General features: G+C 67.6%; 51 protein-coding genes, 2 tRNA genes and 3 pseudogenes (1 of these 56 only partly in view). 30 read left to right on the top strand and 26 right to left on the bottom strand.

The annotated features are described in order from the left end of the window. On the top strand, positions 1-530 hold the 3' portion of the coding sequence (locus MET2598_RS0111850; protein WP_018260976.1) for a hypothetical protein. The gene continues 79 nt to the left of window position 1, outside the view; 530 of the gene's 609 nt are visible here — the last part of the coding sequence; its start codon lies off the left edge, out of view; its stop codon occupies positions 528-530. Between the two features lie 68 nt (positions 531-598). Here MET2598_RS0111850 and MET2598_RS0111845 read toward each other — a convergent pair whose 3' ends face one another. Next, positions 599-1402 carry a pentapeptide repeat-containing protein gene (locus tag MET2598_RS0111845; RefSeq protein ID WP_018260975.1) on the bottom strand — a complete coding sequence of 268 codons (804 nt, stop codon included), beginning with the start codon at positions 1400-1402 and terminating at the stop codon, positions 599-601. Positions 1403-1655: 253 nt separating this feature from the next. Between MET2598_RS0111845 and MET2598_RS0111840 the strand changes: the two genes are divergently transcribed. Further along, complete coding sequence (locus MET2598_RS0111840; RefSeq protein ID WP_018260974.1) at positions 1656-2003, top strand: hypothetical protein; 348 nt, start codon at positions 1656-1658, stop codon at positions 2001-2003. Between the two features lie 62 nt (positions 2004-2065). Here the strand turns inward: MET2598_RS0111840 and MET2598_RS0111835 are convergent, their stop codons facing one another. Continuing rightward, a complete protein-coding gene (locus tag MET2598_RS0111835; protein ID WP_012334718.1) occupies positions 2066-2317 on the bottom strand; it encodes a hypothetical protein in 252 nt (83 codons plus the stop codon). Between the two features lie 531 nt (positions 2318-2848). Then, positions 2849-4282, bottom strand: a complete 1434-nt coding sequence (locus MET2598_RS0111830; protein WP_018260973.1) for an FAD-binding oxidoreductase — start codon at positions 4280-4282, stop codon at positions 2849-2851. 183 nt (positions 4283-4465) lie between these two features. On the opposite strand from MET2598_RS0111830, the gene MET2598_RS0111825 reads away from it, so the two are divergent. The 5 genes and pseudogenes from MET2598_RS0111825 to MET2598_RS43550 all read left to right on the top strand — a co-directional run. Next, positions 4466-5164 carry a fumarylacetoacetate hydrolase family protein gene (locus MET2598_RS0111825; RefSeq protein WP_012334716.1) on the top strand — a complete coding sequence of 233 codons (699 nt, stop codon included), beginning with the start codon at positions 4466-4468 and terminating at the stop codon, positions 5162-5164. Between the two features lie 5 nt (positions 5165-5169). Further along, a complete protein-coding gene (locus tag MET2598_RS0111820; RefSeq protein WP_012334715.1) occupies positions 5170-5640 on the top strand; it encodes an NUDIX domain-containing protein in 471 nt (156 codons plus the stop codon). A 97-nt stretch (positions 5641-5737) separates the two neighbouring features. Further along, a tRNA-Gly gene (locus tag MET2598_RS0111815) sits at positions 5738-5812 on the top strand. Between the two features lie 735 nt (positions 5813-6547). After that, positions 6548-6970 carry a hypothetical protein gene (locus MET2598_RS43735; RefSeq protein WP_157182135.1) on the top strand — a complete coding sequence of 141 codons (423 nt, stop codon included), beginning with the start codon at positions 6548-6550 and terminating at the stop codon, positions 6968-6970. 70 nt (positions 6971-7040) lie between these two features. Next, positions 7041-7697 (top strand): annotated as a pseudogene (locus MET2598_RS43550) (AraC family transcriptional regulator); the annotation flags it as partial. 39 nt (positions 7698-7736) lie between these two features. Here the strand turns inward: MET2598_RS43550 and yddG are convergent. The 6 genes from yddG to MET2598_RS0111780 all read right to left on the bottom strand — a co-directional run bounded on the left by yddG (position 7737) and on the right by MET2598_RS0111780 (position 13128). Next, positions 7737-8639 carry an aromatic amino acid exporter YddG gene (gene yddG, locus MET2598_RS0111805; RefSeq protein WP_026190674.1) on the bottom strand — a complete coding sequence of 301 codons (903 nt, stop codon included), beginning with the start codon at positions 8637-8639 and terminating at the stop codon, positions 7737-7739. 14 nt (positions 8640-8653) lie between these two features. Then, complete coding sequence (locus tag MET2598_RS0111800) at positions 8654-10513, bottom strand: B12-binding domain-containing radical SAM protein (protein ID WP_026190673.1); 1860 nt, start codon at positions 10511-10513, stop codon at positions 8654-8656. Further along, positions 10506-11027, bottom strand: coding sequence for a hypothetical protein (locus tag MET2598_RS0111795; protein ID WP_018260969.1), 522 nt, complete (start codon positions 11025-11027; stop codon positions 10506-10508). Before MET2598_RS0111795 ends, MET2598_RS0111800 begins: the two co-directional genes overlap by 8 nt. Positions 11028-11467: 440 nt before the next feature. Continuing rightward, positions 11468-11809 (bottom strand): DUF6616 family protein, encoded by a 342-nt coding sequence (locus MET2598_RS0111790; RefSeq protein WP_018260968.1) that lies wholly within the window; start codon positions 11807-11809, stop codon positions 11468-11470. Between the two features lie 21 nt (positions 11810-11830). Beyond that, on the bottom strand, positions 11831-12607 hold the full coding sequence (locus MET2598_RS0111785; RefSeq protein ID WP_026190672.1) for a DNA alkylation repair protein: 777 nt from the start codon (positions 12605-12607) through the stop codon (positions 11831-11833). Between the two features lie 11 nt (positions 12608-12618). Beyond that, entirely contained in the window at positions 12619-13128 is a 510-nt protein-coding gene (locus MET2598_RS0111780; protein ID WP_012334708.1) for a MarR family winged helix-turn-helix transcriptional regulator, read from the bottom strand. 305 nt (positions 13129-13433) lie between these two features. On the opposite strand from MET2598_RS0111780, the gene MET2598_RS0111775 reads away from it, so the two are divergent. From MET2598_RS0111775 to MET2598_RS39060, 12 genes are all read left to right on the top strand, one after another. Then, positions 13434-13667, top strand: a complete 234-nt coding sequence (locus tag MET2598_RS0111775) for a hypothetical protein (RefSeq protein WP_012334707.1) — start codon at positions 13434-13436, stop codon at positions 13665-13667. A gap of 372 nt (positions 13668-14039) precedes the next feature. Further along, on the top strand, positions 14040-14705 hold the full coding sequence (locus tag MET2598_RS0111770) for a Crp/Fnr family transcriptional regulator (protein ID WP_012334706.1): 666 nt from the start codon (positions 14040-14042) through the stop codon (positions 14703-14705). 114 nt (positions 14706-14819) lie between these two features. Then, complete coding sequence (locus tag MET2598_RS0111765; protein WP_020493650.1) at positions 14820-16223, top strand: undecaprenyl-phosphate glucose phosphotransferase; 1404 nt, start codon at positions 14820-14822, stop codon at positions 16221-16223. Between the two features lie 243 nt (positions 16224-16466). Further along, positions 16467-16610, top strand: a complete 144-nt coding sequence (locus tag MET2598_RS41025; RefSeq protein WP_012334704.1) for a hypothetical protein — start codon at positions 16467-16469, stop codon at positions 16608-16610. Positions 16611-16749: 139 nt separating this feature from the next. Then, positions 16750-17367 carry a dTDP-4-dehydrorhamnose 3,5-epimerase family protein gene (locus MET2598_RS0111755; RefSeq protein ID WP_012334703.1) on the top strand — a complete coding sequence of 206 codons (618 nt, stop codon included), beginning with the start codon at positions 16750-16752 and terminating at the stop codon, positions 17365-17367. Between the two features lie 307 nt (positions 17368-17674). Further along, positions 17675-18970, top strand: coding sequence for a class I SAM-dependent methyltransferase (locus tag MET2598_RS0111750; RefSeq protein ID WP_012334702.1), 1296 nt, complete (start codon positions 17675-17677; stop codon positions 18968-18970). A gap of 105 nt (positions 18971-19075) precedes the next feature. Continuing rightward, positions 19076-20428: a DUF4910 domain-containing protein gene (locus MET2598_RS0111745; RefSeq protein WP_018260962.1), complete on the top strand. Its 1353-nt coding sequence runs from the start codon at positions 19076-19078 to the stop codon at positions 20426-20428. 407 nt (positions 20429-20835) lie between these two features. Continuing rightward, a complete protein-coding gene (locus tag MET2598_RS0111740; RefSeq protein ID WP_026190669.1) occupies positions 20836-22020 on the top strand; it encodes a glycosyltransferase family 4 protein in 1185 nt (394 codons plus the stop codon). A gap of 191 nt (positions 22021-22211) precedes the next feature. Beyond that, entirely contained in the window at positions 22212-23525 is a 1314-nt protein-coding gene (locus tag MET2598_RS0111735) for an O-antigen ligase family protein (protein WP_012334699.1), read from the top strand. Positions 23526-24296: 771 nt separating this feature from the next. Then, the gene (locus tag MET2598_RS0111730) at positions 24297-25946 is read left to right on the top strand and encodes a carbohydrate-binding domain-containing protein (RefSeq protein WP_018260960.1); all 1650 of its coding nucleotides are present in this window, start codon (positions 24297-24299) and stop codon (positions 25944-25946) included. A gap of 690 nt (positions 25947-26636) precedes the next feature. Further along, positions 26637-27014, top strand: coding sequence for a hypothetical protein (locus tag MET2598_RS0111725; protein WP_012334697.1), 378 nt, complete (start codon positions 26637-26639; stop codon positions 27012-27014). Positions 27015-27969: 955 nt separating this feature from the next. Continuing rightward, a complete protein-coding gene (locus MET2598_RS39060; protein WP_084673828.1) occupies positions 27970-28704 on the top strand; it encodes a LuxR C-terminal-related transcriptional regulator in 735 nt (244 codons plus the stop codon). A gap of 240 nt (positions 28705-28944) precedes the next feature. On the opposite strand, the gene MET2598_RS0111715 is transcribed toward MET2598_RS39060, so the two are convergent. The 3 genes from MET2598_RS0111715 to MET2598_RS41020 form a co-directional block, all read right to left on the bottom strand. Continuing rightward, positions 28945-30618 (bottom strand): carbohydrate-binding domain-containing protein, encoded by a 1674-nt coding sequence (locus MET2598_RS0111715; protein WP_018260958.1) that lies wholly within the window; start codon positions 30616-30618, stop codon positions 28945-28947. 1167 nt (positions 30619-31785) lie between these two features. Beyond that, entirely contained in the window at positions 31786-32013 is a 228-nt protein-coding gene (locus tag MET2598_RS0111710) for a DUF6894 family protein (RefSeq protein WP_236728710.1), read from the bottom strand. Positions 32014-32339: 326 nt separating this feature from the next. After that, the gene (locus MET2598_RS41020) at positions 32340-32486 is read right to left on the bottom strand and encodes a hypothetical protein (RefSeq protein WP_157182134.1); all 147 of its coding nucleotides are present in this window, start codon (positions 32484-32486) and stop codon (positions 32340-32342) included. A gap of 576 nt (positions 32487-33062) precedes the next feature. Between MET2598_RS41020 and MET2598_RS0111705 the strand changes: the two genes are divergently transcribed. From MET2598_RS0111705 to MET2598_RS40460, 3 genes and pseudogenes are all read left to right on the top strand, one after another. After that, the gene (locus tag MET2598_RS0111705; protein ID WP_026190668.1) at positions 33063-34265 is read left to right on the top strand and encodes an acyltransferase family protein; all 1203 of its coding nucleotides are present in this window, start codon (positions 33063-33065) and stop codon (positions 34263-34265) included. A gap of 82 nt (positions 34266-34347) precedes the next feature. Beyond that, complete coding sequence (locus tag MET2598_RS0111700) at positions 34348-35232, top strand: aldo/keto reductase (protein WP_018260956.1); 885 nt, start codon at positions 34348-34350, stop codon at positions 35230-35232. Positions 35233-35334: 102 nt separating this feature from the next. Continuing rightward, positions 35335-36470, top strand: a pseudogene (locus MET2598_RS40460) (IS630 family transposase). 225 nt (positions 36471-36695) lie between these two features. Here MET2598_RS40460 and MET2598_RS0111680 read toward each other — a convergent pair. Next, the gene (locus MET2598_RS0111680) at positions 36696-37973 is read right to left on the bottom strand and encodes a polysaccharide deacetylase family protein (RefSeq protein WP_150108724.1); all 1278 of its coding nucleotides are present in this window, start codon (positions 37971-37973) and stop codon (positions 36696-36698) included. A 173-nt stretch (positions 37974-38146) separates the two neighbouring features. After that, entirely contained in the window at positions 38147-38488 is a 342-nt protein-coding gene (locus MET2598_RS0111675) for a hypothetical protein (RefSeq protein WP_018260951.1), read from the bottom strand. 677 nt (positions 38489-39165) lie between these two features. Between MET2598_RS0111675 and MET2598_RS41015 the strand changes: the two genes are divergently transcribed. Continuing rightward, the gene (locus MET2598_RS41015; protein WP_012334689.1) at positions 39166-39822 is read left to right on the top strand and encodes a class I SAM-dependent methyltransferase; all 657 of its coding nucleotides are present in this window, start codon (positions 39166-39168) and stop codon (positions 39820-39822) included. A 655-nt stretch (positions 39823-40477) separates the two neighbouring features. Here MET2598_RS41015 and MET2598_RS0111665 read toward each other — a convergent pair. The 4 genes from MET2598_RS0111665 to rfbF all read right to left on the bottom strand — a co-directional run bounded on the left by MET2598_RS0111665 (position 40478) and on the right by rfbF (position 45528). Further along, the gene (locus MET2598_RS0111665; protein ID WP_018260949.1) at positions 40478-41662 is read right to left on the bottom strand and encodes a lipopolysaccharide biosynthesis protein; all 1185 of its coding nucleotides are present in this window, start codon (positions 41660-41662) and stop codon (positions 40478-40480) included. Between the two features lie 383 nt (positions 41663-42045). Then, positions 42046-43383, bottom strand: a complete 1338-nt coding sequence (locus MET2598_RS0111660; RefSeq protein ID WP_012334687.1) for a glycosyltransferase — start codon at positions 43381-43383, stop codon at positions 42046-42048. Between the two features lie 235 nt (positions 43384-43618). Next, entirely contained in the window at positions 43619-44668 is a 1050-nt protein-coding gene (locus tag MET2598_RS36370; RefSeq protein ID WP_018260948.1) for an NAD-dependent epimerase/dehydratase family protein, read from the bottom strand. 20 nt (positions 44669-44688) lie between these two features. Then, positions 44689-45528 carry a glucose-1-phosphate cytidylyltransferase gene (gene rfbF / locus MET2598_RS0111650; protein WP_026190666.1) on the bottom strand — a complete coding sequence of 280 codons (840 nt, stop codon included), beginning with the start codon at positions 45526-45528 and terminating at the stop codon, positions 44689-44691. Between the two features lie 339 nt (positions 45529-45867). Here rfbF and MET2598_RS0111645 point away from each other — a divergent pair, with 339 nt between their 5' ends. The 4 genes from MET2598_RS0111645 to MET2598_RS0111630 all read left to right on the top strand — a co-directional run bounded on the left by MET2598_RS0111645 (position 45868) and on the right by MET2598_RS0111630 (position 50139). Then, a complete protein-coding gene (locus tag MET2598_RS0111645; RefSeq protein ID WP_012334684.1) occupies positions 45868-47286 on the top strand; it encodes a hypothetical protein in 1419 nt (472 codons plus the stop codon). 109 nt (positions 47287-47395) lie between these two features. Continuing rightward, positions 47396-48373, top strand: coding sequence for a glycosyltransferase family 2 protein (locus MET2598_RS0111640; RefSeq protein ID WP_018260946.1), 978 nt, complete (start codon positions 47396-47398; stop codon positions 48371-48373). 59 nt (positions 48374-48432) lie between these two features. After that, positions 48433-49305 carry a hypothetical protein gene (locus MET2598_RS0111635; protein WP_018260945.1) on the top strand — a complete coding sequence of 291 codons (873 nt, stop codon included), beginning with the start codon at positions 48433-48435 and terminating at the stop codon, positions 49303-49305. 66 nt (positions 49306-49371) lie between these two features. Further along, complete coding sequence (locus MET2598_RS0111630) at positions 49372-50139, top strand: Crp/Fnr family transcriptional regulator (RefSeq protein WP_018260944.1); 768 nt, start codon at positions 49372-49374, stop codon at positions 50137-50139. Between the two features lie 346 nt (positions 50140-50485). Here MET2598_RS0111630 and MET2598_RS0111625 read toward each other — a convergent pair whose 3' ends face one another. The 3 genes from MET2598_RS0111625 to MET2598_RS42145 form a co-directional block, all read right to left on the bottom strand. Then, positions 50486-50707, bottom strand: a complete 222-nt coding sequence (locus tag MET2598_RS0111625; protein WP_012334680.1) for a hypothetical protein — start codon at positions 50705-50707, stop codon at positions 50486-50488. Positions 50708-51241: 534 nt separating this feature from the next. Beyond that, on the bottom strand, positions 51242-51889 hold the full coding sequence (locus tag MET2598_RS0111615; protein ID WP_018260943.1) for a YoaK family protein: 648 nt from the start codon (positions 51887-51889) through the stop codon (positions 51242-51244). Positions 51890-51993: 104 nt separating this feature from the next. Next, a complete protein-coding gene (locus tag MET2598_RS42145; protein ID WP_012334677.1) occupies positions 51994-52170 on the bottom strand; it encodes a hypothetical protein in 177 nt (58 codons plus the stop codon). A 312-nt stretch (positions 52171-52482) separates the two neighbouring features. Here MET2598_RS42145 and MET2598_RS0111605 point away from each other — a divergent pair, with 312 nt between their 5' ends. The 3 genes from MET2598_RS0111605 (at position 52483) to MET2598_RS0111595 (ending at position 54935) form a co-directional block, all read left to right on the top strand. Next, positions 52483-53292 (top strand): class I SAM-dependent methyltransferase, encoded by an 810-nt coding sequence (locus MET2598_RS0111605; RefSeq protein WP_012334676.1) that lies wholly within the window; start codon positions 52483-52485, stop codon positions 53290-53292. Between the two features lie 245 nt (positions 53293-53537). Then, positions 53538-54737 (top strand): glycosyltransferase family 61 protein, encoded by a 1200-nt coding sequence (locus MET2598_RS0111600; protein WP_012334675.1) that lies wholly within the window; start codon positions 53538-53540, stop codon positions 54735-54737. A 123-nt stretch (positions 54738-54860) separates the two neighbouring features. Next, positions 54861-54935 (top strand) — tRNA-Thr (locus MET2598_RS0111595). 161 nt (positions 54936-55096) lie between these two features. On the opposite strand, the gene MET2598_RS0111590 is transcribed toward MET2598_RS0111595, so the two are convergent. From MET2598_RS0111590 to MET2598_RS0111570, 5 genes and pseudogenes are all read right to left on the bottom strand, one after another. Further along, on the bottom strand, positions 55097-55336 hold the full coding sequence (locus MET2598_RS0111590) for a hypothetical protein (protein WP_018260942.1): 240 nt from the start codon (positions 55334-55336) through the stop codon (positions 55097-55099). A 55-nt stretch (positions 55337-55391) separates the two neighbouring features. Beyond that, positions 55392-55871 carry a hypothetical protein gene (locus MET2598_RS0111585; RefSeq protein WP_018260941.1) on the bottom strand — a complete coding sequence of 160 codons (480 nt, stop codon included), beginning with the start codon at positions 55869-55871 and terminating at the stop codon, positions 55392-55394. Further along, positions 55871-56296, bottom strand: coding sequence for a DUF5681 domain-containing protein (locus tag MET2598_RS0111580; protein ID WP_157182334.1), 426 nt, complete (start codon positions 56294-56296; stop codon positions 55871-55873). Before MET2598_RS0111580 ends, MET2598_RS0111585 begins: the two co-directional genes overlap by 1 nt. 45 nt (positions 56297-56341) lie before the next feature. Further along, positions 56342-56602: a hypothetical protein gene (locus MET2598_RS0111575; RefSeq protein ID WP_018260939.1), complete on the bottom strand. Its 261-nt coding sequence runs from the start codon at positions 56600-56602 to the stop codon at positions 56342-56344. 174 nt (positions 56603-56776) lie between these two features. Continuing rightward, positions 56777-57168, bottom strand: a pseudogene (locus MET2598_RS0111570) (integrase core domain-containing protein); the annotation flags it as partial.

The raw sequence follows: 57168 nt of genomic DNA, 5'->3' as shown, positions 1-57168 counted from the left end.
AATGGCCCTGCCCGCAGCGCAAGGTGCCGACCCTCGGCTTCGGCGCGGTCTGGACCGGGCCCGACCCGACCCAGGCCCTGCAGGATTGGGGCCGCGACCGCGAGGCGGCGCAGCTCGCCCAGAAGCTCGCCTCGCGCAAGACGCCCCTCGACGAGGTCGATCCCCTCCTGGCCGAGTTCGCCGAGAAGGCCGGGCCGGACAAGGCCGAGCGCCTGACCCGCGTCTTCGCCGGCGTGTTCGACGTCATCAACGGCGAGCGCGGCAAGGTGGTGGCCGGCATCGGCCGCTACGCCCGCGGTCAGCGGGTCATGGCCGAGCGCATCCGCGACGAGGCCGGCCAGATCAGCGAGATCAAGACCTCGCCGGACGTCAAGGAGACGAAGGAGCTCAGCGAGCTGGAGACCCGCTTCAACTGGGACAAGCGGATCTTCCAGGAGCGCAGCCAGTCGCTGACCTACGTCTGCGAGGTGCCCACGCTGCTGGAGCAGCGGCTGGGCGAGATCGCCCGCAAGATCCAGGCGAAGCTCTGAGGCCGGCTCGCCCGCCGGGGCTCCAAGGGTCCCCTCTCGGTCCGCTCTCGGTCCCGCGCCCGGTCCTCTCAGTCCCGGACCGCCCGGTCGCCGTTCACGAGATGGTCGAGGCCGCGCGCCGCCTGCGCGCCGTCGAGGCGCACGAGCTTCGCCCCGGTGACGTCGGCCCCGGTCAGGGTGGCGCCGGCGATCCGCGCGCCGGTGAGATCCGCCCCGGAGAGGTCGGCCCCCGTCAGGTCGGCCTTCGACAGCTCGGCCCCGGTCAGGCTCGCGAAGTCGAGCTTGCCCCGAGACAGGTCGGCCCCCGCGAGGTCCGCGCGGTCGAGCTTGGCCGAGACCAGCACGGCCCGGATCAGCCCCATCGACTGGTTGCGCATGTCGGCGCCGCCGCGCACCCCGCGCAGGCGCGCGCCCGTGAGGTCGGCCCCGGTGAGGTCGCCGACGATCCGCGCCCCCGACAGGTCGGCTCCCGAAAGGATCGCCCCGCGGCCCTGCAGGGCGAACAGGCTCGCGCCGGCGAGCCGCGCACCGGAGAGATCCGCCTCCAGCGCCCAGGCCTGATCGAGCACGGCCCCGGAGAGGTCGCTGCCCCGCAGCTTGGTCCGGTTCAGCCGGGCGAGGCGCAGGTTGGCCCCGCGCAGGTCGAGGCCGGACAGGTCGAGTCCCGAGAGCCGCCGGCCCGAGAGGTCGAGGGGCCGCCCGCCCGACGCCGCGATCATGGCCTCTACGGCCTCGCGGCTGGTCTCGGGCTGCGCCATGTCGGGAGAGGTGAGATCGACGTGCCGCATCATGTCCTGCGCCGCCGCGGGCCGGAGCAGGGCTGCCGCCAGCGCGGCCGCGGCGACCGCGACGATGGGGTGCCGCATGCGCATGCGCGTCCTCCCGGATGCGAGCTCTCGCCGGCCCGCCGCGCATCTGGGCCGGGACCTGCATCCACGACAAGGCTCGCCCGTCCCCGCGCCCGCATTCTCACGCCCTTGTGACCGCTGCGGGGAGACGCCGTGGCCCCGGCTAACCCTTTGCTCGAACTGCGAACCCTGTGCCCCGCTCGGGGGTTGGTGAAGTCCTCGCGCCGAATCTGCCGAAAAGGCCGACCGGCAATCGCCTTGACAGGAGACCCCACCCATGCGCATGACCATCGCCGTGACGAGCGTCCTCGTCGCGCTGTCCGGCACCGCGCCGGCCTTCGCGACGTCCTGTGCCGAGCAGATCGCCACCATCGAGCGGCGACTCGACAGCGCGGGCGCGGCCTCCGTCACGGGAAGCACCGGCACGCAGACCGGCTCGCCCCGTGCACTTCCGACGCCGCCCGGCGGTCAGCCGAGCGATCCCGGCGTCAAGCCCGATCCGCAGAAGATCGCGCAGGCCCGTGCCCTGATCGCGAAGGCGCGCGAGCAGGACAAGGCCGGCAAGGCCGATGCCTGTGAGGACACGATGACTCAGGCGAAGACGCTGATCGGGGCGCTGCCCTGATCCGCGGAGACGCCCGCGTCGGATGAGTGGCGGATGACTTGGAGTCCGGCCCGATCCGGATCCTAGGGTGCCCGCGACGCCACGGAGTCGGTCGGCGCCAGTGAGGCCGTCCGGCGCCGCTCGCAGGACACCTTCAGATAGTTGGTGTCGCGGTCGACGAGGTTGCTGCGCGCGGCCAGCGTCTCGCCCTGCATCATGCAGGCGACGGGCGAGGGCGCGGGCGCGATCACCACGTCGAGTGCCGTGTCGCGCGAGCAATCCGGTCCTGCGAGCGTCTTGGCGCAGATCAGCGCCACCGTCAGAAAATCGGCCATACCACCTCCACCGGCCAATCCGCGGTCACGCAACCGGCGGCCCCCGGGCCGGACGAAAGCCCGCCGTACTGAACGGTGGTGAGGCGAGGAATGTGCCATTCCCGGCTAACGGAATTCCTTTGCGACCTTATGCTGCACCGCAGCAACGGCGGCCGCGCGCGGGCGGCCAGCGCGGCGCCGGCGCGGAGGGGGTGGGCCCGGGCAATCGGCCGATGGGCCGGGATGAGGCGCCGCGGAGGCAGTCTCGGGCCCGCGACGTCGGTCCTTCGCGGTGAATCTCGCCTCGGCGGTCTGCCTGCCCCTGGGATCCGGGGGCGGCGGATGATCGGCGGGTGCCGCCGCGAGGCAGCCGGCGCCGCCCGCGCCCGCTACACTTCACCGCATCTCAGAAAATCTGAATGTTGGGCGCGGAAAATCTTTCGGGGTGCAGCGGGAGCCCGCCGCGAGGCGCGGCGCGCAACGCTCGGCCGCGGCGGATCTGCCTGAGGAACGGGCAGTGCGGCGGATCGGCCGGGAGAGGAGCGCGGCCGCTCAGGGCTCCGGGGCTGCCTCCGGAACGGGCACGACCTTGCCGGGATTGAGGATGCCGTCCGGGTCGAGGGCGGCCTTCAGGCGCCGCATCAGGTCGAGGGCGACCGGGTCCTTGTAGCGCAGGAGTTCGTCGCGCTTGAGCCGGCCGACTCCGTGCTCCGCCGCGATCGAACCGCGCATGGCATGCACGAGATCGTGCACGATCCGGTTGAAGCGGGGCCACAGGGCCAGGAAGTCCGGCGCCGCCATGCCGACCGGCTGCGTCAGGTTGAAGTGGATGTTGCCGTCGCCGAGATGGCCGAAGGCGCAGACCCGCACGCCGGGCAGTTCCGCCTCGCAGGCCGCGCTCGCCCGTTCGAGGAAGTCCGGGACGCGCGAGACCGGCACCGAGACGTCGTGCTTGATCGAGGCCCCCTCCCGCCGCTGGACCTCGGACAGGCTCTCGCGCAGGTGCCACAGGGCCCGGCCCTGCGCCGTGCTGCGGGCCAGGGCCGCGTCCTCGGCGAGTCCCTCCTCCAGCGCCGCGGCGAGCAGCGCCTCCAGCGCCGCGTCCGCGTCGGGCGTCGCGGAGGAGAGCTCGACGAGCGCGTAGGCCTCGTGGTCGCCGCCGAGCGGCCGCACCGCGCCGGGGGCGTGCCGCAGCACGATCTCCAGGCCGAAGCGCGGGACGTACTCGAAGGCGGTGAGGCGCCCGCCCGCCCGTTGGCGCAGCTGCGTGAGCAGGGCCAGCGCCGCGCGGGCCGAGGCCAGCCCCACGAAGGCCGTCGCCGTGGAGTCCGGCCGCGGCGAGAGTTTCAGCACCGCGGCCGTGATGATGCCGAGCGTGCCCTCCGAGCCGACGAAGAGGTGCTTGAGGTCGTAGCCGGCATTGTCCTTGCGCAGGGCCGTGAGCCCGTTCCAGACGCGCCCGTCCGCCAGCACGACTTCGAGCCCGAGCACGAGGTCGCGTGCGTTGCCGTAGGCGAGCACCGCCGTGCCGCCCGCATTGGTGGAGAGGTTGCCGCCGATCCGGCAGGAGCCCTCCGAGGCGAGGGAGAGCGGGAACAGCAGGCCCTCCGCCTCGGCCGCCGCCTGGACCTGGGCGAGGATGCAGCCCGCCTCGGCCGTGAGCGTGGCGTTCTCCCGGTCGATCTCCCGGATGCGGTCGAGGCGGGCGAGCGAGATCACGATCCCGCCCTCCGGCACGCCGCCGCCCACGAGGCCGGTATTGCCCCCCTGCGCCACCACCGGCACCCGGGCGGCGGCGCAGGCCCGCACCGCGAAGGCGACCGCCTCGGTGTCGGCCGGTCGCACCACGGCGAGCGCCGCGCCCCGATAGAGGCCGCGGGTTTCCGCGAGGTGCGGGGCGATCGCATCGGCGTCCGTGATCACCTGGGCGGCGCCGAGGCGTCCGCGCAGGGCGTCGAGGAGGTCGGCGTGGGGGGAGTGGGGCATCGCGGTCAGAGGGTGAGGCGCCAGGATGGCGTCCCGCGGGGGCGGCCTCTAGATAGCGTGTCGGCCCGGGCCTCCCAAGTGGCCCCGGCCTCCCAAGTGGCCCGGGCCTCCCAAGTGGCCCGGGCTTGCCAAGTGGCCCGGGCTTGCCAAGTCGTTGGCCCGGCTTCTCCGAGATCGAGGCTCATGCTCTCCGTCATCCCCAATCCCCCGCGCACGGCCCTTCCCATCGAGGGGACGGACGACCTCTTCCCGGTGCGGCGCGTCTACTGCGTCGGCCGCAACTACGCCGCCCATGCCCGCGAGATGGGCGCCGACCCGACCCGCGAGCCGCCCTTCTTCTTCATGAAACCGGCCGACGCGCTGCAGGTCGTCCCGGACGGCGAGACCGTCGAGCATCCCTACCCGCCCAAGACTGCCAACTACCATTTCGAGGTGGAGCTCGTGGTGGCCCTCGGCCGCGGCGGGCGCGACATCCCGGTCGAATCGGCCCTCGACCACGTCTACGGCTACGCGGTCGGCCTCGACATGACGCGCCGGGACCTCCAGGACGAGGCCAAGAGCCTGCGCCGGCCCTGGGAGCTCGGCAAGGCCGCCGACGCTTCGGGGCCGGTCGGTCTGCTGCGCCCGGCCTCCGCGATCGGGCATCCGGCGCGCGGCGCGATCACGCTCACCGTCGACGGCGCGCTGCGCCAGTCGGGCGACCTCTCCGACATGATCTGGTCGGTGCCCGAGCAGATCGCCTACCTGTCCGCCTACTTCGCCCTGGAGCCCGGCGACGTGATCTTCGCCGGCACGCCGGAGGGGGTCGGTCCGGTCCTGCGCGGCCAGACCATGGAGGCCCGCATCGCGGGCGTCGGCGCCATCCGCCTCAAGGTGGTCTGAGTCGGATGGCGACGCGCACGCAGCGCCTGCTCGCGCGGGGCGCCCACCTGGTCTGGCGCGTCTCGCGGGGCATGACCCTCGGCGTGCGCGGCGCCGCCATCGACCGGGAGGGTCGGGTCTGCCTGATCCGGCACACCTACCTGGACGGCTGGCACCTGCCCGGCGGCGGCGTCGAGCCCGGCGAGACCGCGCTCGACGCCCTGGCGCGGGAGTTCCGCGAGGAGGCCGAAATCGAGATCGACCCCGGCGCCGCCCGGTTGCACGGGGTCTTCTTCAACAGCCGGGTCTCGCGCCGCGACCACGTCGTCCTCTACGTCGCGCCGGTCTTCGCGGTGCGCGGGCCCAAGCGACCCGACCGCGAGATCGCCGAGGCGGGGTTCTTCCCCCTCGGGGCGCTCCCGGCCGGGACGAGCCCGGCGACCCGGGCGCGCCTCGACGAGATCGCCCACGGCCGCCCCCCCGCGCCGCTCTGGTAGCCGGCGCGAAAAAAGCGGCGCAGCACCCCTTGCGCCGCCGGCCGGAATGGTGTTTATCCCGGCCATCGGCAGCGGCGCAGCGCCAACGCCGAAGAGAGCGGGTGTAGCTCAGGGGTAGAGCACAACCTTGCCAAGGTTGGGGTCGAGGGTTCGAATCCCTTCGCCCGCTCCAAAATATACTTCCTACAGTGATCGACGGCTTTCGTAAGCTGGGTCAATGCTGAGACAATGCCGGCGCGGCTGCGCCTTGTCTCCATATTGCCTGCGACGCCATGCGTGTCCCCGGCGGTACCTGGACCGCGGCGGTGGCACGTTCGCGTCCGTCCGAAGGCCGACATGCCGAGCCGCCCTGCCGCCGTTGCGAACCGGTGCATGGAGACCAGGGCGGGCTTTGGATACGGACCGGGCGAAGCCGGGCCTCGCCGACCATGCAAGATCGAGATGCGCCGACCGCGAGGGGGGATGGGCATGAGCCCGACCTGACCGACGCGTCGTGCTCGGCTGTGGGCCGCCAGGGGCGGCCGCGAACCCTCCTGACCGGTCGCAAGGCGCGCGTCCTGAAAATAGGCCGCATCGCGAACCAGATCCGCGGCTCGTCCTGCCCGATGAGGAAAGTCGCGGACGCGCCGGGCGCCCCCCATCTCGCCGAGAGGCGCGAGGGCAGATCGAAGCCGCGCGGACCCTGCCGCAAGGCCGAGTTCAGGGCGTCCGCCCGCCCTTCGCAGGCCTGTGACTCAGCGGCCGACCGATGGCTGTCGCCGGATCGCAGCCCTCCTCGAGCGCGAACGACGGGTCGGCGATCGGCCCGTCGTCACCGCCGAAAGGGCTCACCGCATCACCGGCAACACTGCCATGGAGCGGGGGGAGCATGCGCCGGTCCGCGAGAGCCGCATTCGCGATGGCGAGGATGGCGATGCGCTCGACCCGGCGCTGGTGCTCCGATGGGCGGGAGTTTGCCCGCCGGGATGGCGACATCATCCGCCTCGCCCCCGTGACGGACGTCTTCGACCGTGAGGTCGCCGGGTGGATGCGGGAAGCCGCCGGGAAGCGGTTCGCCGCGACCCGCACTCGCCGAGCCGCCGAGCACCTCTCCGACAATGGCGCTGCCTTGACCGCAAGGGGCACGGGGCTGTTCGCTCAGGCGCCTGACCTGACGCCCTGCTTCGCGCCGGTTGCCAGCCGGAGCGGCCCGTACGAGGCCTTCCTCAGAACTCTCAAGCGCCGCTCCACCCGATGTCGCGGCGTCCGGACGCCGGAACCGCGCCGCGGCTCAGCGCTGGACGGATCGAGAATTGCATCGAAGCCCATCCACGATCCGCGCTCGAAATGACGTCTCCAAGGCACCTCATCAGAGCAAAAGCGATCGAGCCGATCTGCCCGATAAAACGCGGAGAATTCCCATGCTGACACGGGACATTGTAGGCAATTTCCGCAGCTACGGACGGCAGAGTCAGACGCATGTGCATGGCTACATTCAGGCTGTTCTGCCTGTGTCCGGTGAGATGGAGATGAGCGCCGGAGGAGAAAGCAATCGATTGACTCCCTCGAAAGCGATCATCCTGGGCCCTGGAACCGAGCACAAATTTCAGAGCACGAGAAATGGCATCTTTCTGGTCATCAATATTCAGGCCGATGCGGCAGTTTGTGCCGACAAAAAGAGCGGTGGATTTGTCATAGGCGAAATCACGCCATCGCATCAAAGATTGATGAAGTTCCTCGCGGAGGAGTCTTTTCGGGCTCCCGGTGAGCTGTTCAAGTGTGCGTCCCTCTTCACGGCCATCATTGAGCTAATAAAGCAGAGTTCGCCGCGAGATTTTCCGATGCTGGAAGGCGGAAAACACTGGAATTTCGGCATATCGGAGACCGTGCAGGCGGCTGCGAGGAAGAACGGGATGTCAGAGGCGACGTTCCGCCGTGCGATCAGACGATCCTTCGGTGATTCACCGAAGCGGCTGCAAATGGAGGAAAGGCTTAGTCATGCGGAGCATCTTCTCATTTCATCGGATCGGCCCGTTTCCTCGGTCGCATTGGAGGTCGGCTTCAAAAGCCCGTCGTCGTTCACGAATGCGTTTCGCCGACGACACGGTGCCACGCCGTCAGATTTCAGAGCGGCCCGGCGGCTTGCGTCTCAGCATGCTGACACGCGCGGCGACTACGGCGCCGGAGGTGATCAGGAGCGCCGCGAGGACGAGCGTGACGGACAACGCGGCCTTGCCCAAACAGATAAGGATGAATGTTGAAAGCAGCGGTGCCGCATACGAAACGGTTCCAAGCAATTGGATATCTCCGTGCTTCACTCCGACGTCCCAAAAGTAGAACGCGGTACCGACCGGGCCGACCCCGAGCATGAAGATCGCTGCCCAGCCGAGATACGTGGTTGGAAAGACGGTTGCTTCTACGAAAAAATGGAGAAGCCAAGACGCAGCAGCGGTGACGAGGCAGAAAACAAAAACACTTTCGGTCGGTATATCACCAAACCGCCGCGACACGACGGAGTAGCTCGACCACGTGAGGGCGCAGGCAGCGGCCAGTGCGAAGCCGGTGAGGTAGGTGTCCGAGAAATCGAGCGATTGGTTGGCGATGATGAGGGCCGCGCCGCAAAAGCTGAGGAGGGCGCCCACCACATGGCCGATCCGGAAACGCTCGTTCGGCAGCAGGCTGGAAAAAAGAACGATGAGGAGCGGCCAGAGATAGGCGATCAGGCTCGCTTCCGCGGCCGGGGCCAGCCGCAAAGCGTAGAAGTAGAGAACGTGGTACCCGAACAGACCCAGCGCGCCGAAAACATAAACAGGCCATTTGATCAGACCGAGAGCTGAGAGATGACCTCGCCAAAGAGTCCAGCCAAATCCGATCAAGCCGCCAATGGTGAAGCACACGCTATTGAGCAAAAGTGGAGGGGTTGGCGTCGCCCCAATGGTCAATGCAGCCAAAGATGACCACAGAACAACCGCCAAAGAGCCGACGATTGTTGCGCGTGTGCGGTGTGTCAGCGATTTCATCTTGCGCACCGCAGTCAAGCCGCCCTGTTGATGCGCCGCGAGATAGGATCGCTGTGTGAAATGGGCCATGTGCCTGTCTGCAGGATGGTCCTGTAGCTTTCCATGCCGTTGACTTCGACGAGCGAGCGCACGCGAAGCAGGTTCAATTCATCCTTGGTCCACTCGCCGTTCGGTGCATCGTTCATCGTCGCGAACTCGTGCGAGTAGCCTTCATCCGTATTCGTGGTCGCGTAGGGCCGCAATGTCGGAAAATGCGGCGCGCCGGGAAGTGGCGTGAAGATGAAAGGGTTCATGTAGGACGCACCCGCCGCCATCAGGAACCGGCCATATTCGAACGTCCTTTCGATGTCTTCCCGTGTCTCCACGTAGAGCTTGCGACCGGCGGTAGGATTCACGAATCCGAACATCAAGCCGCCCGTGGCGTGGATCGCATTGTCGTACAAGATATTGAGGACGCGCTGTGTATAGTATTCGATTGTGTTGATCGGCGGCTTGTTGGCGGTTCCAAGCGCCTCGAGGTTGCTGCTTTCAACGGCAAGGTAGAGGCTGTAGCATCCGCTCTCACGCATTCGTTTCACCATGCGGTCGAGGGTGAGACCCGACCTCTTCGCTCTCAAGAGAGGCTCGAAGAGTTTCTCGCGACCGGTCTTCGCGAGGATGAAGTCCTCACTCACTTCCGGCAGCAGCGCAATCAACGAAAATAACGCGACGCCGCCCTCCTCAAACCAAGGCAATTTGTATTTCTCCAGAAGATCGCAGACCTTCAACGCCCATTCGGGATCGTGGAACAAATGGTCGTCTTCGACGATGAACTCAGTAATGCCAATCTCGACCAATTTGGCGAGGTACTTGTCGAAGGACACCTCGTTCATCTTGAGCCACCCTCCCTGGACTCGCGGGATCGTGCAGAACGTGCAGCGCACGTCGCACCCGATCGTCGTAAAGCCGTAGGTGAGGTGGCCATGATCGACCTGGCGCTTGCCGCCTGAGTGGAAGGGGCTGTCATAGAGGCTGAAATCGACCAAAGAATAATCCGGCTGTGAAAATAGGTCCATGGTCGGCAGAAATCCGCGAGGGCGCGTCTGGACGATTGCTCCGCCGCGGCGGAACACGATCCCTGCGACGTCCTCGATCGCGGAGTTCTTGCGGAGCGCCTCGAGCAGTTCGACAAATGTCACATCACCTTGCTGAGTGACGACGTAGTCTGCCGGGCAATCGCGCAACGCGTCTTCCGGCAAGCCAGACACATGCGTTCCACCCATGATCACGATGATGTCTTCGTCGATACCTTTGACCAGGTCAGCGAGGGCACGATTGTTGCCCCACTGGTGGCTGTAGTCGCAAGATATTCCGACGATGTGCGGCTCGAACTCCTTTATAGTCCTGCTCATCGCATCATTATTGATTCCGTAGCTCCAGATTTCGCTGCCTTCCGAAGATGTAAACGCGTGGCGCTCGTTATTCCATCCTTGATATGCTCCATCAACGATCTTGACGGCATATCCCTGTGCTTTTGCCTGTGTGCCCACGCGCAGCAGGCCCATGGGGACGCCTGCATGTTTCATCTCTTCTATGTAGGTGATGCCCTCGGCTTGCAGATCCCGCACCAGCTTGAGGTCTCTGCTCAGATGCGGCCCCCCCTTCTTGACCAGATTGTCCGCGACGACGTCGAGGGGGCGCCTGATCCGCGTATAGTGCGGGATCAGCAGCAGGATTCTGGCCTTCGCGGCCGCCGTCGGATCCGCTTTGACACGCAGCTCCGAAATCGAGTCGGGGAGTTCGCCGCCCGTGAGTTTGCGCCCGAGCTCACTTTGCAGCGATGGCCGGTTGGTGTCAGGGCGTAACGATATCCCGTCGGTCAGAAATTTAAGCACGGGCCATTCTCCATCCGACAGACTGCGTGAGTTCTTCGAAAAACGCTGATTCAAATAGGGAGGCCTTGTCATAGCCTTGCTGAGAGGCAGCGCATGGGAAGACATCGACCTTTCTGGATACGATCGGTACGGCGCCGCATCTCAGGAGATTGGCGATGGTCTTGGTCAAGTTGACCAACGATAATTGCTGCTGCCCGCTAGGATCGACGATGATTTGCGCCGCGAGGAAGTTTGACAGTTCGAGGCATCTGTGCAGCTCGGCGAGGGCAACCGTCTGTGCGACGGCCGCGATCGCGCAAGAGGCAGCCGTGCCGACATGACGGGAATCCGTATTGGCGGAGTGAGCCAGATGCAGCGCGATGATCGCGTGGTGGCCGCTGTCACGTACCTCCCGGACACGTCCCATGATCGGGCGGAAGTTCATGACTTCGTCGCCAAGGGCGTCCTGAATGTCGTATAAGACATCGATCACGCGGACGGTGCGTTTCACCTGCACGACGAAGCCCTTCGGCAAGGACGGTCGGTTCCAGGGCACCCTAGCAAGCAGGCTTGTCTTCAACTTTGAAAATGTGTTTCAAAAAACGTCAAACGCTTTACATCTCGGGCATGAAGCCGGCGCGAGCATCGGCTGCATGAAGTGGAAGTGCATGTCTGGGTTCACGCCGCGGTCGCGGGCGATGCTGCCGGAGCAGCGATGCGATCCGGCAGGCTCATTCAGGCCGACCAGTGACATCAATGCAGTCGGCCATAGTCATGCAGGGTCCGATGCCAACCTCCCGGAATGCCGGGGCATCGGACCGTCGCCCCTCTCAAGGTTTCGACACGAGCAAATCGCTTGATGAGAATCCGGAACGGAACCAGCGATCATGACGATTGATCGTTGCTATGGGAAGCGCCGGTGATGGATTTGGTGACGCGCCGCGAAGCGATCGCCGTTGCGTCGGAGGATCTGGCCTATGCGAGGTCGCCGAGTTGCGAGAGATGGTCGATGAGACCGACTCCTTCACCGCAGGCATTGATCGTATCGAAATAGTCGTGCCAACCCGATTGGGCGATGCCGGACACGAGCGCTTCGAGCGCGGCCTCGTCCCGGCAGCGCCACACGGCGTAGAAGCCGTGGGAAGCGGGATGCCGTTGGGAGGGATCGACCCTGCCGAAGGTCATCGGCTCGACGCCAGCTTTGGACAACAGCGGCATGGCGGAATCGATGGCGGAGAGGAAGTGTTCTCGTTCGTCCTGAGAAAGGGCGAGCCACGCCGGCTTGGCTGTGTAGAGTTCGATGAGATAATGAGACACGTTCTGCCTCCTCCGAGAGGATCACTGGTCGGGATGCAGCGAGCGGAGCGCGCGCCGGCAAAGATTCAGGGTGTCCGGGGTCGGGTTCTCGGCAGTCCAGCGGGCACATAACTCCCGCACCCAATCCGGACGGTCCTTGCTGGCATCGTTGAGCCAATTGCCGACCGAGTCTCGCACGTAGCTGGATCGATCGGTCCTGAGCGGCTCGAGAATGGCGAGCCCCAATTCGGGGCGGTGGCGCAGCGCCCCGATATGGCTGCACCAGACACCGCGCGGCCGCGTCGCTTCCGACGCGAACCGGCGAAGATTGGGGGATGGAGCCCCCGTCCAGTCCGCCAGGAGGGCAACGGCCCGCTCCAATTCGGCCGCGATATGCGGGCGAAGCGCCATCCAGGCCCATTCGCGAACGCCGAAATGCGGATCGTCGGCAAAGGGCCGGATCGCGTCGAGGCGGTCTGCGAGGTCGGTTGCCCCGGGCAGGCCGATCATGAAACAGCACCAGCCGCGCACCGTGTCGGACGCGTGCGTGCCGAGGTCATCGAGACCTGAAGGACCGAGATGGTCCGCGATCAAGCGGGCAGCGAGCGGCATTCGTCTTGAAATGCCGGTTGCCGCTGCCTGCCTCATTCCGGTGAGGGCGTCGCTGCCGATCGTGGGCAGCACGTGCCCCATGAGAGCTGCGAAGTCGACCGCGAGGCATTCGGTGAGCGTCCTCGCTGCCGCACCCGTATTGAGTTGCGCCAGTCGATCGGCAGGAATGTCCGTGACCTTTCGCCCTGCGGGCTTGGCCTTGCGCACCTCCACACCTCCTAGCTGTCTCGCGGCTCGGTGGCGGCATCGACGTTTTTCCAGATACGCTGGAGGAGCATGGTGAGCGCCTCGCGGTCGGCGGCCGTGAACCCGGCGAACAGTGAGGCTATCCACGCGCTGTGTTGATCGAAGAGCTCGTGGGTGATCTCCCGTCCGGCCCCCGTCAGCACGACCGCGATCTTGCGGCGGTCGTCGAGACCGGAGCGCCGCGCGACGAATCCGTCACGCTCAAGACCATCGAGAAGACCGGTGATCGTTGCCCGCGTTACGCCGGCTCTCGCCGCCAACTCGTGCGGCGACAGTCCGTCGGGTTGGCTGCGGAGAAGAAACAGCAGGACGAACTTACCTTCGGACAGGCGAAAAGGTGCGAGGCGGCTGGCGCAATCCCTGTCGATCGCATCGGCCAGCGCCAGCAGTTCGAAACAGGAGCGCATGTTGTCCGTCCCGGCAATGGACCGCCGCTCCGCCTCCTTGAGCAACGCGAGGTGCTTCCGCTCCAACCGTTTCATATGGCACCATATAATATGGCACCTAACCATCGTCAAGCGACGCGACACCCTTCGGGCGCGCCCCGTGACGCCTCCGCTGACGGTCCGTGCCCATCTGCTTTCCCTTCACCCTGCCGGGCGGAAGCCACGGCGATCTCGGAAAGCAGATCGGCGCGCCCGGCCGACGGCGCTCAAACAGGCTCCCAGCGGAGCACGACGACGGAGCAATCGCGGCCGATGCATCGCGACGGTCCTGCCTCCATTTTCTCGCCATCGAGTGCGGAGAGAGTGCGCGCACGCGATGAGTTCGGTCGAGTAGGTCAGGGATGGACGTCGGAGAGCAGCGTGAGCGCGCCCACCACGCGTGGGAATTCGCGCTTCAGCACCTCGTGAGCAAAGGCTGCGACGAGATCGTGGCGCTCGAGACCATGGGCGAGGTGGCATTCAGGAGCTACGTCGACCGGCACGGCTCGGCGGCCACGGCGAATTACCTCCGCCTGCTCGCCGAACAGGTCGAGCATGCCGACCGCGAATTCGCCGCGGCCCTGCTGCGGGGGTGAGCCTCGCCCGGCCGGCGATCCGGCGCCGGGACGCGGGCCCGGCGCGGTGCCGATCGCCGCGCGAGTCGACCGTTAACGGGATGTTAACTGGTCAACGCGACCATGGTCCGGCGAGTCGCGCCCTCGCCCCGGGACGGGCCCGGGGCCCGCGCCCGGCCGACCGCGTCCCCGCTCCCTCCGGTCCGGGGGGACGGCGCCGCGGATCGGATCCCGGTCCGGCGCGCAGAGGCCTTCCGCATAGATTTTAAGCCACTTGGCCTATGCCATCGCGGCTACACGTTTCGCAGTGTGCGGCTAGAGCATCAGCACGGGTTTTTTTCCCAACCTCCGCGTGCAAGCCTTGACTCAATCCTGAGATGACGAGGCTGAGGAATGAGCGCTCTCGCGACGACCGAGTCGGCTTGGTCAAAATCCATCCCGCTGCATCACACCGACATTCCCAGAACTTCCGCACTGATCCAACCGCACTCGAGGGGATCACTGATCCCGCGCGGCCGCGCGTTGTTCTGGGAGGGCGATACGCAGGCCCACAAGATCGAGATCGTCGAGGGTGTCGTGCGCGCCGTTCGGCTGTTCGACAACGGGAACCGGCAGATCCTGGCCTTCTTCTGGTCCGGCGACGTGGTGATGCCGTCGCAGGCCGATTGCCAGCACTTCACCGCGGAGGCCGTCACCAACTGCCGCGTCCGTCTCTCCGCGGTCTCGAACATCTGTCAGAGCGGCGAGCGGTGCGGCGTCCACCAGGTTCTCGCCGAGACATTGTCGCTGGTCTCGCAGATCAGCCAGAAGAGCGGCATGGCCCGCATCACCTCCTTCCTCCTGACGATACGCAAGCACCTGCCCAGGGATCCCAAGCTGCCGTCCGCGCAGCGGCTGCTGATCTCGCGGGCCGACATCGCCGACCACGTCGGCACGTCCCTCGAAACCGTCTGCCGCACCTTGGCGGAGCTGAAAGCGCGCAACCTGATCGACATGCCGAACCGCAAGACGATCCGGTTCCTCGACCTGCCGGGCCTCCATCACATCGCCGGGGATTGATGGGTGATCGCCTGCAGGCCTTGAGGATATTGGGTTGGGACGATGAACATCACGCGACGTTTGATCCTCGCCGACGAGTTGCCGCGCTACAAGCAAGGAGAAGACGCAGAGCCCGTGAGCGTTCCCGGCTCGCTCGGGGTTCTCTCGCCGATCATCGCCCTCGTCGACATCGTCTTCATCGTGACTCTGGGCACCATCTGCTTGTCGGCACTGAACGGGCGCGACTTGTCAGTCGCGTCGAATTGGAGCCACTGCGCGACGTCGAGCGCTGCCCTGGCGGTCACCTACTCGATCTTCGGGCAGACCTCGAACTTGTACGCGGCCCCGAACCTGCTGAAGCTCAGGTGGCAGATCCAGCAATCGTTGGCGACCTGGGTCGCCAGCTTCCTGTTCCTGTCCTTGCTCGTGTATTTTCTCAGGGTGGGGACGTGGCTCACCTACGGCGAGTTGCTGGCGGTGTTCGCCTTCGGCGGAGTCGGGGTCGTCGCGTCGAAGCTGTCGGCGGTCAAACTCTGCCGCCACGTCACCGAGCAGCGGGCCCTGAGTTCGTACCGGGTCATCATATCGGATTACTCGCTGGAGGCCGCGAGCCATCCCTATCTCCAGCAGATCAACAAGTACGAGTACACGACGCCCAAGCATTTCGTTCTTCTCGACGCCCAGGATCCGGATGCCGGGCTCGATCGGGCGCGAGATGTCCTCAAGGACGTCGTAGATTTCGTGCGGGCGCACGATGTCGAGGAAATCCTGTTGGTGATACCCTGGAACAGATCCGAATTGATCTTCGAAGTCCAGGGTCAGCTGCAGGTTCTTCCGGTCTCGGTCAAGCTCGCGCCGGATATGCGGGCCAATCAAGTGCTCTCCCACCCCGCGTTCAATTTCGGGCCGATCAGGGCGATCGAGCTTCAGCGGGCGCCCCTGAGCGTCACCGAGCAATGCGCGAAGAACCTCATGGATCGCGTCCTGGCGGCGGCCGGCCTGTTCTTCCTGGCGCCGCTGATGGCGATCGTGGCGCTCGCGATCCGGCTCGAGTCGAAGGGCCCGGTCCTGTTCAGGCAGACCCGCACCGGGTTCAACGGCCGGCCGTTCACGATCTTCAAGTTCAGAACGATGACCACCTGCGACAACGGCGCGGTGATCGTCCAGGCCACCAGGGGCGACCGGCGCGTCACGGCGCTGGGACGATGGCTGCGCAAGTCGAGCATCGACGAGCTGCCGCAGCTCCTCAACGTCCTGCGCGGCGAGATGTCGATCGTCGGGCCGCGCCCGCACGCCCTCGCGCACGACAACGAGTACAACCGCCTCATCGCGAGCTACGCGGCGCGGCACAAGATGAAGCCCGGCATCACCGGCTGGGCGCAGGTCAACGGCCTGCGGGGCGAGACGCCCGAGCTCAGGATGATGAAGCAGCGGGTCGACAGCGATCTCTGGTACATCGAATCTTGGTCGATCTGGCTGGATATCCGCATCATCCTGCTGACGGTCCTGCGGGTTCTCAAGTCTGAGAGCGCCTACTGAGCAACTCCTTGCCGAATGGGTCGTCGGTCCGGCCGCGGCTTTGATGCGCGCTGGAGAAGCCGGCCGGCATTTCCGTGCGCTCCCGCGCGGAGAGCGCGCCGGAAAGGAACCGGATCCGCGCGGGACGGGGCCGGATCCCGTCCTGAGGCGACCCCGAGGCCGACCGCCTCGGTGCCGCGTGCTCATCCGCGTCCGCAACGCCGCGCCAAACTTCGCGGCGCGGCGCGCACAAGGGAGGCTGCCGTGCCTGAACAACCGATCGGACATGATCTGCTATGGTCGAAGCTGGTGGTCATCATCCTGGCCTTCGCCGCCAGCTCGGTCGTCGGCTGGACGCTGCTCTGGCTATGGGCATTGGTGAACGTCCTGCGCCGGTTGCTGAGCTAGCGCCGCGGCGGCGGTGCCGCGGCTGCGCGCGGACCTGCGCGCGGTTCGAGAGTTCGCCGGCGACGGGGGCGCGACGCGATCCTGCGCGCACGCGCGGCCGGCGCCCGACGTCCACGGTTCAATCGAGGATTCGCCGCCCATGATCGTGTCCGAGACTGACCTTTCGGGAGTGTACATCGTCGACATCGATCCGAGGCGCGACGAGCGAGGTCACTTCGCCCGCATCTTCTGCACCCAGGAACTCGCTGAGCGAGGCCTGATCCATCACATTCCGCAAATAAGCTTGAGCTACAACATCAAGCGCGGCACTCTTCGCGGCATGCATTTCAAGTACCCGCCCTACAGCGAGACCAAATACGTGCGCTGCGTTCGCGGGAGGATCTTCGACGTGGTCGTCGATCTCCGCCCGGAATCGCGGACCTACCTGGGCCATCTCTGTGCCGAACTGTCGGCCGAGAACGGGCGCTGCCTCTACATTCCGGAGCGGTGCGCGCACGGCTTCATCACTTTGGAGGACGATAGCGAAGTGATGTACATGATCTCCGCACCTCACGCGCCCGACGGGGAGGGCGGCCTCGTCCACGACGATCCGCGGCTCGCGATTCCCTGGCCGATCCCGGTCGAGGTGATATCCAGGCGCGACGCCGAGTGGCCGGCGCTCGCCGAGGTCGAGGACGCGGTGCGGTCGCGCATGGCGCTGCGCGGCCCGGAGCCGCGCCCGATCGCGTCGCAGTCGGACGCTGCTCTCGGCCGGTGACGGTGCCGCGTTGTCTTCGACGAACCGGGATCCACGTCGTCCGACCACGCGCCGGGCGGCGGAATCGTCCCGACGCCGGCCGCGCCCGGTCGGACGGGGAGGGGCCTCGCGGCCGCGGTGCCGCGCCGCGCGCGGCGGTGAGCGCGCGCGCCCGGGCCGGAGCGGGCCGGTTCCCTCAGAAGAACGAGGGCGGCGGCCGAACCTCCTGCGGAAACCGGACCGCCGACTTGACGGCCGTCAACTCAAGCTGAGGCCCAAACAAGTATGTCATTTTCAGCAGACACTATGTCTGAACAGGAGAGGTTGGATGCTTGATCTCGAGAGCGTCGATTTGGACACCGGCAAGCACGAATCGCACACGCCTTCGAACCGGACAGCGCACTGCCGATTCTGTCAGACCAAACTCAGCAATGTATTCGTTGACCTCGGTCTCTCGCCTCTGGCCAACAGCTATCTTACGGAGAAAGATCTCTCCAAGAACGAGCCGTTTTTCCCTCTGAAGGTGTTTGTCTGCGACGAGTGCTTCCTGGTTCAGTTGGAGGAGTGGGAAGCTCCGGAAAATATATTCAGCGATTACGCGTATTTCTCGTCCTACAGCGAGTCGTGGCTGCGCCACGCGCGGGACTACGTCGAGGCGATGACGGCGCGGTTCGGCATCGACCAGACCTCCCACGTCGTCGAGATCGCCAGCAACGACGGCTACCTCCTGCAGTACTTCGTCGAGAAGGGCACCCCGGTGCTCGGCATCGAGCCCGCCCAGAACGTCGCCGCGGTGGCGCGCTCGCGGGGCATCCCGACGCGGGTGGAGTTCTTCGGTCAGCGCACCGCGCGGGCGCTGCGCCGCGAGGGGCTCGAGGCGGATCTGCTGATCGGCAACAACGTGCTCGCCCACGTCCCGGATCTGAACGACTTCGTGAGCGGGCTCAGGACGCTCCTGAAGCCGCAAGGCGTGCTGACGATGGAGTTCCCGCACCTCCTCCGTCTCTACGATGAGCGCCAGATCGACACCATCTATCACGAGCACTTCTCGTACTTCTCATTGATCGCGGTCGAGAAGGTCTTCGCAGCGCACGGGCTGACGGTGTTCGACGTCGAGGAGGTGCCGACGCACGGCGGCTCGCTGCGGATCTTCGCGCAGAACGCCAAGACCGGACAGCAGCCGATCTCCGCGCGCCTCGGCGAGCTGCGCGACCGTGAGATCAAGGCCGGCTTGTCGGACATCCGCACCTACCTGACCTTCGCCGAGCAGGCGACGCAGATCAAACGCCGGCTCCGGGACTTCCTCGTCGAGGTGAATCGGGCGGGCAAGCGCGTGGTGGGTTACGGGGCCCCCGCCAAGGGCAACACGCTCCTCAATTTCTGCGACGTCGACGCCACGCTCGTCGAGTACACGGTCGACCGCAACCCCTACAAGCAGGGACGCTTCCTGCCGGGCACCCACATCCCGATCTACGAGCCCGAGCGGATCAGCGTCACGAAGCCGGACTACATCCTGATCCTTCCGTGGAACCTGAAGGACGAGATCATCGAGCAGCTGTCGTTCACGCGCGAGTGGGGCTGCCAGTTCATCATCCCGATCCCGGATCCGCAGGTCGTGCCCTGAGCCCGCCTTCGCCCGCATGGACGTGCCTCCGGCAGCAAAGTGGATCGCATGGTCAATCAAAGCCTGAGAGCCGAAAGGCCATTCGATGACGCGGCGCCGCGCCTGATGGCGTCGCAGGGCGGTTCGGCGATGTTCGACCTCGTCGCCGAACTCTACCCGATCTGCCGAAGCATCACCGGCAGGGGCGTGCGCGAGACCCTCAGGGCCCTGTCGCGCTTCGTGCCCCTGACCGTCGTCGAGGTTCCCTCCGGGCTGGAGGTGTTCGACTGGACCGTTCCGCTGGAGTGGAACATCAGGGACGCCTACATCAAGGACAGGAGCGGAACTCGCATCGTTGATTTCAATCGCTCGAACTTGCACGTCGTGAGTTACAGCCTGCCGATCAGGCGAACGGTCGGTCTCGCCGAACTCAAGACGCATTTGCATACCGATCCCCTGTCGCGCGGATCGATCCCGTATCGAACGTCCTATTATGCGCCGACCTGGGGATTCTGCCTCAGCCAGGACCAGCTCGACGGCATGCACGATGACGAGTACGAGGTTTGCATCGATTCGACTCTCTCACCCGGTCACCTGACGTACGGCGAGTTCCTGATCAAGGGTAGGTCCTCGCAGGAGGTCCTGATCTCGACCCATATCTGCCATCCGTCGCTCGCCAACGATAATCTGTCGGGAATCGCCGTGGCGACCGCAGTCGCGCAGCGGCTGAGCGAGATGGACCTGCGCTACTCGTACCGCTTCCTGTTCATCCCAGGCACGATCGGGTCGATCACGTGGCTCGCCCTGAATCACGCGCGTCTCGACCGCATCAAGCACGGCTTCGTGATGTCCTGCGTGGGTGACGGCGGTGCGCCGACCTACAAGCAGAGCCGCGGCGGCGAGGCGGAGATCGACCGCGCTTGGGCCTACGTGCTCGGTCAGGGCGGCGGCGAATTTCGCCTGCGGCCCTTCTCGCCCTACGGCTACGACGAGCGGCAGTTCTGCTCGCCTGGCATCAACCTGCCGGTCGGGTGCTTCATGCGGACGCCGCACGGGGAGTTCGCCGAGTATCACACCTCCGGGGACGATCTCGGCTTCGTCCGGCCGGCCTCGCTGCGCGACTCGGCCCTGAAGGTCATGTCCGTCATCGACGTCCTCGAGAACAACCTCGCTTACGTGAACCAGAAGCCGTTCTGCGAGCCGAGACTCGGGAAGTACGATCTCTACGAGAATGTCGGGGGAGGGAACGCCTCCGACTACCGGATGGCGCTGCTCTGGCTGCTCAATATGTCGGATGGCGCGCATTCGGTGCTCGACATCGCGAGCCGCGCGGGCCTGCCGTGGGAGACCGTGAAGGCGGCCCTGCGATCTCTGGAGGCGGCGGGGTTGCTCCGGGCCGTCGACGCGCCCGCCCTCGCCGCGGGAGCGGGCGCGCCCGGCTCCTGGTCGGCATCCCCGGTCACGGTGACGAGCGCCTGACCGGATTCGGCGTTCCGGGCGCGGCGAGGGGCGGCCGGCTGCGACCGAGTTCGGCACACGGGCACGCGCATGATCGGCCCGCGCGGCGGTGACGGTGCGGCCGGAGCCCCGAACCGCCCCCGATCACGCGTCGCGACAAGCTCTCGACCGCACGGGCGCTGAACAGGGCCAGCAATTTGACGCCCGTCAACTTCGTCGCCACCGGGCCGAATATCACTTATTGGACCGATGTGCCTGTCATGCTCACGCTTATGGCGCCGGCAGGACGGCAAGTCCCCACTCGATGTGAACTCGACTGCGAAATGACGATACGCCGACGTCGCTGCCCCCGACTTGCGGCTGCACCCGGAACTGCTGCGCATGTCACGGACACGATGCAGACAATACGTTCATGAAAGCAGAGCAAGATGAGAAAGAGCGACATCTTCGTATTTGGCTTTCGCGGATTTCCGAATGTACAAGGAGGCATCGAGACCCATGTCGAGCACTTGGCCCCCAGGCTGGTCGAGCTCGGCTTCGCCGTGACGGCCTGCAGCCGGTCGCCCTACGTGGGAACGCCGCGCGAGCGAACCTGGAAGGGTGTCACGCTGCTGAGGATCTGGACGGTCCGGCAGACCTACCTCGAGACCCTGATGCACTCGGTCGCCTGCGCCCTGGTCGCGGCCTTCCGCCGGCCGCGGCTGGTCCACGTCCACGGCATCGGTCCGGCGCTCGTCACGCCCCTGCTTCGCCTCTTCGGCTTGCAGGTCGTCGTCACCCATCACGGCGAAGACTACAACCGCGAGAAATGGGGTCGGGCGGCGCGCTCGGTCCTGGTTCTCGGTGAGTATCTCGGGATGAAGTTCGCCAACAAGCGGATCGCGATCAGCCGCAACATCTGCGATCTGATCCAGTCGAAGTACGGGCTGACCTGCGAGCTGATCCCGAACGGCGTCGAGGTTCCGGACCTGCCGACCAACGACGGACGCATCCGGGAGCTCGGCTTGCGGGCCGGCCGCTACGTGCTCACGATCGGCAGGATCGTTCCCGAGAAGCGGCAGCTCGACCTCCTCCGCGCCTTCCGCAGGGCGGGGATGGCCGACTGGAAGCTCGTCATCGTGGGTCAGGCGGACCACGCGAGCAGCTACGCCGAACTGCTCGCCTCGGAGGCGGCGGGCCACGCCGACGTGGTGATGGCGGGCTACCGGACCGGGGAGACCCTGGCGCAGCTCTACGCGCATGCCGGGCTCTTCGTCCTGCCCTCGTCGCACGAGGGGCTCCCGATCGTTCTCCTGGAAGCCTTGAGCTACGGGATCCCGACGCTCGCGTCCGACATCCCGTCCAACAGGGAGGTGATCAGTGATCCGACGAGGATCTTCAAGGTCGGGGACATCGAGGATCTGTCGACCAAGATGGTCGAGATCGTCGGCGTGTCGGTCGACCAGACGGCCCGCGAGGCCATCCGCCGCAACGATGCCAGCCGCTACGACTGGGCCAAGATCGCCCGCCGCACCGCGGCAGTCTACCGCGAACTGGCCACGGGAGGCCAAGATTCCGCGCCGACCTACCCGACCTCGGCGGGGACCGAGATCTCCGACTCCAAGCTCACCTAGAGCGGGCTTGGCTCCGGGCGCGAGCAGGCCCCGCTCCGGGCCCTCGGTTCTGCCGCTTTCCCGCGAGGCCGGCGCCGCCCTCGTCGGACGATGCGCTCGCCGCGCCGACGCGTCGATCCACACCCTGGTCCCCGGGAGGCCGTGGCCTCACCGGCCCGCGCCCCGATCCCCCGAAATGCGGACAGCGACGCATGCCTGAGCAAGACCGCCCGTACACGAGCGCGTGGGTTCGCGGCTATTTCGGCATCCTGTGCACCGCGCTGGTCGCACTGAACGGTCTGACCTTCATCTATCACGCGACGGCGATCGGGCTCTTCAACGCCCTGAGCGTCGGCGTCGGCGTGGTGCTGGTGGCGTATTCTCTCATCGTGTCGATCCTCTGCACCGACTCGAGTCACAGCGCCAAGAATTTCCTGCTGATGGCACTCATTTTCGCCACGATCAGCGCCCTGTTCAACATGACATCTTTAGTTTTGTCAGATTTCATCAAATATATCTCGGTTTATGTTTTCTACGCGGCGGGCCGGAGCGACCGATCGCCGATCCGCGGCTTCGAGAAGTTCTCCCTCCTCGTGCTCTTCGCGCTGCCGATCGTCTTCATGGCGATCGGGAAGAGCAAAGTTTACGAGATCGAGATCGCATTGCGTGGGCATCAGGAGGCGATCGGCTACATCTATAACCAGAACACCGCCGTTCTCTACTATTGCTCGATCTTGTTCGCGGCTGCTCCTATGCTCGGCCGGTACGCGATCGTGCTGCAACTCATCAACGCGGCGGTGATGACGAAGATCGGTGCTATTCTGGCGACTTTGCTTGCCGTGACGCTGTGGATCGCCGTGCCGGTCCGCAAGGAGTCGGTCCTGGCCGGGATCTTCATCGCCTTCGTCTGCGTGGCCGCGTTCTCGCTCGGAGCCTTCGATCGCGTGATCGCCGCGCTGGATAACCTCTCGCTGGTCTTCAGCATGCAGCCGCAAGCCCTGGTGTCGATGCCGTACCGGGATCTCGTCGAGCTCACCGGCTCCACCGACCTGTCCTCCTTCTTCAGGCTCATTCATTGGTCGAACATCTGGGACGTGTTCGTGTCGAACCCCGCCAACTGGCTGGTCGGATACGGCCCGGGGCAGACCATCACTCTCACCTATTCGGCGCTGGCCCCGCATAACGACTATCTGCGCGTGCTTGCCGAGTATGGCCTGCCGAGTCTCATCGTGTTCGTCTGCTTCCTCTATCACGTCTGGAAATCCCTCGGGAACGGCCCTGAGAGGGTCCTGTTCTTGGTGCTGTGTGTTTATTTTTTCTCGGAGAACCTGATCGAGAGTTTCTCCTCGATGGGTCTGTTCTTCGCCTATGCCGGGCGGACGACCCGGCGGTTGGGCGCGGAGCCCGCGCGCGAGTACGGCGCCCGCGCGCGCCGCGGGGATGAGCCGGCCGGACACGGCGCCGGCGGCCTGCTCCCGGACGGGCCCGAGCCCGCCCTGGTGGCGACCCCGACGCCTCGTCCCTGAGGCGACCCGGCGGCCGTTCGGCTCGCCGTCGCTCCCGTCCGCCGCGCCCGGCTCCGAGGCGCCGCGGACGGTGCCGTTCCCGCGCCGCCGCCTCGCCCGACGACCTCCGGCTGACCGGCTGCGAAGCAAGGCGCGCGCTGGCCGGCGCCGGCCCGCGGCCGCCCCGCACTCCGCGCGGATCCCTGGTCGCCGCTCCGCCGCGCGTGCCGGCGGCGATGGGGCCGACCCCCCCCGGCTCCGCCAGGCGGACCGCGCAGGGGAGGGGGAGGGCGGTCACCCTGGCGGGTCCTCCGCGGCCCGCGCCCCCCTTGGCGAGGCCGACGCGCGCCGTTCCTCCGGCCAGCTTGGCCGCGGCCGGTCGCCGCAGCGCGGCCGGACCGAACCGTCCCCAGAGGCGTTCCGGCAACTCCGCGCGACCGCGGGCGCGGCGCGCCGCCCCAGGCATCTCCCCATGGCAGCGGTCGCCAGATTCCGAAGCCAGCACAGGCATCTGCAGTACTGATTGTATTCTGCCGTACCTTTAGGTGGCTTACGCGCAATTCTGCCTCATTCCGGGGGCTGGTAACGAAAGGCTTGATCGTCAGTTTGGATCGATATATGTCGGCCAACGCACCGCCAAGCTGCGCGGATGCGTCATCTGGGCCGGACATGCGAGCGCCGCCCTTGCGAATACGCTCCATGTGCGTTGCGTAGCCCATCCTACGTTGCGGATGGACCTGGCCCTCCTGCACCATTCCTTTCAGGTGCACCAATTTAAATTGGAGATATCGAATGGCGTTGTCGATTAACGAGGTTCTGCGGCAAAACACGGCCGGCAACAGCGAAGCGGCGCCGCTCGGCGTGCCGACCAGCTACTCGTGGTATGACGGTGTCGACCAGTTCAGGCCCGGGGCGCCCTCCGGCTTCACCGCCGTCACGGGGTGGGGCCAAGTCTACCAGGAGGCCGGCGCGCCCGCCTACACCAGCGCGAGCGCCCGCGTGCAGGTCGCCAACACCCAGACCTTCGTCCATATCAAGTCCACCGGCGAGTGGGTTCAGGTCCAGAACCAGGCCGGCAACGCCATCGCGGGCGGCCATTTCGGGAACGACTTCGCCGGCAACACCGCCACCGCGATGCCCGTCAGCACCGGCGCGGACGGCACCGCGACCTTCGACGTGCCGTCGGCCAGCTACAACGACCATTTCTGGCCGACCGCGCGCGGCACCTTCGCGGCCAACGCCGTCGACGCCGTCTACGTGCAGATGGACATGCGCGTCACGGATCCCAACCTCCACCTGATCGCCAATATCGGGGCGGACTGGTGGCGCGACGCGTCGGCCGGGTTCGTGGACGGCTTCGCCAACAATCCCGGCTCGGGCATGAACAACTGGGTCAAGCTGACGACCGAGTGGAAGACGCTGGCCTACGTCTCGGACAACGCCGTGCTGCAGGCCGACCCGCCGCCGGTCGTGACCGGCGCCGCACCGGCTGCCACCGTCACGCCGGCGCCTCAGCCGGACACGGTTCCGACCGTCGCCGCCCCCGCGCAGCAGGACACGGCGCCGGCCATGACGCCGCCCGCGGCGGCGGCCGACGCGAACCTCCTGGTGAACGGCTCCTTCGAGCAGAGCGCGGTGGCGCCCGGCCAGGGCGCCGCCTTCGACGCGGTTCCGGGCTGGCAGGCCATCTCGGGCGGCAAGATCGAGCTGTGGAACCAGCTCAACGGGGTGTCGGCGACGGAGGGCGCGAAGTTCGGCGAGCTGGACTACCTGGGCGCCCAGGACGGCCTCACCCAGACCGTGAAGACCGCGGCCGGCCAGAGCTACGCCCTGAGCTTCGACGCGCGCAACCGCCCCGGCCTGAGCGCCTCCACCTGCAGCATCGAGGTGCTCTGGAACGACAAGCTGATCGCGACGGTGCCGCCGGGCAGCGACTGGAGCCGGTACAATTTCCCGGTGGTCGGCACGGGCCAGGACGACCGGCTGACGCTGCGCGAGGTCGCGAGCCAGGGCGGGGACGGCCTCGGAGCCCTGTACGACAACGTCAGCCTCGTCGCGACGGGCCCGGCCGCTCCGGCGCAGTCGACGGCGCCGGCGACGGTCGGCGCCGGGTCGGACCAGCTCCTGCTGCAGATCAGCCAGGACGCCTACCAGGGCGACGCGCAGTACACGGTCTCGGTCGACGGGCGCCAGGTCGGGGATACGCAGACGGCGCACGCCTCGCACGCGGACGGCAAGGCCGACCAGCTGCTGGTGCTCGGGGATTGGGGCGCGGGCGGGCACACGGTGTCGGTCAACTTCCTGAACGACGCCTGGGGCGGCACGCCGGGCACGGACCGGAACCTGTACGTGACCGGGGCGAGCTACAACGGCGCCGACGTTGCCGGGGCAGCCCACTCGCTCCACACGTCCGGGGCGCAGAGCTTCACCTTCGGCGCCTGACCGGGCCCCGATCCGGACTTCTCTCCGGGACGATCCCGGAGACCAACGGTCCGGGGCGGCACGGCTGCCCTGGACCCTCTCCGCACCGGGACGCTGCTGAAGCGCGGCGTCCCGGTGAGCCGCTGATCAGGTCGGCGGGCCGAGCGCCGTCGCCGAACCTCTTGGGCGGATCCCTTGGCCGACCGGGCATCAGCGGCCCGGTCAGGCGCCGAGCCGCGGCCCGCACGGGCTCGGGATCCGAAGTGAATCATCGCGCCTTTCCCGCCTCCCCGACGGTGGGGGCGAGGCCGAATGCGGCGGATCGCCCCCTCCCGCGGGAGGACGCGGCTGGACCAGTCCCCGGCGCAGGGAGCACCGGTTCGCCGCCCGGATCCGGCCATCGCGCGGACGCGCAGTCGCGTCCCGGAAGGTCGCCCCTCCGATGCGGAAAATTCGGTCGCATCAAGGGCCTATCACGCGGTCCGATTGCGCCGCGACCGGATCCTGCTCTAGAACAGGGCGCGATTGCACCGTGATCGACCCCGGTTTCAGAGTGTCCACGGCGCGCCGTTCTCCGCGCGAGGGGGTGGGCGGGCATCCGCAGCCGCCGCCCTCACCCCCGCGCCATCCGATCTCCCGCATCGCGCACGCCAGGCAATCCGAATGAGACATGGAGAGATCCACCGCACGGCGGCCCGGTCCGTTGTCTGGATGGCCCTCCGCGTCCAGGGACCGATTTGGGAAGCCGATTGGCCGCAATACCGGGACGGCTCCGACTGGGCGGCGGCGAGCACCGAGTCATGCCACGCGGTCGTCGTGTGGCAGCGCGCGCGCGGTTGGATCCGGCGCCGGCCGGCGCACTTCGCCCTGCTGACGATCCCGAGGAAGGGCCAGCCGCTGGTGGAGCGGTACGACACCTACGAGGCGGCGATGGCCCGCCTGCGCGAGATCGTGCCCCTGCGCGACCAGCCGTGCAGCGTGCAGCCGATCGCGGGACCCGCGCGGAGCCAGGGACCGAGCAAGCACCAGGTGCTGCGCGCCGAGGCGAGGCTGAGGAGGGCGGTGTGGATGTCGGCCTGGCGCCCGTAGCGATTCGCCGTGCCGGGGACCGCCCCCGCCGACCCGACCGGGGCCTGAGGTCGCGTTCCCCCGGCCGGCTCGGCCGCACCGGCGGCGCGGCGCCGGCCGGACCTTCGGCGGCCCGCCTCGGGCCGAGACCGGGCACGGGTGACTGGCCGGGTGCGCGGGCGGATCGGTCCCGCCGCGGGGCAGGCGCAACCGTTAGGTGCAGGTTCGCGGGTGCTGCGGCGCCGCAGGAGGGGACGCACGGGATTCCGCGCCGCCCCTGGGGAGCCGGTTCGGCGATGAAATCGGCGCGACCCGCCTCGGGGCATAGATCGACGGATCGATAGTTGCACCGGCAGGGTCGATTGATACGCTCGAGGACAATCTGCTGTGGGCCGAGCCGCAGAAGATTTTGTCTGCTCGCTAACGTGCAGCGTCATCGTTAAGTGCGGCCGCTTAGTGTGCAGTGCGAGTGGATGCCCGGCACTTGCCCGCTTATCAGCCGGACGACAAATCTCGTGTGAAATCGCTACCGCGACGCAACAATCGAGTTGATCTTGCAAAGAGTAACATCCAAACTGAAATGCGTAAACTTATAACGGCTGTGTATTTAAGTATTTACGTTGCTACCGTGGGAGAGAACCTGTCCAGACCATGCGTCACAGAAAGGTCGGTGCATGGCTAGAGTATATTTTGTAATGAGCGAACTTTGTCCACTATAGGATGCGATTGATGCCTTATTGGCATTTGTATCGCCCGCCATTCTCACGGGATAGGCAAGCTGTGCTTTTGCCGCCAGCCTTGACAAAATCTAGATCGCTGCGGATAATTTGAATGTATTAACATGGCATGTTGGCGTCAGGTGTATCGAGGACAATGAATTCAACCGCTGGTGAGGCTGAGGTGAGGTATACAGATGTAACTAGGTTTAACAAGCTCTTGGATTTGGTGCCGACGTGAAGATCGGGAGAATCGTGCCGTGCCTGAAATCTTGCTTGTCGATGAGCACAGTGTCTACCGCGTCGGCCTTCGTAATATTATTGAAGCTAACCTTGCCAAAGTCCGTATTACCGATGCCTCATCGCTCGCTCAAGTCGATAAAAATTTCCAAGCCGATCTTGTCCTAATAGATGCATTTAACTTGAGTAAGGAAGCGCTCGAACGCATCAAGGAAATGCGTGTTGCCTGCCGCAGTATGCGATTTGCCGTGATGTCATCCTCGAATGCACGCTCGGACGTCTTGAATTGTCTGTCTGCGGGATTTCATGGCTTCATTTACAAGATGCAGCCCGATAGCGAGCTGATCAGAGCGATCACGGACCTCCTCTCGGGACGGATCTACGTGCCACGATGGCTCGCGGATGGGGACGACGTCAAGCCGAACACCCCCGCGTCGATTGCCCTGCCGAGCGACCGGCTGAAGCTGACGCCTCGTCAACACGAGATCCTGCCTCTGTTGGCCCAGGGCATGTCCAACAAGGAGATCGCCAACTCCCTCAACATCGCCGCGGGCACGGCGAAGATCCACACGGCGGCGCTTCTCCGCGCGCTCGGGGCGCGAAACCGGACCGAGGCGGCCTTCATCGCGGCCAAGCTCGTGGGCGGCTCGCCGCAGACGGAGACCCGGGCCGGCAACCCGTTCATCATCAGCGGTTTCGGCGAGCACGCGGCCGGAGGCGTCGCCGTGCATTTCCGAAACGGCACCTATTTCTGAGTTCCACCCCATCGAGGTCCGCTCGACCGCGCCCCGTTTCGGGCGCGCCGCCGCTCCGGGAGGATGATCCGGTCGGGCCGACTCCGCCCGCGTGCCGGATCGCCCGCACGCGCCACCCCAGCCCGCCGGGAACCGCCCCGGGAGCCCCGCGAGGCGTGACCGCCGACGCGGCGCGGCAGGAGCGAGGGGCCGAGTCCTGATCCCGCGCGCGGGCCCCGGAGGGTCCCTGCCGGGCGCTCCTCATCCACCAAAGGTGAAGCTCTGCGGCCCGGCCCCGTAGAGCGAGTGGGCGGCCCCGGCAACGTCGGCGCCGTTGTGGCTCGCCCCGGTCACGTACAGGTTCCGGTCCGTGCTCGGCGTGCCGTCCCAGGCGTCGTTCAGGAAGTTGACCGACACCGTGTGCCCGCCCGCGCCCCAATCCCCGAGCACCAGCAGCTGGTCGGCCTTGCCGTCCGCGTGCGAGGCGTGCGCCGTCTGCGTATCCCCGACCTGGCGCCCGTCGACCGAGACCGTGTACTGCGCGTCGCCCTGGTAGGCGTCCTGGCTGATCTGCAGCAGGAGCTGGTCCGACCCGGCGCCGACCGTCGCCGGCGCCGTCGACTGCGCCGGAGCGGCCGGGCCCGTCGCGACGAGGCTGACGTTGTCGTACAGGGCTCCGAGGCCGTCCCCGCCCTGGCTCGCGACCTCGCGCAGCGTCAGCCGGTCGTCCTGGCCCGTGCCGACCACCGGGAAATTGTACCGGCTCCAGTCGCTGCCCGGCGGCACCGTCGCGATCAGCTTGTCGTTCCAGAGCACCTCGATGCTGCAGGTGGAGGCGCTCAGGCCGGGGCGGTTGCGCGCGTCGAAGCTCAGGGCGTAGCTCTGGCCGGCCGCGGTCTTCACGGTCTGGGTGAGGCCGTCCTGGGCGCCCAGGTAGTCCAGCTCGCCGAACTTCGCGCCCTCCGTCGCCGACACCCCGTTGAGCTGGTTCCACAGCTCGATCTTGCCGCCCGAGATGGCCTGCCAGCCCGGAACCGCGTCGAAGGCGGCGCCCTGGCCGGGCGCCACCGCGCTCTGCTCGAAGGAGCCGTTCACCAGGAGGTTCGCGTCGGCCGCCGCCGCGGGCGGCGTCATGGCCGGCGCCGTGTCCTGCTGCGCGGGGGTCGGCGGGGTCGGGTCCGTGGGGGCGGTGACGGTCGGGATCGTGTCCGGCAGGGGAAGCGGCGTGACGGTGGGTTCGAGCGCGGCGCCGGTCACGACCGGCGGCGGGTCGGCCCGCAGCACGGCGTCGGAGGAGCAGTAGGCCAGCGTCCTCCACTCGGTCGTCAGCTTGGCCCAGTTGTTCATGCCCGCGCAGGGATTGTTGGCGAAGCCGTCCACGAACCCGGCCGACGCGTCGCGCCACCAGTCCGCCCCGATATTGGCGATCACGTGGAGGTTGGGATCCGTGACGCGCATGTCCATCTGCACGTAGACGGCATCGGCCGCGTTGGCCGCGTAGATGCCGCGCGCGGTCGGCCAGAAATGGTCGTTGTAGCCGGCCGACGGCGCGTCGAAGGTCGCGGTGCCGTCCGCGCCGGTGCTGACGGGCATCGCGGTGGCGGTGTTGCCGGCGAAGTCGGTCGCGAAGTGGCCGCCCGCGATGGCGTTGCCGGCCTGGCTCTGGACCTGAACCCACTCGCCGGTGGCCTTGATATGGACGAAGGTCTGGGTGTTGCCGACCTGCACGCGGGCGCTCGGGTTGCTGTAGGCGGGTGCCCCGGCCTCCTGGTAGACTTGGCCCCAGGCCGTGACGGCGGTGAAGCCGGAGGGCGCCGCGGCCGTGAACTGGTCGGCACCGCCGTACCACGAGTAGCTGGTCGGCACGCCGAGCGGCGCCGCCTCGCTGAAGCCGACCGTGTTCTGCCGCAGAACCTCGTCAACCGACAACGTCATCGCTCGACCCCCATGAGTTTTTTCGAATCTGCTTTTTTTTGACGAAGCTACTCACGGTACACAGTCGAAGCTCCGCGCGAGGCGGAGCGCGACGCATCAAGCTCGCGCAAGTCATCGGCCGGTCAGGAACCGTCCGTCAGGTCGTGCCCGGCCGGCACACCGCGCCCCCGCCGGAGCGCGCCCGCTCCCGCGATCGGCCTGACGGACGGATTCTGCGGGCTGTCCAACAGCAAGCAGCCTCGGTCGTGGTTCTGAAACAATCTGTCGAAATGGTTAACAGAAGCTTAACGACAGTCAGCGACGCCTGTTTATCGCCGCCGTCGGCCAAGCGCCGGCCGTGGCATTGTCCCAGCACATCGGTGTCTCTGGGTATGCTGCCGTGGATGGTCTGGCACAGGGGCGCTCGCGCTCCCGGTAGTGCTGATCAAATCTGGCCCTGATCGGTGCCAGAAGGTACGGTCCGGTACATTTCAGCGCTCGCTGGTCTGGGCCGGGCCGCCCCGGCAGGACGCGAGGCGGCCGCGGGAGCGGGTGGACGCCGCGGCCGGAACGCCGCCCGGCTGGCGCTGCAGCGGGGCGCGGCATCGCGCGCCGAGAGGTCGCCGGTCCGGTCGCGGAGATGATGCGGGACCGGAACCTCTCGCCGCGCCCGCATCGGCCTCGCGCGGCGCGTCGGCCCGGCCGGAGACCCTGCGCGGGGCGATCATCGCGGCATCGGACCGCTCGTCGGTGTCGGGGATCGGCTCAGCGCCGCGGTCGCCGATCCGCCGGCGAGGGCGGCCGGCAAGCGTGAACGGGAGCGCGGTGCCCCGCGCGCCGCGACGGGAGCGCTGCGCGCGTCCGTCCGATCGGCAAGCCACGCTTTCAGGTCGGATGGTTCCTGCGGCGCGAGCGGGCAGCGCCGGTGGGGTCGGGCCCACCGCGGCCGCCGACGTTCCGCGACGCCGCGCCCGCCGAATCGGTGCCGGGCAGGTCGCGAACGCGGCGGACTCGATCAGGATCGATCGGCAGCGGGATCGGATCGCGCTCTCCCCTGACTGCGCAGGATAGTCCGAGTCCGGCGATCGCCGGCGGGACACGTTACCCCGACAACAACGCTCCCGCTTTGCGTGCCGTCGCGCGATCAGATGCGGCTCCTCGACCTGTCACGCTGACACTCGCCACTATTCAGGTCTCGGCGACGAACGGGATCGTCGCCACCACGGCTCCATTCTCGGACCGAATGACGAGCTGCCAGCCGCCGTCAGAGTAATCGAATTTTCCGCTGAGCAGCATCTCGGCGATCACGATTTTGGCTTGTTCAAGAATTTCTTCCAGTGAATCCGCGTCTACACCCTCCTCGTCGCGAATCAGGTTCTCGCTGTCTGACAGATCCACGTAGAAGCGCTGTGCCACATCAGCCCCCATCAACACGCACAAAAGTACCCGATCTGCGCCTACGCAGTCACTACGTAGTTTGCGATAAGCCGCAACTCACTGCCACGGTCAAGCTTGTAACGGCAACGACACCCATTTTGACGCGTTACTAGTGATGGAAGCGCAGGCGGTTTCCTGCTATATGTCAGAAACAAGGCAAAGAACTTGCTCGGGACGCTTGGAACGGAGCGACGCCATGCTCGTTTTGGCCCGACCCTCATCGGGTGCGCGAGCATGCTTGGAGAAGGGGACGGGCGATGTATATACAAGAATTCCTCGAACAAAGAATTTCAGATAGCCCTTCTTCAAAGCGAGCAGACCAAATAAAACAGCACATAAAGAAAATAATTGCAAAGACCACCAAGAGCAAAGTTCAGAACGCGGCGCAGAAAGACTGAAATCGAAACTTTGATACCCGGGGGCTCGCGGCGCGGCCCGGCCTGATCGCGCATCGAACGCCCTCCGGGCTCGGCACGGCCGGTCCCCCCCGCGTCACGTGCCGGCCGACGCCGATCCCACCCCGCCGAGCGGGCCCGCGCCATCCGCCTTCGAGGCGGCGGCTGCGGGCGCCCCGTCCCGCCCGCGCGGGCTTCGCGCCCTCGGCTCGGCCGCGCGGGCTGCCCGCCGGTCGGCGAGCGGGCGATCCGTCCGAGTGATTCGTCCGAGTGGTTCGTCCATGACGCGGCGCGCCGCCACCCTGGCCGGCCACCCTGCCGGGCGATCGCCGATCGCGGACAGGACGGCTGGTCGGGGCAGGGGGCGCGCCGGCGAGAGCGAGCGCCCGACCGGTGCGAGCCCGAGTCACGCCCGGCCCCGCGTCGCTCCGGGACGCGCCCGCCACCGCGCGGCGTCAAGCTTGCGCCGAGACACATCCGCGAAACAGAAGATTGTTGACGGCCGTCAAATCGCCGGCAGGCCGACGCGTTAGGCGTATGTCCGATGCCATGCTGGCGCCATTGTCTCCGGGGCCGGATTCGGACTGAGAATGTGAATAAAAAGCATTTTCAGAGAACTCATAGGGCGCCGAAATGATCTCAATACGCCAGGATAATCAAATACCGCCCCGGCTCAGCGCATGGTTGGATTTGGCGAGAGGCATAGCCGCAATCGAAGTTCTGTTATTTCACTCGTATCAGCTCTTGTTTCTGGAGAAAGTGCCGGGCGCGGAATACAGTGAGCCGATCAGATACTTGTATTCGTTTGTATGGATGGTGAGCCAGCACGGTGTCGCGGCCGTGATCGTGTTCTTCGTTCTGAGCGGGTATCTGGTGGGTGGGCCGGCGATCGTCCGAGCCAGGACGGGGCGGCTGAGCGCCGCGGACTACGCGGGCGCGCGCCTCTCGCGCCTCTACACGGTCCTGATCCCGTCCCTCGTGCTCTCCGCCCTCCTCTACGTGCTCTCGCAGCGATCGGCGAACTGGTCCACCTTCGCCGTTGCCCACGCCGATCTGTACCACGCGGACCGGCTGCTCGAAGCCAAACTCACGCCCGCCGCCGCGGCATGCAACGCGCTGTTCCTGCAGACCATCCTCTGCCACGAGTTTGCCGGAAACCTCGCTCTCTGGAGCTTGTCGAGCGAGGCATGGTACTACGTCCTCTTCTTCTGCTTGCTGAGCATCCGACAGAATGTCCTGTGCCCGCTGATCGCGATCTTCGTTCTTGCCCTCTTCGTCGCGTCGGAGCGGCTGGATGTCCAGGGGACCCATACCGGACTCAAGTTCTTCTTCTATTTTGCGATATGGTGCATCGGCGCGGCCGTGTACGCGATTCGCGCTCCGGGGCGGCTGATCGGCGCCGCGATCGCGCTCGGCGTCGCGGTCAGCGCCGTCCTCCTCGCGCGGGGTTTGCTGCCGTCCTGGGCCGCGTACCACCTGCAACTGGGCCTGCTGACGGCCGGCGCGATCAAGGCGCTCGAAATCCTCGACGTCGGCGTGACACGGTTGGGAAGCTGGACCGGACTCATCGCGCGGTCGAGCTTCTCACTCTACGCTTTTCACTATCCGATGCTGGTGGCCCTCAACGTCGCCTTCGCGGCGCGAGTCGTCGAGTACAATCTGACCTCAATTCTGCTGTGGGCCACGTTCTCGCTGATATGCATCATGAGCTCCTGCCTGCTGTACCTCCTCTTCGAGCGGCATTCCGGCAAGGTCCGGGCCGTCCTGACCGATATGTTGAAGCGCAGGCACTGGAGGAAGGCTCTCGTCGCGCCGCGCGAGATCAAGCCGTCGTGAGGCGAAGCGACGGAAGGCAGGTGCCGGTCACCCCTCTGCCGCGGCGCAGGGGGGCTCGCGGCGAGGGCCTCAAGGTGTGCCGATGAACGATGTGCTGACCCTCCCGCGCGTCCAGCTCAACGACGGACACGCGATGCCCCAGCTCGGCCTCGGCGTGTGGCAGATCGCGGAGGAGCGTCTTCCGGACGTGGTCGCGGCCGCCATCGGCGCGGGGTACCGCTCGATCGACACGGCCGCGAATTACGGCAACGAGGCCGGTGTCGGTCGGGCCCTGCGGCAGAGCCCGGTCTCCCGGGACGCCCTGCACGTCACCACGAAGCTCTGGAACGACGATCACGGCTACGACGCGGCGCTGCGCGCGTGCGATGCGAGTGCGGCGAGACTCGGTCTCCAGGTCATCGACCTCTACCTGATCCATTGGCCGTGCCCGCAGCGCAAGGCCTACGTCGACGCGTGGCGCGCCCTGGTGGAGCTGCGCAGGCAGGGTCGCGTGCGCTCGATCGGCGTCTCGAACTTCACCGAGGAGCACTTGGCGCGCATCGCCGACGCCACCGGAATCCTGCCCTGCGTGAACCAGATCGAGCTTCATCCTCACTTCCAGCAGCGAGGGCTGCGGGAGGTCCACGCGCGGTACGGCATCGTGACCCAGGCCTGGAGCCCGCTCGGACGCGCCGGCTGCCTCGCCGATCCCGTGCTGCGGGGCATCGCCGACCGCCACGGCCGCACGCCGGCCCAGGTCGTGCTGCGCTGGCACCTGGAGAACGGCTGCGTGGCGATCCCCAAATCGGCCTCGCCGGTGCGGCTCGCCGAGAACATCCGCGCCTTCGACTTCGCGCTCACGGCGGAGGATCACGCCGCCATCGCGTCCCTCGACCGCGCGGATGGCCGCCTCGGCCCCGACCCGGCGACGTTCGGACGGCGGCCGCGGCTCCCGCCCATGCTGCGCCGCCTGCTCCGCCGCGCCTAGAGCAGGGTTCGATCAAGTTGCAACGGAACCCTGCTCTAGTGGCTTGTCTGGTCTGATTTGATGAGTTGCGCGTTGGTGGGGCTGTATCCCGGGAGGCGCGCGATGAAGAAGTACGTTGTGACGCTCACGGCGGCGGAGCGGGATGAGCTTTCTGGGCTGGTGTCGCGCGGGAAGGCCGAGGTGCGCCGGCTCAAGCACGCGCAGGTGTTGCTCAAGGCGGACGCGAGCGCCGCGGGACCGGGCTGGCCCGACGAGCGAATCGCCGAAGGGGTCGGGGTCGGAACGGCGAGCGTGGAGCGGGTGCGACGGCGCTTCGTCGAGGAGGGGCTGGAGCGGGCGCTGAGCCCCTACCGCAAGGGCCAGCGCCTCTACGCCCGCGCGCTCGACGGCGAAGCGGAGGCTCACCTGATCGCCCTGGCCTGTTCGTCGCCGCCTCAAGGACGGGCGCGCTGGACGCTGCGCCTGTTGGCCGGCCGCATGGTTGAACTGCAGCACGTGCCGGGCGTATCTCACGAGACGGTGCGTCAGACACTCAAAAAAACACTCTCAAGCCGCACCTGAGGAAGATGTGGTGCATCCCGCCCAAGCACTCGGCGGAGTTCGTCTTCCACATGGAGGACGTGCTGGAGGTCTACTGCCGACCCTATGATCCGCGTCGGCCGGTGGTGTGCCTGGACGAGAGCTTCAAACAACTGATCGGCGAGACCCGCCCGGCGCTGCCCCCGCGCCGCGGGGCAGTGGCGCGCCACGACCACGTCTACGTGCGCAACGGCGTGGCGAGCCTGTTCCTCGCCTGCGAGCCGCTGGCGGGCTGGCGGCACGTGGCCGTCACCGCCCAGCGACGCCGCGTGGACTGGGCGCGCGTCGTGCGCGACCTGCTCGACGGGCGCTAGCGCGAGGCCGAGCGGGTAGTGCTGGTGATGGATCAACTCAACACTCATGCCCTGGCCAGCCTGTACGAGGCCTTCCCGGCCGCCGAGGCGCGCCGCTTGGCCGCGCGCATCGAGCTTCATCACACGCCCAAGCACGGCTCGTGGCTCAACATGGCCGAGATCGAGTTGAGCGCGCTGGGGCAGCAATGCTTGGCCCGGCGCATCGCCCAGGTGAACACGCTCACCCAACAGGTTGCTCGGTGGGAGGAGGCCCGCAACGCCGGGCAGACAAAGCTGAACTGGCACCTCACCGCCGGGCAAGCTCGCGACAAGCTGCGCAGCCTCTACCCATCAATTGAAGCCTGACAGGGTACTAGGTCTTTGATTTTGCCGCATTCTCTTCGACGAACCGGCATCCACTTCGTCGGAAAATGCTCTAGGGGCCGTCATGCCCGGAGGCGGCGCGTGCCCTCCGGCCGGTCCTCCATCCGCCGCGCGGACTCCTCCTCGCCGCCGAAAGCCGCGATGCCGCGGGCGGGCCGTCGTCGCTGCCTCGCTTCCCGGTCGGGACGGGCCGCTCTCGGGAGCAGGTCAGAACGACCCTTGCCCCGTTCCGGTCCCGAAGCCGTGCGAGGCCCTCGGGGCGGCCGCCCGCCACCGCGCGCCGTTCCGGGCCCAGGTCCTCAGGGCCGCGAGCGCCCCGTCGGTCTGCAGGTGAGCGAGGCTGACGGATTCGTAGTGCCGCGACGATCCGATCCGCGGGAGGAGGTGAAGGCGACCGAGGTGTCGATCGAAGACGCAGCCGTGCTCGGTCGTGACGGCGGTCCGGTACCCCGCCTCCCGCACGAGCCGGGCTTCCCGCTCGCCGCACGCCGTCCTGCCCCCGAACGGGAAGGCGAAGTGCGAGACCTCGTTCTGAAGGGTGTCCTCCAGATAGCGCTTGTTCGCCACGATCTCGGCGCGGGCCTCGCTCTCGCCCAACCGCGAAAGCTCGGCGTGCCGGTCGGTGTGGCCGCCGATGGTGACCAGATCGTTCCGGCCGAGATACTTGAGCTGTTCGACGGACAGCCCGACATTCTCGACGATCTGTCGGGTCGACACGCCGGAGACCAGGAAGAGGGGCTGCAGAAGCGGCGCTCGTCCGGTGATGTCGTCCGAGACCCAGGTGGAGATCTCCCGGTAGGCGCGAAGCTTGTCGCCCATCGTGGCGCACACGAATCGCCGCCCCATCGGGGCGATGTCGACGCGCGATGTCTCGAGTATGAGGCGCTCCAGTGCGAGCCACCAGCAGTAGAGCTCGCCGGTGATCATGCTGGTTGTGACGTAGATCGTCATCGGAGCACGGTGCTTCTCAAACACCGGAAGCGCATATTGGAGGTTGTCGACGTAGCCGTCGTCGAACGTGAAGACGATGAACCTGCGGGAATTCGGAGATCTCAGCCTGTCTTCGAGGTCCTCGATCCTGATGATGTCGATGTCGCGTCGTCGCAGATCGGCCAGGAAGCGGTCGACGAAGCGCGGGCTCGCCCGCAGGCCGGGCGTCAGGAATCTCGCCCGGTCGGGCACGACGCTGTGAAACATGTACACGGCGCCGCGTCCGGCGAAATTTCGGACGAACAGGCGAGACAGGCCGGACCGCCACGTCACGTCGATGGCCGTCCGCTCTATCTCGCGCGCGAAGTCCGGGAATGAGAACAACGTGACCTCCGTCTCGCCTGAACGGGTCTCGATCCGACCCACGAAGGCGGGCGATCGCTCTTGTCGGGACCGCGGGTCGGTCGAGCCTCGATGCCCGCGGTGCGGGGCGGGCCTCCTCGCCGCGGGGTGCGCCACGCGGCCTTCGGAAACCGCCGGGCGCGCATCCCTCACGCCGCCGGGATCGCGCGGACGGTGAGACCGCCGGTACGCTCGTCCTCGCCGGATCTGGGCGCGCTGGCGTGCGATGCGCAGATTGCATCGACCCGCCGAGCCGAAGTTGACGGCCGTCAATTGCGACCGTGCCGCGGCGCGCGACGACCCGCCGGCCGCGGGAGATCGCCGCGTCAGGGAAAATCGCTCCAGACGAACAAGTAATCGTACCCCGAAATGAAGATGAAGAAGATCAGAAATGCCGTGACCGTCAGCATGATGAGAAAGTTGCTCCGGTCCGCGGCGCTGGAGCGCCGCCTCCTGGCGCTGATGACGAAGTAATCGACGCCGTAGCGCGCATTGATCAGCCACTGCGACCGTCGGCGGCGGCGGCCATGGCGGCCGCGGGGAGGCTCCGCCGCCACCTTGGCCGGGTGCCGCCGACGATAGAGCTCCTGCCAGACGTCGCGCGGAATCGCGAGCCAGGCGCAAAGTGAAGCGGCACAGTCGGCGGCCAATCTGGAATGACGCTTCATGATGGATCGCTTCCGATCGCGCAAAACACGGCTCGCCGACCGGACCTTTTTATTCGGTCAACGTAGCACGCCGACCGAAGGAAGCCGAGGGGCTGATGGCTCCCGCCGGTGGGCCGGCCCTCATCGTTCGGAACCAGGACCGTCGCGCGATCCGATGCGGAGGGCGCGCCCGGGTCGGCCGCGCGGCGCGCCCAGGGGCGCGGCCGTGCTGGCGGAGGACGGCCCGATGGCGCGGCCGCGCGCTCCGGCGACGCCGCGCCAGCCATCGCGGAAGCGAGCTCGCGCCACCGTTCGCAAGCACAAACGGATCCGCACGCGAAACGGACCGTCCGGCGCGCGCTGCTCGGATTTGACGCGTGTCAATATCAACCAGTGCAGCCCAGCGTATACGATGCCGAGAAAGCTGCGCCGTCGTTTGCGTGCTGAATGCGATGCTTGGATGCGACGGGCCCGGCGGATTTGGCCTGCAACTGTCGGCAATGGCTGGGAAACAGGAAGAGTAGTTGGACGATAATCGGCAAGGCCACTCCACCGGAATGACATCGAAGAGCCGGAGCAGAACGAGCTCGCATCAGTCACGACGGAGGAGATCTGGGGGGCCAAGCCTGAGATGAATCGTCGGGTCACCGCGCGGACGACCTCCCGTCCGCTCGCAAGTCATCAACTCACGATCTGAGGTGCGCATCACCATGTCCGTTCTGGTTGAGAAAATCGCCGCGACAATCTCGGGGCGCAATCGCAAGGCGAAATTCGACGATTTCCTGTCACGTTTCTCACCTTCTCCGGCAGATAAGATCGTCGACGTCGGCGTCAATGACGAAGAATATTCACCGTACGATAACTATCTCGAAAAATATTATCAGTACCCTCATAATATTACGGCCGTGGCGCAGTCCACTCTGACCTATTTTCCAGCGAAATATCCCGCCGTGTCTCCGGTCATTGCCGACGGACTTGATCTTCCATTCGATGACAGGTCATTCTCGATTTCTTACGCGAATGCGGTCATCGAGCATGTCGGGGAAAAGCCTGCTCAGATCCGGTTCCTCAGTGAGCTGAGACGCGTCGGAGCACGTGGCTACGTGACGACCCCCAGCCGGTATTTTCCGATCGAGCTGCATACGCGGGTTCCGCTGCTCCATCTGGTGCTGAGCAAGCAGATGTTCGACCGATTCATTCGGCTGATCGGGAAAGACTGGGCAACTGGCAATTACATGAATTTGCTGTCAAAGCAGGAACTTGCCAGCATCGCGGACAGCGCGGGCGTGAGGAATTACACGATCAGGACATCGAAATTGTTCGGATTTCCCCTCACCTACACCTTGACCTGGTAGGATCGCGGCCGGGGCAAAGCGGTCCGGCCGGCGCCGGTCGGCGGCGCACGGCCTCGGCGCGCCGCGCACGGGCGGAGCGGCGGCTCGGCGGCACGCCTCCTCCCGGTTGCGCCCGTCCGCGGGGGCGGGCTCGGCTTCCCCTCCGCGCCGGGACCGTATCGGCCGGGTCGAGGTCAGGACGGAGCGGGGACGATCATCGCGTCGCGCTGCTGGCGGCGGGGCACCCGGCCCCGCCGCCAGCCGCGCCGAGGCGCTTCCGGCGAAGATCGAGCTCTGGGAGACCTGCCGAGGCGGTGCGCCGGCCGGGCCGCCAGGCCGGAGGGCGCGCGCCTCGCCCGGCACGACCCCGTCGAGAATCCCGGCCGGTCCGGCGCGACGACGCCCCCCGGGCCGTCACCGGCGAGGGCTGCCGTGCCCGCCGAGGCCCCGGCGGACGATTCCGGCGCGTCCGTCGCGGGCCGCCCTTGGCCGAAGCGCGCCCGGCTCTCCGGTGCAGCCCCCGGCGCACCGCCCGGTCCGACCGCCCGGCGGGCCCGGATTGCGTGCTGCCGCGCCGGGAAGGGGCTGCGCGCGGCGCAGACCGCGGCAGGGAGCGATCGGGCATCCGCCCGCGGGGCGCTCCCGCGATCGCCCGGGCGGGGCGGAGCGGCCGTGCTCAGGGGGCTCTGCCGCCGAACAACAGGACGTGGCGCTGGATCGAGACCGCACCGAAGGCGATCAGGATCGCGGCCCCGGCGCCGTAGAGGCCCGCGACCGGCAGCAGGATGACTTGGCTCGCCAGCAGGCCCAGCACGGCGGCGCAATTCGTCACGGTGGTGATGCCGTCCCGGTGGGCCGTGAACAGCCCCATCGCGCCGACGTCGGCGATGTTTCTCACGATGATCCCGGCCATGATCAGGGCGAGCGCCCCCGGGTACTGCGTCACGGCCTGCTGCTTCATGAGCGGCAGGAACAGCAGGACGCCGCAGACGACGATCAGGCTGAAGCCCAGCGAGGAGAGGACGGTCACCCGCATCACCGAGCGGACGAGCCGGCGGTGCTGCGCGACGCCCTCGTGGAACGCCTTGATCAGGCGCGGCCGCTCGATCTGCAGCACGGAGACGCTCACGAGATTGCTGACCGCGTTCGCGGCCGACCAGTAGAGAAAGTACACTCCCGCGAGGCGCAGCCCCAGGAAGGCGGTCACCACGTAGCGGTCGATCTGCTGGCTCGCCGCGAAGCTGAGATCGCTGACGTAGATCACGAGCGAGCGCCTGATCGTCGCCTTCATCCAGGCCGGCGTCAGCTCGCCGCTCAGGGCCGTCCGCCACGGCCAGTCGCGCGTCGCCAGCAGGAAGATGACGAAGGCCAGCGCGCTGCCGGCCAGCCAGAAGCCGAGCACGCAGGACAGCGAGCGAAACGATGGAAACAGCAGCGCGACCGGCACGTACACCATGATCCACAAGCCGCCCCGGATGAACGCGTTGCCGTTCGCCCACAGGGGTTGCTCGCGGTACGAGTAGAGCTGGACGATGTCGTTCCCCAGATGCTCGAACACGACGATCCCGCAGACGAGAACGACGAGCCAGGGCGCGCCGGTCGCGACCGTCGTCAGGACAGCCGCGACGAGGATCACGCCGTAGAGGAGAGCCACCAGGCACCAGTACGCCAGCACGCGTTCGACCACGCGCTCGAGCGAGAGCGTGACCGCGTCCCGCATGATCACCTGGATCAGGCCCAGTCCGAAGACGATCGGGCCGAACGAGGCCGCGCCCGCGGCGAGGCCGAAGATCCCCAGGGAGGCGAGGTCGAGGTACTTCCCGATGAAGAACGCGAGCCCGAATTTGCAGACGAGGATCATGCACCTCATGCTCAGGAGGAGGCAGCGGACTGCGACCGCGTATCGATCCATCAAAGAAGCCCTTCTGCCCGCCGATACACGTCTGAATCCTCCGAGGATCGTCGTTGCCGAGGTCGAGGGCTGTCGCGCCGAAGCGAGGCCTGGAGGCGGCGCCGCGCCGGCCGGTTCGTCCAGCCGCTCATCGGGACAGCCGCCCGCGGCGGGCCCGGCCTCGCCCGCATCGGGCCGGGCTGAGCAGAGTCGCCTGCGGCACGTCTGCTCAGCGTCCTCCTCCCGCATCATTGTCGCGGCCTCAGCAGAATAGCGCCCTGCGATTCTGCTGAGCCTCTTGCTTTCGCATCATTCCTCGCCGCCGAACCGGTGACCCCTTCGGCGAATGATGCTTAGCCGGCGACCCCTCCGGCGAACGATGCTGAGCCCGCGCCGGCGAGGCCGTGGCCCTGGCCGGGACCCGCCTCACTGGAGGCCCCCCGGGCTCCCGTCCCCTCGCTGACACCGAGCTCGGCGTAGAGGCCGAGCACGCGCGACCGGTAGGCCTCGGGCGAGAAGTCGCGGGCCGCCCAGGCGCGCGCCGCGGCGCCCAGCGCGGCGACCCGTCCCGGCGGCATCGCGGCGAAATCCGACAGGGCGTCGGCGAGCGCCGCGACGTTGCCGGGCGGCACGAGCACGCCCGTCTCGCCCTCCCGGATCAGTTCGGGGATGCCCGCGATCCGGCTGGCGATGACGGGCCGGCCCGCCGCGTAGGCCTCCAGCACGGAGACCGGGGCATTCTCGTTCCACACGGACGGCAGCACGGCCGCGCGCGCGGTCCGCAGGAGGGCGGCCAGGCCCGGCCGGTCGAGGTGACCGGCGAAGTGCACGTCGCTGCCGAGCGACTCGGCGAGTTGCCGGAAGCTGTCCTCGTCGGGGCCGCGCCCCGCCAGGGTCAGCGGAACGCCGGCCTGCGCCGCCGCGCGCAGCAGCGTCTCGATGCCCTTGAGCCGGTCGAGGCGCCCGAAATAGACGAACCGGTCGCCGATCTCGGGGGACGGGTCGTAGTGGGACGGATCGACGAAGTTCGGAACGTGGGCGACCTTCTCGCTCGGCCAGCCCGCCTCCAACAGTATGTCGCGGTAGTAGCGACTGGGTACGACGAAGCGGCTCACGTTCGACGCGTAGAGGCCCAGCAGCCGATGCAGGGAGGTTTCGAGCGCGACGAAGCCGGAGAGCAGGCGAGACCCCTTGAGGCAGCGGTAGCGCACGGCATTGTACAGTTTCGCGCCCTGGCATGCGCGGCAGACCTGGCCGTCGCGGAACGCCGTGTAGGCGGGGCAGACCAGCTTCATGTCGTGCACCGACATCACGATCGGGATCCCCCGGGCCCGCATCAGCGGCAGGATCGAGGGCGAGAGATGGTGGTAGATGTTGTGGATGTGGGCGATGTCCGGCCGGAACCGATCGAGCAGCTTCGCCAGCCGGGACCGGGCCTGCAGGGAATACATCACGCGGCCGGCATTCGTGATGCTCCGCCCCACCCCGTAACGGCGTCCGAGCTCGATCTCGTCCACGAAGTACGACGCCCATGGGGTGGGCAGATTCTGAGGATGCTGCATCGCGAAGGGCGCAACCTCCCAACCCGCCGCCTCGAACAACTCGTTCTGCTCGAGAAAGACGACGTCGGCCCCGCCGCGGCGGTAGAAGTAGTTGTTCACCGAGAGCAGGCGAAGACCTGACCTGGACATGCAGTGCACCTCTGCGAGCCGCGAGACAATCCGCGCGTGAGGACGATCGGGAGGGGCGGGCGACGGACCGCCCGACCGGGAACCGGGGCCGGCCCGTCCGGCCGACGGGGCCGACCGGGCGCCCGCTGGCCGCGACGCCGCGCCGCGCCGAAGGGGCACCGACCGGCAGCCGCCGCGCGGCCCGGCCCCGGCGGCCGGGCCGCGTCGCCCGGCCCGGATCCGGCGCGGCCGGCGCCTACTCGGCGGCCTCGGGCCAAGCCTGTTCCTTCAGCTGCGTCCAGTGGAGATGCCCGTCGAGCTGGTCCGTCACCTGCAGGCTGCGCAGCTCCGACAGCCGCGTGTAGGGCGAGGCGTTGAACGTGGCCGCGTCGAGCTGGATCCGCTCGAACACGGATTTCAGCTGCCGCGCGCCCCGCTCCGCGCTCCAGCGGCACCGGAAGCGCGGCATGCGCTGCGCGATCTTCGCGAAGGAGACGCGGTAGCTCCGGCTGTCGGGTCCGCTCGGTCCGAAGGTGACCTCACAATTCTGGAAGACGCGACCGACGATCTCGGCGATCTCCCGGATCGTGTAGTTCTGATCGTCGTCGCCGACGTTGAACGCCTCGCCGCTGACGTTCTCGCGCGGGGCCTCGAGCGCGCACAGGATGGCTTGGCAGATGTCCTCGATGTGGACGAGGGGCCGGCACGGGCTGCCGTCGCTCATCACGCGGATCTTGCCGGTCGTGAACGCGAAGCCCGCGAGGTTGTTGAGGACGAGGTCGAAGCGCTGCCGCGGCGATGCCCCGAAGGCCGTCGCGTTGCGCAGGAACACCGGGGTGAAGGTCTCGTCCGCGAGCCTGCGCAGGTCGTTCTCCACCATGATCTTGCAGCGCGCGTAGGCCGTCTGGGGATTGACCTCCGACGTTTCGACCCGCGCCTCGGCGCCGGCCGCGCCGTACACGCTGCAGGACGAGGCGTAGATGAACCGGCGCACGCCGGCGAGCTTGCACTTGCGCGCGAGCTCGACCGAGCCGCGGTGGTTGATCTCGATCGTGACCTCGGGATCGTTCTCCCCGAGCGGGTCGTTGGAGAGTTCGGCGAGATGCACGACCGCGTCGAAGCCGGTCAGGTCCGCGACCGTCACGTGGCGGGTGTCCTTCGAGATCACCATCGGCCGGGTGCGTCCGTCGTCGAACAGCCATCCCCGCCGATAGAACCCGGAATCCAGACCGACGACGTCGTGCCCGCTCTCCAGCAGCTTCGGGCCAAGCACGGCGCCGATATAGCCGTCGGACCCAGTGTACAAAATACGCAATGCTGCCTCCTTTAGATCGCGCTGACCGCGTGGATCGCTTCCGAAGCACCGGCTGGCGCGGAGGCCGGGCGCTGCTTGTTCCAGATGCACCAGGGCGGATTGCCCTGATCCCAGAGCTCCTGCAGGATCATCTTGTCGCGGAGCGTGTCCATGTTCTGCCAGTAGCCGCGGTGCCGATAGACCGCGAGCTGGTCCATGGCGATGAGGCGCGCGAGCGGCTCGTTCTCCCAGCTGGTGCCGTCGCCGTCGATCGTGTCGAGGGCTTCCGGCTCCGCGACGAAGAAGCCGCCGTTGATCATCTGACCGTCGGCCATGTCCTTCTCGCGGAAGCCGGCGGCGCGCGGACGATCCTCCGACAGGTTGATCGCTCCGAACCGGCCGGGCTGCCGCACCGCCGTCACGGTCGCCAGCGCGCTCTGCTGGTGGTGGAAGGCGATCAACTCGGAGATGTTCACGTCCCCGACCCCGTCGCCGTAGGTCAGGCAGAAGGTCGAATTGCCGAGATGCGGGCGCACGCGCTTCAGGCGGCCCCCCGTCATCGTCTTCTCGCCGGTGTCGACCAGCGTCACCCGCCACGGCTCCGTCGGCTTTCGATGGCATTCGATCACGTCATTCCGAAGATCGACGGTGAAATCGCTGTCATGTTTGGCGTAATTCAAGAAATAATCCTTGATCACATTCCCCTTGTAGCCGCAGCAGATCACGAAATCGTTGAGACCATAATGTGAATAAATCTTCATAATGTGCCAAAGCATCGGCCTGCCGCCGATCTCGACAAGTGGTTTGGGGATGACGCTGGTGTGTTCACTGAGGCGGGTGCCGTATCCACCGGCAAGGATGACAACTTTCATCTGTTTCCCCATCCCTGGCGAGGTGATCTCAATGCGGCGGCCGAGTCGCGCTGTCGGCCGGAGATACGCCAGTGATGCTGATGTAACTGGTCCCGCGATGCACGAACCTGACGAACGTCAACTCGTCGCCGGCAATCGGATGTAGACCTCGGCTGGGTCTCGGCTCGCCCCTCGACGGCGCGCCCGTTGAAGCTCCCGCGTGAAGGTGTCTGGACGCCGTTTTGAATGGAGACTCATGTGCATTCGCGTCGCTACAGTCCTGGACTCATTTTCGCTAGCACTCCCTCCATTTTGTGGCGCCGTAAGAGTATAATCGTCGTATCGATCTTCGCGACCTCGTTGGCCGCGTTCGTCTATTACTCGGCAGTCGGTGAGCGGTACGAGGTCTACACGCTCGTGCGCGTCGGGCAGGGCATCAAGGACAAGAACAACACGGGGAGCACGCTGGGCGATTCGGTGGACCTCAGCGCCCGCCTCGACTCGATCGGCCGCATCGGGTCCACCGACCAGGTCATCTCGGAGGCGCTCGACAAGGTCGGACTGCAGCGCCTGACCATGAAGGGCGACACGACGCTGCTGGGTCAGTTCCGGACATGGCTCTCCGCCGCGGCGCTGAACGGGCTCGAAGCCGCCTCGACCTACGTGCTGAGCCTCGAGGCGGCCCGCCCGGTGAGCGGCCTCGTCGAGCAAGCCCGCGCCTTCGTCCGCGAGACCATCGCCAAGCGGCAGCGCAAGCGCGACCCCGCCCAGGTCCGGGCGGAGGCGGTCGCGGGGTTGCGCGACCTCATCTCGGCGCGGCAGGAGGGGCGGTCCGACCTGCTGCGCATCTCGTTCCGCTTCCCGGACCCGGAAGTCGCCCCCAAATTCGTCAACGCGCTCGCCGAGGCGCTGGTGACCGTGCAGGCGAGCCTCGTCCAGATCCCCGGGGCGGACGAGTTCTTTCAGCAGCAGGCCAAGCGGCTGGAGGAGGAGGCCCACAAGGCCGCATCGGATCTGAAGAACTTCTCGATCGCCGCCTCGATCTACTCGACGACGGAGCAGAAGGCGCTGCTCCTGAAGCGGGCCAGCGAGCTCGACGCGCTGATCGCCACCACGCGCGGCGCGATCGTCGACCGCAAGGGGCAGAAGCAGGCGATCCTCGACCAGCTCAGTCTCATGAAGCCGGTCACGCAGTCCCGCACCGTGTCGGCGATCGTGGGCCGGCTCGGCGGGCGCGACACCAAGACCGGGCAGGGGAGCGACCCGATCCCGGCCTTCGAGGAGGCGCCGCCGCTGCTCCTCGTCCGCGTCTACCAGGACGCGATGGCCAACCTCCTGAAGCTCAATTCCGATCTCAACGGCGCGGTCAGCCTCGAAGCGCTGCTGCAGAAGGAGTTGACGACCGTCAATGGCCAGTTGAGGGCGATCACCGACAAAGAGGCGGAGTACGAGCGCCTCAAGCGGGTGCTCGCCCGCGCGGCGAGCGCCGCCGACTTCTACGGAAACCGCATGATGGAGGAGCAGATCAGCGCGGCCAGCGCGAAGAAGGCGCAGCTGTCGAGCATCCGCGTCGTGCAGCAGGCGGACCGTCCGACGTCCCCGCTGTTTCCGCAGGTCCAGCAGCTGGTGCTGCTCGCCCTGGCCTTCGGGTTCGTGCTCGGCTCCGTCATCGCCGTGTTCCTGGAGATGGACAGCTTCGAGAGCTACGACGACGTCGATGATCAGCTGCTTCTGTCCGCGCGGAGCGGGCAGCTTCCCAGGCGGATCGCCGCGGAGTGATCGCGACCCGCTGACGCCGCCGGCGTGATGGTCCGCGGTCGCGCGGCGCCGGCTTGAGAGGGAGGACAGGATGTCGGGTGATCGCGCTCAGTCGGACGGTGCTCCGCCGTTGTTCACGATAGCGATCCCAACCTTCAACAGGGCGCACCTGCTTCGGGACTGCCTCGCCTCGGCCCTCGCGCAGCGCTTCCCCGATTTCGAGGTCGTCGTGTCGGACAACGCGTCCAGCGACGCGACCGGGCGGCTGCTGGAGGACGTCGCGGATCCGCGCCTCAGGTTCGTGCGGCAGGGGCGCAACATCGGCCTCATTCCGAACTGGAACGCCTGCCTGAGCATGGCGAGGGGCCGGTACACCGTCGTGCTGAGCGATGACGACCGGGTCGAGCCGGACTTCCTCGAGCGCTGCGCGCGGCTGGTGCGGCAATCGCCCGGCCTCCCCGCGATCATCGGGTTGAGCAACCTGCACTCGCTGGCGAGCGCGCGGACGCGTCCGGCGCGGCGGAGCGCCGCCCTGGCGACGGGGATCTGCCGAGGGCCGGACCTGCTCCTCGAATACCTGAGCGACAGCATCTCCGTGACGATGTGCAGCGTCGCCCTTCGCACCGACCTGCTGCGGGAGCGGGGCGGCTTCTCGTCCGAGCTTCCCCACATGGCCGATGTGGCGGCCTGGGCGCCGTTCCTGTTCGCCGACGCGGTCGGCTTCATCAACGCGCCCTGCGCCACGTTCGCCTACCATGCGGGCTCGGAGACGTCCCGCCTCGCCGTCGAGCGGCGGTTGCGTGACGGCGCGAAGCTCGTCGACCTGTTGTCGACGGTGGCGGATGAGCGCGTCTCCGACGACCGGCTGCGCCGCGACATCAAGGACCACGCGCGCCGGTGCTTCGCGCGGCGGGGGTTGCAGGCCCTGGCGGACCCGACCCTGGCCGAGGCGCGGGCCGCGCGGTTGCGGGCCGGATGGAACCTGCGGCGCGACCTCGGCGCCCGCGACTTGGTCTACGCCTCGGGCTTCGTGGCCAAGGTCATGTGTCCGGGCTTCCTGGCGGATTTCCTCAGACGCCATCGTCCCGGGGCGCAGGCGGCCGCCTGAGGCGGCCCGCGCGGACGGGCGGTTCGCGGCATTCGTGACCTGGCACGGGAGGTTGGACCATGGCGAGGAAAGCCGTTCCGGGCTGCGAGGGGCGCGCTCGGGCGCCGCGCCCGTGGCCGGGCCTCCGGCGGCGCGTCGGCGCGCGGTGCCGGCGCGCCGCGGCGTGGCTCGCGATCGCAGCCGCCGCGGCCCTGCCCGGCGCGACCGCCGCCGCCGCCCTGTCGATGAGCGAGGCGCTCCGGCAGAATTCCAAGGGGAACAGCGAGGGCGAGCCCGCCGGCGTCCCTATCAGCTACGATTGGTATGCGGGGGTCCAGAAGGCCCGCCCGGCCCCTCCGCCGGGCTTCTCGGCGGTCACCGCCTGGGGACAGGTCTATCAGAACAAGCGCAGGCCTTCCCTCGGCGGCTTCGACGGCAAGGTCGAGGTCGCGCGCGTGCGGACCTACGTTCACGACCGGATCGAGAGGACCTGGAGACAGGTTCAAGCCTCGGAGGCCGACCCGATCGCGGGCGGGTTCTTCAGAGCCGATTTCACCGGGGGCGGCGCGGGCCCGATGCCGATCAGCCGCGGGGAGGACGGAACGGTCTCCTTCGCCGCCCCGCCGGAGGGGTCCAACAACCACTTCTGGCCGGTCACGCGAGGGACCTTCCCGGCCGGTTCCGTCGACGGCGTCTACGTGCAGATGGACCTGCGCGTCACCGATCCCCGCCTCGGCCTGATCGCGAATGTCGGGGCGGATTGGTGGCGCGACGAGACCGCGGAGTTCGTGCAGGGCTTCGCCAACAATCCTGGATCCGGGATGAGCAACTGGGTCGAACTCAGGACGGAGTGGAGGACGCTCAGTTACTGTTCGTCGAACGAGCTGTTGTTGTCCGATCCGCCCCCGCCGGTGAGAGCGGAGGCCTCGCATCGGCCGCGGGCGCGCCGCTGAGGCGGCCGCTCGCCGCGTGATCGGCGCCGATCCGGTGATTCGCGGCTCTCTGGCAGGGTGTTGGCTATGCACGCCGATGTGCGGAACAAGCTGCTGGTCTCTCTGCCGCCGGATGAGCTGCGCGGGATCCTGCCGCTCTGCGAGGAGGTCCCGGTCGAGGTCGGCGAGAGGATCATCGGCGCCGACGAGACGATCCGGTACGCGTTCTTTCCCGAGAGCGGCTTGCTGTCGGTGTCCTTCGACGCGGGCGGGCGCGGATGCCTCGACATGTCCGTGGTCGGGCAGGAGGGCATGGTCAGCACCGCGTCGGTGCTCGGGGTCGGACGCACCCCGCACGAGGTGCGCGCGCGGGTCGGCGGCACCGCGCTGCGGATCGCGGTCGGGTCGCTGCGTGAGCTGATCCTCCGGAACGCCGTCCTGCGCCTCACCCTGATGCGGTACGTGCAGGCGACGATCGTGTCGGGTCACCAGACGGCGCTCGGCCTGCACCGGTGCAAGCTCGAGCAGCGCTTGGCGGCCTGGGTGCTGCAGGCCGCGGACCGGTTGCCCGGGGACGACATCGAGATCACGCACGAAGTGCTGGCCCAGGTGCTGGGAACCCATCGCCCGGGCATCACCGCGGCGTTGCAGAAACTCGTGAGGGGGAAGGCGATCGCCGCGGGGCGCCGGAAGCTGACCGTTCTGGACCGTGCGCGCCTCGCGATGATCGCGGGCGCCGGCTACGGCACCGCCGAGCGCGAATACGCGCGGCTCATCGCCCCCCTCAGCCCCGGCCGCCCGTCATCCGAGCCGGTGGCCAGCAGCCGGACGGCGGATTGCGCCGAGGAGCTGTGACGGCGGGGCCGGGCGCCTCGCGCGTCGTCCCCGGGCCGCGGCATCGCCGCGGGCGCGGACGGGGGCGGTGACCGGGAGCGCGCCGCGGCGCCCCCGGCCGCCGGTCGCCCGCGTGAGAGGGGGTCTGCTGGCGGAGCAACGCGGGTCGTCCAGCAAGGCGCGTGCCGCCGGGGCCGGATGCCTCATCCCAGATCCGGGCGATCGCTTCGGGATAGCGGATTTCGGCTTCGCTCAGGCGCCGCGCGGGCTCGTGACACGCGACCCGCTTCGATCAAGGGGATCCCGGATCATCCGCTGTCCGGACGTGATCGTCCGGGCAGCGGATGACCGGTTCGGACGAGGCTGCTCAGGGCGCCGGATCGGCGCCGAGACCGGCCGGCATGAACGGGTGGCCCGCGTCGACCAGCGCGCGATCGATGCTCTCGATCGCGCCCAGCACCTTGGTGAGCGCCTCGACATTCGAGAGGTCGAGATCGTTCGTCGCGGCGATGCGCCGCGCGAGCGTCAGCCGGACCCGGGCAAGGGCCTCGCGGGCCCGGGTGAGCGCGTCGCGATCGTCCGGGGTCATCGCTCGCCCGGCGCGTCCCAGGCGATCGCTTGGCCCCGACGCTCAAGTCGAGCGCCCTCCGCTCCGCGCTGGCCCACGAACCTGTGCCCCTGGAACAGGGAAAGAGCGCCCATCATCATCACGGCGCCCATGATCAACAACAACTCCATCTTCGTCCCCGCTGAGACCGGCTCCTTCGGGAACCAGGAGACCAGTAGAATGTGCCGGACATGATTGCTGCAACCTGAGCCGTTGTGAATAAGTTGGAAACCACAAAGAATCCACAGCTGATGTTGTGAATCGGCAACGCTGAGGCGGCGGCTGCGGTGCGGCGCGGGTGGAGAGGATGCTTGGCGCCGCGCGGCTTCGATGCCGCGATGACCTGGATTGCCGGCACAATACGGAGGCCGCGAGGTCCCCAGCCTCGCGCCCGACTCGGAAGACCTGACCGTGCGCCAGGGCCGATCTCGCCGCGGCGGACTGCCGTGTCGCCCGGGAGCCCGGCCGCGCGCCGCGCGCCTGCTCGACCCGTCGCGGGCGCGCCTCGGCGCCGGCTCAGCCGCGCGCGACGGCGAACAGGGCGGCTGCCACGGCGAGCAATCCGGCGAGGCCGGCGGGAATGATCAGGGCGTAGAGCTGCAGCGCGTGATAGGCCACGGCGCCGCAGAGCGCGCCGAGCAGGAGCGCGGCCCAGACCGCCGCGTCGCCGACCCAGCCGAGGGGCGCGCCGGTGCCCGTCAGCGCCGCCGCGAGGTTCTGCCCGAGGCTGTGCAGCGCGCCCGTGACGAAGGTGGTGCCGGCGCGAAATCCCTTGACCGACCCGAGCACGGCATTCTGCGACCCCATGGCGAGCGCCATGAACAGGGAGGCCAGGCCGAGATCCGGGATCGCGAGGCCGAAGGCGAGCGCGCCCAGGATCAGGAGCGCCTCGTAGGCCAGCACCACCGGGCTGGACCATCGGGGCGCGGTGAGGATCGACAAGCCGCTGCCGAGGGTCGAGCCGGCCAGGAACATCAGCACGAGGAGGGCCGGCATCGCCACGTGGTCGATCGGGCCCTGGCCCAGGAAGACGGCGAGCTGGGTCGTGTTCCCGCTCATGAACGAGGTGTAGAGGCCGCTCAGGCGAATGAACCCGAGCGCGTCGACGTAGCCGGCGAGCCCCGTGAGCAGGAGCCCGAACGCCAGTTGCCAGGAACGCGTCATCGGCCCGAGGGGGTGAGCGCGACACGAGCTTGCCGCGGGTCGACAACTTGCCGGCGGCGCTCGCGGCTCCGCGGCAGCGTCGGACGCGCGGCGCCGCCCCGCCCTTACCGCAGGCCGTACACGGCCTCGAGGTGGACGGCGAACAGGCCGATCCCCGACGCGGCGATCAGGAGCGTGAGCCCCGCGCAGAGGTCGCGCAACCTGTTCGTCGCGCGGAATGCGTTGTCGTTGTCCGCAGGCTTCGGCGCCGCCGTCACGATCACATCACCCACCGACAGCATGACGAGTGCCTTCGCGCTCCGGGCGAATTCGGATCGGGCCGACGATAGCGGCGCGCCGTGGTGGCGTCATCCCCGCCCGGAGGGGGAGGGCGGGCCCCGTCGCTCGTCCTACGGGCAATCCGGGCCGGAGGCTGCGATGGCCCGCAGGACACCTGTCCACGACCCATGACAATCTCTAGAGCAGCACCCGATCACGTTGCAACCGGGTGCCGCTCTAGATCTTTGATCTTGCCGCATTTTCTGCGACGAACCGGCATCCACTTCGTCGGAAAATGCTCTAGGGTGCCGCTCCCTGAGGCGGGGAGCAGCGACGTGCAGACACCAGGATCCGGGGCCGCATCCTTCTTCGACGAGTACGTCAGGCGCGTCTTCCCAGCGCGCAAGGCCGCTGCCGGGGCGGACTGGGCCTGGCCGGGAGACGAATGGGCCGACGCGGCGCTGCGCGAGGCGACCTGGCGGCGGATCGTCGGGACGAGCGATGCGGCGGGGTGGCGCGAGGTGGTCGAGATCGGCCCGGGATCGGGCAAGTACACCGAGTGGGTGCTCGCCCGCTCGCCGGCCCGCGTCACCGCCTACGAGATCAGCGCGGCCTTCCTCGACGCGCTGCGTCAGCGCTGCGGCGAGGCCGCGGCGCGGGGGCGGCTCGACGCCCGCCTGATCGACTGGACCGACAACGAGGGCCTGCTGCGCGACTACGGCGGCCGGGTCGGATCCGCCGACCTCTGGCTCGCGATCGACGTCCTGATGATGATGGATTTCCAGTCGGCCCTGGTCTACCTGATCTCCGCGGCGGCGATGCTGCGCCCCGGGGGGCGGCTGGTGGCGACCTTCGCGGATGGCGGGAGCGAGAGCGGCGTCGAGCGCATGCTGCGCGACGCGGGCCGCCACTCCGCCTTCGACGATTCCCCCTGCACGCGCTTCCACTGGATCGACCGGACGCTGCTCGAACGGCTGCTGCCGCGCCTCGGGTTCGGCAGCCTCACGATCGAGCACGGGCCGGAAGGCGGGCTCGACATCGCGCGGCTCTATCTCCAGGCCGAGCTGACCGACCCGGACGCGGCCCGGGCGCTGCTCCCGCGCCTCGCCCCGGTCGGGGATTCGACCAATCGCCGCCGGGACTGATACCAACGGCTCAGGATGCTGACGCATCGAGCCGTTGCTCCATCTCGGATTTTCGATTTCAAGCCAGAGGGTTGGCGAACCAGAGGGTTGGCGAATCAGAGGCTTGGCGAAAATTCGAGAGCCGCACCACCGGTCATGAGAAATGACCGGTGGTATGACTCCCCCGGCCTCCTCTTCCCGCGTCGGGCGGCCGCATCCCGGCCGCCGAGCGCCCCGCCGCCGCGAAACCCCGCCATGACCCCGCCATGACCCCGCCGACCGCCGGACAGGTCCTCGCCGGAACCGTCGTCGACGACCACGCGGTCGCGGCGGACTACCCGGACGCCCGCCGCGTCGCGATGCGCGCCCTGCAGCTCTGGCCGGACTTCCGCTGGACCACGCAGGAGCTCGTGAGCTTCACGGCGCGCGACGTTCTGGTGACGAGCGCCTTCGTGCCGATCGACACCCGGCGGAGCCGGATGTTCCTCAACCAATCCTACTCGGGCGTCGAGACGATCTTCCCGACCCGGTTTCGCGTCGAGGAGGGCCGCTACCGGCTGGAGGGAACGCCCGTCCCCTGCCCGGGGCGCCACATCGTGCTGGGCGGCCCGATCGACGGCGTGTGGTATCACTGGCTGTTCAACTGGTGCCCGCGGCTGCTGCTGCTTGGGCAGCTGCGCCCCGACCTGCTGGCGTGCGCGGACCTGCGCATCGCCGTCCATCCCCTCGCGCTGCGGGAGCCGTACCGGGCCGTGCTGGACAGTTTCGGCCTCCCGGCCGAGCGCTTCCTGGTCCTCGATCCCGGCCGGGACCACCTGCTGGAGGAGGCCTGCCTGGTCTCGTTCCTCGACCAGAACAGATTGTATCCCGAGATGATCCGGGCTTTCGCCGCCCATCTCCTCGCCGCGTGGGGGCTCGACGGGGCGGGCGATCCCGGGCCGGGGCCGGCGCGCGGGCCGCTCGCCGCGATCGTCCGCCGCTTCGCCGGCCCAAACCTCGGCGCCCGCGGGCCCGCGCCTGGAGCGGCGCCGCGCGGGCTGTTCGCGAGCCGCCAGGATCTGCCCGCGCCCAAGCGGCGCATCGCCAATTTCGAGGAGGTCGCCCCGGTCCTGGCCCGGTTCGGGCTCGACGTGGTGGCCTGCGGCGGGCTGCCGGCGCGGGAGCAGGCCCGGCTGTTCCGGAGCGCCCGGGTGGTGGTCGGCGGCCACGGCTCCGACCTGTCCAACCTGCTGTTCTGCCGGCCCGGCACGCGGGTGCTGGTCTTCGAGAGCCGCTTCAGCGTCGAGGCGTTCCTCCACCGCGGGCTCGAGCAGCTCTGCGCGCTCCTCGGCCTCGACTACGTGCTCAAAATCGTGCCGACCGACGGGGAGGCCGGGCCGGGGGCGGGAACCCAGGCGCGCATCAACCAGGATTACCGGATCGACCCCGACGACTTGGCGCGGACGCTGGCCGCGCTGACGCGGTGAGGCCGGCCGCGCGGCGGAGAGCGGACGGGCGGGTTTGTGCCTTGACCTCCGCCCGGGCAGGGGTTCTAAAGGCCGCCGGACCGCCGCGGCGGTCGCGTGGTCCTCGACGCCTTCCCGATGTCGGCCGGTGTAGCACAGCGGTAGTGCAGCGGTTTTGTAAACCGAAGGTCGGGGGTTCGATCCCCTCCGCCGGCACCAACCAAATCAATGGCTTAGAGCCTATATCGGTCCGCCCATTAGGCGGCTCTCCCGTCCGGGTAACGATACGGGTAACAGCGAAGCGCTTTCACCATGGCCCGCAGTGCTGTTGGAAGGCAGGTCAGCCCGTCGTTCAAGTCGTATGCAGCCGAAGCCGCTCCTCACAGAAGCGGCCTCGAATTACTACGGGATCCACTCGCCCGCGACGGCTCGGTACCACCCATCACGTGCAGGTTGTTGATGGTGGTGAGTGCGAGGTCCCTCTCCCCGAATATGACCGCCTTTGCCTTGACGATCACTTCCTCCAGGGTCGTTGCCCGCGTTCGCTGCATTCGGCTGACGACCATGATCAACGCGGCGTCGGCCTCGTCCATGAGCACGTTGTAGGCATCCCAGGCCATTAAAATTCGGGTGTGTGCCTCCCGTACAGTGCGCAAGGGAAGCGGCCGATGTTTCTCACGCACGCGCTTCTGCCCTGATCGCCGCAGGATCGAAGCCGGCAGCCATCATCCAGCTGTCGAGGTCCGCACCGACAGCCCGCCAGCCAATCGGGCCGCCCTTGCCACTGACCGTGGCAAGGATCCGCACCAGAGCCCGGAACTGGTTGGCCTCGCTCGTCGTCGTCCGCTCGACGCCCTGGGTGCGGAACATCGCGGTAAGCGTCGCGTCGAAGCGCTCGCGCCAGAGGTTCGGGTGAGCGTCGATCTGCAGGCGCAAGTCGTCCCCATCGCTGAAGCCGAGCGCACGAGCGAAACCGTCGCCGGGACAGTCCCTCAGATAGGAAGGAGGCGGTTGAGGTGGGCGCGGGTAGCCGCCGAGAGAGATGGCGCAGGCATAGATCAAGACGCCCAGCATGTTGGGCGGGGCGGCAGCGCCTCGGGCCTGATCGGCGTGAACGGCTTCGAGCCGAGCTAGCCGGTCCGACAGCTTCGGCATCAGGATTTCGCCTTCGTGGACTGTTCGAGGGCAGCGAGGCGGCTGGCGAACTCGGTTGCCTCCACGGCCTTGAGGTGCACGTCGACCAGCCTGCCCAACTCGGCCGCTTCGGACGGGGTGAGATCGCCCTGCGCCACCGCGTCGAGGAGCGCGGCGGTCGCCTTGGTCAGGTCGGCGGCAGTGTCGATCGGTGGCAGTGCGAACGGGACCGGACGATCCCTGCGCGGCGGCACAAGCCGCTCCAGGCAGAGCCGCAGGGCAACCGTGTCGCCTGCCTTGGCGAACTCGATCGCCTTGCGGCTGATCTCCTTGGCCTCGCCATCAAAGATGACCTCAAGCGCCAGGGTCGCCCGACTGCGGGAGCCACGAGGGCGACCAGACGGATTGCCGCTCCGGCCCTTCTGAAAGCCAGCGCGTTGCTGCATGGTCATGTCCTTGTTCATATCAGCGGGGAAACAGCCGCGGGCCCATCACTCGGCGGTACAGCCCTGACCGCGCACGGTCGCGGTGCGATCTCGCCAGGGCAGATCCTTCGGCTTGCCGTTCTCGGCACCGACGAACTTGATGATGATGTCGTGCGGCTGCGGATCGTGGCCGCAGGAGCGCAGGAACTTTTGCTCCGCGCCTGCGGCGATCTCGGCGGGGGCCTCGTAGGCGAAGAGCCGGATCTTCGGGAGACGACTGCGGGTGTGGACCTCAAGCTTGGTGAGGCGGGTAAGAAGCTGCGACATGGGTCAGCCCTCACCGGACCAGGGCAGTGCAATCGCGCCATGGGAGGTCGACCGGCCAACCATTCTCGGCGCCGATGACGTGGCGCAAGATGAGGTTGGGCGCGAGGTCGTGTCCGCAGGAGCGGAGGAAGGCTCTGAACCGTCCCGGGTTTCCCGGAGGCCGTTTGGTTTGAGTCAGGCGGCCAGGGCTGGCTCCTGCGCCTGAGCATAGTAGCGCGCTTCGGCCTCGGCGGGAGGCAGGTTGCCGATCGGCTCCAACAGCCGGCGGTGATTGAACCAGTTGACCCATTCGAGGGTGGCGAACTCCACCGCCTCGACGCTGCGCCAGGGACCGCGCCGGTGGATCACCTCGGCCTTGAACAGGCCGTTGATCGTCTCGGCGAGGGCATTGTCGTAGCTGTCGCCGACACGGCCGACTGAAGGCTGCACGCCGGCCTCCGCCAGCCGGTCCGTGTACCGCAGAGCATGGTATTGGGTGGATTCAAGTGGTCGTCGCAACGGCTTGGCGGAGGGCGGTTGTGATGGCAGGTCGGCGGCGTTCGGATCGGGCACTTCGCGAGAAGCTG

The organism is Methylobacterium sp. WSM2598 (assembly GCF_000379105.1).
GTDB lineage: Bacteria > Pseudomonadota > Alphaproteobacteria > Rhizobiales > Beijerinckiaceae > Methylobacterium.
Note: the sequence above shows the minus strand (reverse complement) of the source record. Positions and strands in the feature narration are given on the sequence as shown.

Excerpts from the sequence above, each read along its gene's own strand:
- MET2598_RS0111845 (WP_018260975.1), bottom strand. The coding sequence starts at position 1,402 with ATGCGCATGCGGCACCCCATCGTCGCGGTCGCCGCGGCCGCGCTGGCG.
- MET2598_RS0111840 (WP_018260974.1), top strand. The coding sequence starts at position 1,656 with ATGCGCATGACCATCGCCGTGACGAGCGTCCTCGTCGCGCTGTCCGGC.
- MET2598_RS0111835 (WP_012334718.1), bottom strand. The coding sequence starts at position 2,317 with ATGGCCGATTTTCTGACGGTGGCGCTGATCTGCGCCAAGACGCTCGCA.
- MET2598_RS0111830 (WP_018260973.1), bottom strand. The coding sequence starts at position 4,282 with ATGCCCCACTCCCCCCACGCCGACCTCCTCGACGCCCTGCGCGGACGC.
- MET2598_RS0111825 (WP_012334716.1), top strand. The coding sequence starts at position 4,466 with ATGCTCTCCGTCATCCCCAATCCCCCGCGCACGGCCCTTCCCATCGAG.
- MET2598_RS0111820 (WP_012334715.1), top strand. The coding sequence starts at position 5,170 with ATGGCGACGCGCACGCAGCGCCTGCTCGCGCGGGGCGCCCACCTGGTC.
- MET2598_RS43735 (WP_157182135.1), top strand. The coding sequence starts at position 6,548 with ATGGCGATGCGCTCGACCCGGCGCTGGTGCTCCGATGGGCGGGAGTTT.
- yddG (WP_026190674.1), bottom strand. The coding sequence starts at position 8,639 with ATGAAATCGCTGACACACCGCACACGCGCAACAATCGTCGGCTCTTTG.
- MET2598_RS0111780 (WP_012334708.1), bottom strand. The coding sequence starts at position 13,128 with ATGAAACGGTTGGAGCGGAAGCACCTCGCGTTGCTCAAGGAGGCGGAG.
- MET2598_RS0111775 (WP_012334707.1), top strand. The coding sequence starts at position 13,434 with ATGGACGTCGGAGAGCAGCGTGAGCGCGCCCACCACGCGTGGGAATTC.
- MET2598_RS0111770 (WP_012334706.1), top strand. The coding sequence starts at position 14,040 with ATGAGCGCTCTCGCGACGACCGAGTCGGCTTGGTCAAAATCCATCCCG.
- MET2598_RS0111755 (WP_012334703.1), top strand. The coding sequence starts at position 16,750 with ATGATCGTGTCCGAGACTGACCTTTCGGGAGTGTACATCGTCGACATC.
- MET2598_RS0111750 (WP_012334702.1), top strand. The coding sequence starts at position 17,675 with ATGCTTGATCTCGAGAGCGTCGATTTGGACACCGGCAAGCACGAATCG.
- MET2598_RS0111745 (WP_018260962.1), top strand. The coding sequence starts at position 19,076 with ATGGCGTCGCAGGGCGGTTCGGCGATGTTCGACCTCGTCGCCGAACTC.
- MET2598_RS0111740 (WP_026190669.1), top strand. The coding sequence starts at position 20,836 with ATGAGAAAGAGCGACATCTTCGTATTTGGCTTTCGCGGATTTCCGAAT.
- MET2598_RS0111735 (WP_012334699.1), top strand. The coding sequence starts at position 22,212 with ATGCCTGAGCAAGACCGCCCGTACACGAGCGCGTGGGTTCGCGGCTAT.
- MET2598_RS0111730 (WP_018260960.1), top strand. The coding sequence starts at position 24,297 with ATGGCGTTGTCGATTAACGAGGTTCTGCGGCAAAACACGGCCGGCAAC.
- MET2598_RS0111725 (WP_012334697.1), top strand. The coding sequence starts at position 26,637 with ATGGCCCTCCGCGTCCAGGGACCGATTTGGGAAGCCGATTGGCCGCAA.
- MET2598_RS0111715 (WP_018260958.1), bottom strand. The coding sequence starts at position 30,618 with ATGACGTTGTCGGTTGACGAGGTTCTGCGGCAGAACACGGTCGGCTTC.
- MET2598_RS41020 (WP_157182134.1), bottom strand. The coding sequence starts at position 32,486 with ATGCGCGATCAGGCCGGGCCGCGCCGCGAGCCCCCGGGTATCAAAGTT.
- MET2598_RS0111705 (WP_026190668.1), top strand. The coding sequence starts at position 33,063 with ATGATCTCAATACGCCAGGATAATCAAATACCGCCCCGGCTCAGCGCA.
- MET2598_RS0111700 (WP_018260956.1), top strand. The coding sequence starts at position 34,348 with ATGAACGATGTGCTGACCCTCCCGCGCGTCCAGCTCAACGACGGACAC.
- MET2598_RS0111675 (WP_018260951.1), bottom strand. The coding sequence starts at position 38,488 with ATGAAGCGTCATTCCAGATTGGCCGCCGACTGTGCCGCTTCACTTTGC.
- MET2598_RS0111665 (WP_018260949.1), bottom strand. The coding sequence starts at position 41,662 with ATGATCCTCGTCTGCAAATTCGGGCTCGCGTTCTTCATCGGGAAGTAC.
- MET2598_RS0111660 (WP_012334687.1), bottom strand. The coding sequence starts at position 43,383 with ATGTCCAGGTCAGGTCTTCGCCTGCTCTCGGTGAACAACTACTTCTAC.
- rfbF (WP_026190666.1), bottom strand. The coding sequence starts at position 45,528 with ATGAAAGTTGTCATCCTTGCCGGTGGATACGGCACCCGCCTCAGTGAA.
- MET2598_RS0111635 (WP_018260945.1), top strand. The coding sequence starts at position 48,433 with ATGGCGAGGAAAGCCGTTCCGGGCTGCGAGGGGCGCGCTCGGGCGCCG.
- MET2598_RS0111630 (WP_018260944.1), top strand. The coding sequence starts at position 49,372 with ATGCACGCCGATGTGCGGAACAAGCTGCTGGTCTCTCTGCCGCCGGAT.
- MET2598_RS0111625 (WP_012334680.1), bottom strand. The coding sequence starts at position 50,707 with ATGACCCCGGACGATCGCGACGCGCTCACCCGGGCCCGCGAGGCCCTT.
- MET2598_RS0111615 (WP_018260943.1), bottom strand. The coding sequence starts at position 51,889 with ATGACGCGTTCCTGGCAACTGGCGTTCGGGCTCCTGCTCACGGGGCTC.
- MET2598_RS42145 (WP_012334677.1), bottom strand. The coding sequence starts at position 52,170 with ATGCTGTCGGTGGGTGATGTGATCGTGACGGCGGCGCCGAAGCCTGCG.
- MET2598_RS0111600 (WP_012334675.1), top strand. The coding sequence starts at position 53,538 with ATGACCCCGCCGACCGCCGGACAGGTCCTCGCCGGAACCGTCGTCGAC.
- MET2598_RS0111590 (WP_018260942.1), bottom strand. The coding sequence starts at position 55,336 with ATGGCCTGGGATGCCTACAACGTGCTCATGGACGAGGCCGACGCCGCG.
- MET2598_RS0111585 (WP_018260941.1), bottom strand. The coding sequence starts at position 55,871 with ATGCCGAAGCTGTCGGACCGGCTAGCTCGGCTCGAAGCCGTTCACGCC.
- MET2598_RS0111580 (WP_157182334.1), bottom strand. The coding sequence starts at position 56,296 with ATGCAGCAACGCGCTGGCTTTCAGAAGGGCCGGAGCGGCAATCCGTCT.
- MET2598_RS0111575 (WP_018260939.1), bottom strand. The coding sequence starts at position 56,602 with ATGTCGCAGCTTCTTACCCGCCTCACCAAGCTTGAGGTCCACACCCGC.